The organism is Marvinbryantia sp. (assembly GCF_047017445.1).
Classification (GTDB): Bacteria; Bacillota; Clostridia; order Lachnospirales; family Lachnospiraceae; genus Marvinbryantia.
The window spans coordinates 1-57,421 of the sequence record NZ_JBKXTT010000005.1 but is presented as its reverse complement, the minus strand read 5'-3'; the positions used below and the strand labels follow the sequence as shown (position 1 = coordinate 57,421).

At 51.4% G+C, this 57,421-nt stretch carries 57 protein-coding genes and 1 pseudogene (1 of these 58 cut by a window edge); 4 read left to right on the top strand and 54 right to left on the bottom strand.

Translation table 11 applies throughout. From position 1 onward, the window contains the following. The 16 genes from ACLU9Q_RS07020 to argC form a co-directional block, all read right to left on the bottom strand. Positions 1 to 229, bottom strand: partial view of an ECF transporter S component gene (locus ACLU9Q_RS07020; protein ID WP_296840313.1) — the 5' end (the start) only. The gene continues 401 nt to the left of window position 1, outside the view; only the first 229 of its 630 coding nucleotides appear in the window; its start codon is at positions 227 to 229; its stop codon lies beyond the left edge, outside the window. A 93-nt stretch (positions 230 to 322) separates the two neighbouring features. Then, positions 323 to 1,528, bottom strand: coding sequence for a bifunctional phosphopantothenoylcysteine decarboxylase/phosphopantothenate--cysteine ligase CoaBC (gene coaBC, locus ACLU9Q_RS07015; protein ID WP_296840310.1), 1,206 nt, complete (start codon positions 1,526 to 1,528; stop codon positions 323 to 325). 34 nt (positions 1,529 to 1,562) lie between these two features. Then, positions 1,563 to 2,297 carry a tRNA (adenine(22)-N(1))-methyltransferase gene (locus tag ACLU9Q_RS07010; protein WP_296840307.1) on the bottom strand — a complete coding sequence of 245 codons (735 nt, stop codon included), beginning with the start codon at positions 2,295 to 2,297 and terminating at the stop codon, positions 1,563 to 1,565. Positions 2,298 to 2,328: 31 nt separating this feature from the next. Continuing rightward, the gene (dnaG, locus tag ACLU9Q_RS07005) at positions 2,329 to 4,104 is read right to left on the bottom strand and encodes a DNA primase (protein WP_296906117.1); all 1,776 of its coding nucleotides are present in this window, start codon (positions 4,102 to 4,104) and stop codon (positions 2,329 to 2,331) included. A gap of 16 nt (positions 4,105 to 4,120) precedes the next feature. Then, positions 4,121 to 5,128, bottom strand: a complete 1,008-nt coding sequence (locus tag ACLU9Q_RS07000; RefSeq protein ID WP_296835253.1) for a deoxyguanosinetriphosphate triphosphohydrolase — start codon at positions 5,126 to 5,128, stop codon at positions 4,121 to 4,123. Between the two features lie 75 nt (positions 5,129 to 5,203). Further along, complete coding sequence (locus ACLU9Q_RS06995; RefSeq protein WP_302592726.1) at positions 5,204 to 7,441, bottom strand: DNA internalization-related competence protein ComEC/Rec2; 2,238 nt, start codon at positions 7,439 to 7,441, stop codon at positions 5,204 to 5,206. A 67-nt stretch (positions 7,442 to 7,508) separates the two neighbouring features. Continuing rightward, positions 7,509 to 8,477 (bottom strand): GerMN domain-containing protein, encoded by a 969-nt coding sequence (locus ACLU9Q_RS06990; RefSeq protein ID WP_296835249.1) that lies wholly within the window; start codon positions 8,475 to 8,477, stop codon positions 7,509 to 7,511. 13 nt (positions 8,478 to 8,490) lie between these two features. After that, positions 8,491 to 9,942 (bottom strand): sensor histidine kinase, encoded by a 1,452-nt coding sequence (locus tag ACLU9Q_RS06985; RefSeq protein ID WP_296906115.1) that lies wholly within the window; start codon positions 9,940 to 9,942, stop codon positions 8,491 to 8,493. A gap of 9 nt (positions 9,943 to 9,951) precedes the next feature. After that, positions 9,952 to 10,641 carry a response regulator transcription factor gene (locus tag ACLU9Q_RS06980; protein WP_296835245.1) on the bottom strand — a complete coding sequence of 230 codons (690 nt, stop codon included), beginning with the start codon at positions 10,639 to 10,641 and terminating at the stop codon, positions 9,952 to 9,954. 11 nt (positions 10,642 to 10,652) lie between these two features. After that, positions 10,653 to 11,306 carry a helix-hairpin-helix domain-containing protein gene (locus tag ACLU9Q_RS06975; protein WP_302592727.1) on the bottom strand — a complete coding sequence of 218 codons (654 nt, stop codon included), beginning with the start codon at positions 11,304 to 11,306 and terminating at the stop codon, positions 10,653 to 10,655. Between the two features lie 108 nt (positions 11,307 to 11,414). After that, positions 11,415 to 11,843, bottom strand: coding sequence for a DMT family transporter (locus tag ACLU9Q_RS06970; protein WP_296835241.1), 429 nt, complete (start codon positions 11,841 to 11,843; stop codon positions 11,415 to 11,417). A 153-nt stretch (positions 11,844 to 11,996) separates the two neighbouring features. Continuing rightward, positions 11,997 to 13,184 carry an aspartate aminotransferase family protein gene (locus ACLU9Q_RS06965; protein WP_302592729.1) on the bottom strand — a complete coding sequence of 396 codons (1,188 nt, stop codon included), beginning with the start codon at positions 13,182 to 13,184 and terminating at the stop codon, positions 11,997 to 11,999. Further along, positions 13,177 to 14,070, bottom strand: coding sequence for an acetylglutamate kinase (argB, locus tag ACLU9Q_RS06960; RefSeq protein ID WP_296835236.1), 894 nt, complete (start codon positions 14,068 to 14,070; stop codon positions 13,177 to 13,179). Before argB ends, ACLU9Q_RS06965 begins: the two co-directional genes overlap by 8 nt. An 84-nt stretch (positions 14,071 to 14,154) precedes the next feature. After that, positions 14,155 to 15,378: a bifunctional glutamate N-acetyltransferase/amino-acid acetyltransferase ArgJ gene (gene argJ, locus ACLU9Q_RS06955; RefSeq protein ID WP_302592731.1), complete on the bottom strand. Its 1,224-nt coding sequence runs from the start codon at positions 15,376 to 15,378 to the stop codon at positions 14,155 to 14,157. Positions 15,379 to 15,405: 27 nt separating this feature from the next. Next, positions 15,406 to 15,864 (bottom strand): GNAT family N-acetyltransferase, encoded by a 459-nt coding sequence (locus ACLU9Q_RS06950; protein WP_302592733.1) that lies wholly within the window; start codon positions 15,862 to 15,864, stop codon positions 15,406 to 15,408. Positions 15,865 to 16,023: 159 nt separating this feature from the next. After that, positions 16,024 to 17,064 (bottom strand): N-acetyl-gamma-glutamyl-phosphate reductase, encoded by a 1,041-nt coding sequence (gene argC / locus ACLU9Q_RS06945; RefSeq protein ID WP_302592735.1) that lies wholly within the window; start codon positions 17,062 to 17,064, stop codon positions 16,024 to 16,026. A 460-nt stretch (positions 17,065 to 17,524) separates the two neighbouring features. On the opposite strand from argC, the gene ACLU9Q_RS06940 reads away from it, so the two are divergent. Further along, complete coding sequence (locus tag ACLU9Q_RS06940) at positions 17,525 to 18,748, top strand: argininosuccinate synthase (RefSeq protein ID WP_296835228.1); 1,224 nt, start codon at positions 17,525 to 17,527, stop codon at positions 18,746 to 18,748. Positions 18,749 to 18,828: 80 nt separating this feature from the next. Here the strand turns inward: ACLU9Q_RS06940 and ACLU9Q_RS06935 are convergent, their stop codons facing one another. From ACLU9Q_RS06935 to mtaB, 9 genes are read right to left on the bottom strand one after another with little or no spacing between them, the layout of a single operon-like run. Next, positions 18,829 to 20,049, bottom strand: coding sequence for a peptidase U32 family protein (locus ACLU9Q_RS06935; protein ID WP_296835226.1), 1,221 nt, complete (start codon positions 20,047 to 20,049; stop codon positions 18,829 to 18,831). A gap of 8 nt (positions 20,050 to 20,057) precedes the next feature. After that, a complete protein-coding gene (locus ACLU9Q_RS06930; protein ID WP_296835224.1) occupies positions 20,058 to 20,702 on the bottom strand; it encodes an O-methyltransferase in 645 nt (214 codons plus the stop codon). Further along, on the bottom strand, positions 20,699 to 21,094 hold the full coding sequence (locus ACLU9Q_RS06925) for an endolytic transglycosylase MltG (protein ID WP_296835222.1): 396 nt from the start codon (positions 21,092 to 21,094) through the stop codon (positions 20,699 to 20,701). The genes ACLU9Q_RS06930 and ACLU9Q_RS06925 overlap by 4 nt, the downstream gene beginning before the upstream one ends. Positions 21,095 to 21,108: 14 nt before the next feature. Next, positions 21,109 to 21,468, bottom strand: coding sequence for a YlbF family regulator (locus ACLU9Q_RS06920; RefSeq protein ID WP_296835220.1), 360 nt, complete (start codon positions 21,466 to 21,468; stop codon positions 21,109 to 21,111). A 12-nt stretch (positions 21,469 to 21,480) separates the two neighbouring features. Further along, on the bottom strand, positions 21,481 to 23,148 hold the full coding sequence (locus tag ACLU9Q_RS06915) for a ribonuclease J (protein WP_296835257.1): 1,668 nt from the start codon (positions 23,146 to 23,148) through the stop codon (positions 21,481 to 21,483). Positions 23,149 to 23,166: 18 nt separating this feature from the next. Beyond that, a complete protein-coding gene (locus tag ACLU9Q_RS06910; RefSeq protein ID WP_296835218.1) occupies positions 23,167 to 23,427 on the bottom strand; it encodes a DUF1292 domain-containing protein in 261 nt (86 codons plus the stop codon). Positions 23,428 to 23,455: 28 nt separating this feature from the next. Then, entirely contained in the window at positions 23,456 to 23,920 is a 465-nt protein-coding gene (ruvX, locus tag ACLU9Q_RS06905) for a Holliday junction resolvase RuvX (protein WP_296835216.1), read from the bottom strand. Continuing rightward, positions 23,917 to 24,174, bottom strand: coding sequence for an IreB family regulatory phosphoprotein (locus ACLU9Q_RS06900; protein WP_296835214.1), 258 nt, complete (start codon positions 24,172 to 24,174; stop codon positions 23,917 to 23,919). The genes ruvX and ACLU9Q_RS06900 overlap by 4 nt, the downstream gene beginning before the upstream one ends. Positions 24,175 to 24,224: 50 nt before the next feature. Beyond that, positions 24,225 to 25,499 (bottom strand): tRNA (N(6)-L-threonylcarbamoyladenosine(37)-C(2))-methylthiotransferase MtaB, encoded by a 1,275-nt coding sequence (mtaB, locus tag ACLU9Q_RS06895; RefSeq protein ID WP_296835212.1) that lies wholly within the window; start codon positions 25,497 to 25,499, stop codon positions 24,225 to 24,227. Positions 25,500 to 25,564: 65 nt separating this feature from the next. Here mtaB and ACLU9Q_RS06890 point away from each other — a divergent pair, with 65 nt between their 5' ends. Then, positions 25,565 to 25,798, top strand: coding sequence for an HPr family phosphocarrier protein (locus tag ACLU9Q_RS06890; RefSeq protein WP_296835210.1), 234 nt, complete (start codon positions 25,565 to 25,567; stop codon positions 25,796 to 25,798). 339 nt (positions 25,799 to 26,137) lie between these two features. On the opposite strand, the gene thiI is transcribed toward ACLU9Q_RS06890, so the two are convergent. The 8 genes from thiI to hrcA all read right to left on the bottom strand — a co-directional run bounded on the left by thiI (position 26,138) and on the right by hrcA (position 35,296). Further along, positions 26,138 to 27,319, bottom strand: a complete 1,182-nt coding sequence (gene thiI / locus ACLU9Q_RS06885) for a tRNA uracil 4-sulfurtransferase ThiI (protein ID WP_296835208.1) — start codon at positions 27,317 to 27,319, stop codon at positions 26,138 to 26,140. A gap of 23 nt (positions 27,320 to 27,342) precedes the next feature. After that, positions 27,343 to 28,533: a cysteine desulfurase family protein gene (locus ACLU9Q_RS06880; RefSeq protein ID WP_296835206.1), complete on the bottom strand. Its 1,191-nt coding sequence runs from the start codon at positions 28,531 to 28,533 to the stop codon at positions 27,343 to 27,345. A gap of 12 nt (positions 28,534 to 28,545) precedes the next feature. Next, on the bottom strand, positions 28,546 to 29,286 hold the full coding sequence (locus ACLU9Q_RS06875) for a 16S rRNA (uracil(1498)-N(3))-methyltransferase (RefSeq protein ID WP_296906108.1): 741 nt from the start codon (positions 29,284 to 29,286) through the stop codon (positions 28,546 to 28,548). 2 nt (positions 29,287 to 29,288) lie between these two features. Beyond that, on the bottom strand, positions 29,289 to 30,245 hold the full coding sequence (gene prmA / locus ACLU9Q_RS06870; protein ID WP_296835116.1) for a 50S ribosomal protein L11 methyltransferase: 957 nt from the start codon (positions 30,243 to 30,245) through the stop codon (positions 29,289 to 29,291). A gap of 3 nt (positions 30,246 to 30,248) precedes the next feature. Further along, on the bottom strand, positions 30,249 to 31,436 hold the full coding sequence (dnaJ, locus tag ACLU9Q_RS06865) for a molecular chaperone DnaJ (protein WP_296906104.1): 1,188 nt from the start codon (positions 31,434 to 31,436) through the stop codon (positions 30,249 to 30,251). 258 nt (positions 31,437 to 31,694) lie between these two features. After that, a complete protein-coding gene (dnaK, locus tag ACLU9Q_RS06860) occupies positions 31,695 to 33,581 on the bottom strand; it encodes a molecular chaperone DnaK (protein WP_296906102.1) in 1,887 nt (628 codons plus the stop codon). Positions 33,582 to 33,618: 37 nt separating this feature from the next. Further along, positions 33,619 to 34,200, bottom strand: a complete 582-nt coding sequence (grpE, locus tag ACLU9Q_RS06855) for a nucleotide exchange factor GrpE (protein WP_296835156.1) — start codon at positions 34,198 to 34,200, stop codon at positions 33,619 to 33,621. A gap of 52 nt (positions 34,201 to 34,252) precedes the next feature. Beyond that, entirely contained in the window at positions 34,253 to 35,296 is a 1,044-nt protein-coding gene (hrcA, locus tag ACLU9Q_RS06850; RefSeq protein WP_296906099.1) for a heat-inducible transcriptional repressor HrcA, read from the bottom strand. Positions 35,297 to 35,507: 211 nt separating this feature from the next. Here hrcA and ACLU9Q_RS06845 point away from each other — a divergent pair, with 211 nt between their 5' ends. Continuing rightward, complete coding sequence (locus tag ACLU9Q_RS06845) at positions 35,508 to 36,200, top strand: SGNH/GDSL hydrolase family protein (protein WP_296906096.1); 693 nt, start codon at positions 35,508 to 35,510, stop codon at positions 36,198 to 36,200. A 112-nt stretch (positions 36,201 to 36,312) separates the two neighbouring features. On the opposite strand, the gene ACLU9Q_RS06840 is transcribed toward ACLU9Q_RS06845, so the two are convergent. The 21 genes and pseudogenes from ACLU9Q_RS06840 to ACLU9Q_RS06740 form a co-directional block, all read right to left on the bottom strand. Next, the gene (locus ACLU9Q_RS06840; protein ID WP_296906093.1) at positions 36,313 to 37,716 is read right to left on the bottom strand and encodes a uracil-xanthine permease family protein; all 1,404 of its coding nucleotides are present in this window, start codon (positions 37,714 to 37,716) and stop codon (positions 36,313 to 36,315) included. Between the two features lie 66 nt (positions 37,717 to 37,782). Then, a complete protein-coding gene (locus ACLU9Q_RS06835; protein ID WP_296906090.1) occupies positions 37,783 to 37,980 on the bottom strand; it encodes a (2Fe-2S)-binding protein in 198 nt (65 codons plus the stop codon). 207 nt (positions 37,981 to 38,187) lie between these two features. Continuing rightward, positions 38,188 to 39,876 (bottom strand): CHAP domain-containing protein, encoded by a 1,689-nt coding sequence (locus ACLU9Q_RS06830; RefSeq protein ID WP_296835146.1) that lies wholly within the window; start codon positions 39,874 to 39,876, stop codon positions 38,188 to 38,190. Positions 39,877 to 40,062: 186 nt separating this feature from the next. Beyond that, entirely contained in the window at positions 40,063 to 40,434 is a 372-nt protein-coding gene (locus tag ACLU9Q_RS06825; RefSeq protein ID WP_296906087.1) for a NusG domain II-containing protein, read from the bottom strand. A 23-nt stretch (positions 40,435 to 40,457) separates the two neighbouring features. Continuing rightward, entirely contained in the window at positions 40,458 to 41,447 is a 990-nt protein-coding gene (locus ACLU9Q_RS06820; protein WP_296835151.1) for an FAD:protein FMN transferase, read from the bottom strand. Positions 41,448 to 41,512: 65 nt separating this feature from the next. Next, positions 41,513 to 42,316 (bottom strand): RnfABCDGE type electron transport complex subunit B, encoded by an 804-nt coding sequence (locus tag ACLU9Q_RS06815; RefSeq protein WP_296906083.1) that lies wholly within the window; start codon positions 42,314 to 42,316, stop codon positions 41,513 to 41,515. Positions 42,317 to 42,328: 12 nt separating this feature from the next. After that, positions 42,329 to 42,904 carry an electron transport complex subunit RsxA gene (gene rsxA, locus ACLU9Q_RS06810; protein WP_296838521.1) on the bottom strand — a complete coding sequence of 192 codons (576 nt, stop codon included), beginning with the start codon at positions 42,902 to 42,904 and terminating at the stop codon, positions 42,329 to 42,331. A 3-nt stretch (positions 42,905 to 42,907) separates the two neighbouring features. After that, the gene (rsxE, locus tag ACLU9Q_RS06805) at positions 42,908 to 43,606 is read right to left on the bottom strand and encodes an electron transport complex subunit RsxE (protein ID WP_296838513.1); all 699 of its coding nucleotides are present in this window, start codon (positions 43,604 to 43,606) and stop codon (positions 42,908 to 42,910) included. A 13-nt stretch (positions 43,607 to 43,619) separates the two neighbouring features. Further along, positions 43,620 to 44,204, bottom strand: coding sequence for an RnfABCDGE type electron transport complex subunit G (locus ACLU9Q_RS06800; protein ID WP_412624933.1), 585 nt, complete (start codon positions 44,202 to 44,204; stop codon positions 43,620 to 43,622). A 39-nt stretch (positions 44,205 to 44,243) separates the two neighbouring features. Continuing rightward, a pseudogene (locus tag ACLU9Q_RS06795) lies at positions 44,244 to 45,179 on the bottom strand (RnfABCDGE type electron transport complex subunit D); the annotation flags it as partial. An 11-nt stretch (positions 45,180 to 45,190) separates the two neighbouring features. Further along, positions 45,191 to 46,516: an electron transport complex subunit RsxC gene (rsxC, locus tag ACLU9Q_RS06790; RefSeq protein ID WP_296838501.1), complete on the bottom strand. Its 1,326-nt coding sequence runs from the start codon at positions 46,514 to 46,516 to the stop codon at positions 45,191 to 45,193. A 142-nt stretch (positions 46,517 to 46,658) separates the two neighbouring features. Beyond that, entirely contained in the window at positions 46,659 to 47,180 is a 522-nt protein-coding gene (locus ACLU9Q_RS06785) for a Gx transporter family protein (RefSeq protein WP_296838497.1), read from the bottom strand. A gap of 147 nt (positions 47,181 to 47,327) precedes the next feature. Continuing rightward, positions 47,328 to 47,570, bottom strand: a complete 243-nt coding sequence (locus ACLU9Q_RS06780; RefSeq protein ID WP_296838493.1) for a helix-turn-helix transcriptional regulator — start codon at positions 47,568 to 47,570, stop codon at positions 47,328 to 47,330. Between the two features lie 305 nt (positions 47,571 to 47,875). Then, positions 47,876 to 48,190: a TfoX/Sxy family protein gene (locus tag ACLU9Q_RS06775; RefSeq protein ID WP_296838490.1), complete on the bottom strand. Its 315-nt coding sequence runs from the start codon at positions 48,188 to 48,190 to the stop codon at positions 47,876 to 47,878. A gap of 1 nt (position 48,191) precedes the next feature. Further along, entirely contained in the window at positions 48,192 to 48,944 is a 753-nt protein-coding gene (locus ACLU9Q_RS06770) for an N-acetyltransferase (RefSeq protein ID WP_296838488.1), read from the bottom strand. 4 nt (positions 48,945 to 48,948) lie between these two features. Continuing rightward, entirely contained in the window at positions 48,949 to 49,635 is a 687-nt protein-coding gene (locus tag ACLU9Q_RS06765; protein ID WP_296838486.1) for a GyrI-like domain-containing protein, read from the bottom strand. Positions 49,636 to 49,640: 5 nt separating this feature from the next. Continuing rightward, positions 49,641 to 49,892, bottom strand: coding sequence for a VOC family protein (locus tag ACLU9Q_RS06760; RefSeq protein WP_330490568.1), 252 nt, complete (start codon positions 49,890 to 49,892; stop codon positions 49,641 to 49,643). A gap of 93 nt (positions 49,893 to 49,985) precedes the next feature. Further along, positions 49,986 to 50,897, bottom strand: coding sequence for a helix-turn-helix transcriptional regulator (locus ACLU9Q_RS06755; RefSeq protein WP_296838483.1), 912 nt, complete (start codon positions 50,895 to 50,897; stop codon positions 49,986 to 49,988). 728 nt (positions 50,898 to 51,625) lie between these two features. Then, the gene (locus ACLU9Q_RS06750) at positions 51,626 to 52,801 is read right to left on the bottom strand and encodes an NADP-dependent malic enzyme (protein ID WP_296838479.1); all 1,176 of its coding nucleotides are present in this window, start codon (positions 52,799 to 52,801) and stop codon (positions 51,626 to 51,628) included. Positions 52,802 to 52,857: 56 nt separating this feature from the next. Next, entirely contained in the window at positions 52,858 to 54,252 is a 1,395-nt protein-coding gene (locus tag ACLU9Q_RS06745; protein ID WP_296838475.1) for a YfcC family protein, read from the bottom strand. Between the two features lie 27 nt (positions 54,253 to 54,279). Continuing rightward, positions 54,280 to 56,016: a PHB depolymerase family esterase gene (locus tag ACLU9Q_RS06740; protein WP_296838472.1), complete on the bottom strand. Its 1,737-nt coding sequence runs from the start codon at positions 56,014 to 56,016 to the stop codon at positions 54,280 to 54,282. A gap of 119 nt (positions 56,017 to 56,135) precedes the next feature. Between ACLU9Q_RS06740 and ACLU9Q_RS06735 the strand changes: the two genes are divergently transcribed. Continuing rightward, entirely contained in the window at positions 56,136 to 57,071 is a 936-nt protein-coding gene (locus ACLU9Q_RS06735; protein WP_296906079.1) for a LysR family transcriptional regulator, read from the top strand. Positions 57,072 to 57,421 lie beyond the last annotated feature (350 nt).

Below are 57,421 nucleotides of genomic sequence, written 5' to 3'. Positions count from 1 at the left end.
CGCCAATGCCAATGCACTGCAGAAAACTGGTGAGTCCAAACACACCGCCTGCGATCGCGCCGCCCGCAGGCCCTAAAACGATTGCGCTGATGGCAACCGGAATCACGTTAAAGGTGATCGCCAGCGGTCCGATGTTCAGATAGCCCAACGGCGTATACGCCATCAGTAAAAGAAGTGCGGTCATAAGACCAAGAATGGTAAGCTGCGTTGTTGAAAATTTTCTGTTCATGATTTTCCTCCTTGTTATCGCTCCAATATGGATACAATACGGTGATGGAACTGCGGGTATTCTTCCTGTTATAATTTACCCGCATCCTTTGGTTTACGGGTTTCCTTTTTTCTGCAAAGCGATGATCCTATCCAGAATGTGCGCGGCTGTCTCCTCCTTGCTGAGCAGAGGGAGTGAGATCTCCTCATCCCGTGTAATCATCGTCACGACGTTGGTATCTGTCCCAAATCCTGCGCCCTCCGTCTTTATACTGTTGGCAACGATCATGTCCAGATTCTTTTTCGTGAGCTTTTCCTTTGCATTTTGCAGCACATTCTGCGTCTCCATGGCAAACCCGCAGAGAAATTGTCCGCTCTTTTTGTGTTCGCCAAGATATTTCAGAATATCCTGCGTGCGCTCCAGCGCAATAGAAAAATTGTCGTCTGATTTTTTCACCTTTTCCGTACTGACCTCTGCCGGACGATAATCCGCCACGGCAGCCGCCTTGATGATGATATCCTGACTGGATGCCAGAGAGGTCACTCTGTCGAACATCTCCTGGGCGGTCGTAACCGGAACTATTTTTACAGACAACGGAGCCTTCAGCGCTGTTTTGCCGGTGACGAGCGTCACCTCCGCTCCGCGGAGCATGGCATTTTCGGCGAGCGCATAGCCCATTTTGCCGGTGGAATGATTCGTGATATAACGCACCGGATCGATCGCCTCCTGCGTCGGTCCCGCCGTCACCAGAATCCGTTTGCCCCTCAGATCCTTCGGGCAGGCGATCTCCTTCTTAATATACGAAAGAAGCTCCTCCGGCTCCGGCATTTTCCCGGCGCCTGTGTCGCCGCACGCCAGATAACCGCTCGCCGGCTGGATAACCTCCCAGCCGTACCTTTCCAGAATCTTCAGATTATCCTGCACGACCGGATTCTCGAACATATTCGTGTTCATCGCCGGTGCAATGATCTTCGGGCATCTGCACGCCAGCGCCGTCGTCGTCAGCATATCGTCCGCTATGCCGTGCGCCAGCTTGCCGATCACATTCGCCGATGCCGGAGCTACCAGCAGAATGTCCGCCTTCTTTGCAAGCGAAACGTGCTCCACCTGAAACTGAAAATTCCGGTCGAAGGTGTCTGTCAGACACTTGTTTCCCACCAGACTTTCAAACGTGATCGGAGTAATGAAATTACATGCATTTTTTGTCATCAGAACGTGAACGTCCGCGTGAAGCTTCTTCAGGGCGCTTGCCAGATACGCGATCTTGTAGGCTGCAATGCTCCCTGTCACTCCAAGCAGTACCGTTTTTCCCTTCAGCATCTCTTTCTTCCTCCTTCTTGCCGCGTCAGATGTATTATAAGCTTTTTGCATGGGGATTGCAAGGGAAAAAGAAGGCCGCTGCTTTTTCTATCATCTGCAGTTTCTCTGTAAGTTCCTTCCGGCGCCCGGCGATTTTTTCCCCGTCCCGTCCCTGCAGACTCTCAAGAATTTCCAGGCAGGTCTTTTCTTCCTTCCGCAGAAATTCCTGCAGCGCCGGATTTTTCTGCCGGATGAGAAATCTTCCGAAGCAGTATTCATAATCTTCCCAGGGGGGTGTCTTTGGATTTTTCACGCGCTCCGCCCGCATCATCGGATAAAACTTTCCATCGTCCTTTACCATATCCTCGGCAGTAATGACCAGCCCCTCCGCATGCAGAAAGCGGCGCACGCTCTCAATCTCGGACTGCGGCTGCAGAACGAAAACATCTGTTTTGGCAAGCTGCGCCCTGCCCTCCGAGAGAATTTTTATGGTAAGCGGACCGCCCATTCCGGCGATCACCACGCAGTCCGCCTCTCCCGGCTGCAGTTTTTGCGCCCCGTCCGAGAGCCTGGTGGTGATCTTCGCTTCCAGATGCTGCCGGCGGATGTGTTCCTGCGCCCGCAAAAGCGGTCCGCGGTTGACGTCCATTGCCACCGCATACTCCAGACTCTCCTGCTGCGCGAGGAAAATCGGCAGATAGCCGTGATCCGTTCCGATATCCGCCAGCCGTTTCGCGCCCCTCGTCAACCCTGCAATGGCAGACAGGCGTATTGATAATTGTATGCTCAATATTTTCTCCTTTATTGTCTTTTTCCGGTTTTTAGCAGGCTTGAAAGGAGAAGCTCGCCGCCGCGATCTCCCGCACACGTTTCTGCTCCGCTATCAGCTTCTGCAGCCCTGCCATATCGGTGGGCGACAATTCTTTTTTCCGCCTCTCCAGACTGCTCAGGAAGATCTTCTGCAGGGTTTCCTTAAATGCTTTCTCGCGCTCCGCCTCCGACTCCACCGCCAGCGTGGAATGAAAGAGCGCCGCCGCCTGGCTCTGCTCCTCCGGATCGGTAAAATGATTGATAATCTTTGCCGGGGATTTTTCCCCCGCCTCATACTGCGCAAATAAAAGCTCCGCCACCGTCCGGTACGGCTCCCCGGTGAAATCATCCGGCGTGATAAACCTGCGCGCGCCCTCATAGAGCGACGGGTACTCGATCAGCCACGTGAGGAGCAGCTTCTGGGACTTTAAGAGCCCCGGCTCTTTTTCCTGCCGCCGTGCCTGACTGCGCGCAGTCTCCGTCCGCGAATAATTCATGCCTTTCAGCGCAATGCTGTTCACCAGCTTACGAAGGCTGTCCGCGCCCACTCCGTAGCGGCGCGCCACTGCCTCCAGATAATTTTCGCGCTCCAGCTCCTGCTCAAAACCCACTAACTTTTTGGCAACCGCCTCATAAAACGCCGTCTTTCCCTTGGGATCGTTCATATCAAAGGATTTTTGCAGAATATCCGTCTCAAACAGGAAGCTGTTCTGAGCGTCGTCGATCCGCTTCTGAAATTCCTCCGCTCCAAGCGCCTTGATAAATTCATCAGGATCTTTATAAGGGCGCATATTCAGCACGCGCGCCGTCACCCCCGCCTCCGCAAGCAGCGGGATCGCGCGCAAAGCCGCGCGCACGCCCGCCTCGTCGCTGTCGTAGGTCAGTATCACCTCGTCCGTATAACGGCGGATGAGACTGGCATGCTGCGAGGTCAGCGCCGTCCCCAGGGATGCTACCGCATTGATAAATCCAGCCTGGTGCAGCGAGATCACATCCATATAGCCCTCGCACACCAGAAGCTGCTTCTTGCGCGCGGTCTTTGCAAAATTCAGCCCGTAAAGATTACGGCTCTTATCAAACACCACCGTCTCCGGGGAATTTAAATATTTCGGTTTTCCGTCGCCCATCACGCGGCCGCCAAAGCCGATCACCCTGCCGTTCACGTCCATGATCGGGAAGATGACGCGGTTCCAGAATTTATCGTACATGCCATGCTTCTCGTCCACCTGCATCAGCCCGGACTGCGCCAGCAGCTCGTCTGAGATACCCTTTCCCTTCAGATAACGGTAGAGATCGTTGCTGTATTTATTTGCATAGCCGAGTCCGAAGCGGTGAATCGTCTCATCTGAAAGCTGGCGGTCCTTCAGATACTTCATGGCATGTGCGCCGTTCTCCTGGCGGAGCTGATAGTAAAAATACTTCGCCGCCATTTTATTTAATTCCAGAATACGGCTGCGCAGGCTCTGCTCCCGCCGCATCTCCTCACTCGCCTCCTGCTCCGGAAGCTGCACGCCCGCGCGGTCAGCCAGCACCTTCATCGCTTCCGGGAAGGTATAGTGCTCGTATTCCATCAGAAACGTAAAGACATTGCCGCCCGCTCCGCAGCCAAAGCAATAATACATCTGCTTTTCCCGCGATACGGAGAAAGACGCCGATTTTTCGCTGTGAAACGGACATAGTCCAAAGTAAGAGCTGCCCTTTCTCTGCAGCCGTACATAGCCTGAGATCACATCCACAATATCATTTCTGGAGCGCACCTCTTCCACAAGATCCTCCGAGTAAAACATCGTTTTCTTCCTTTCTTTAAAGCCTCCACGCCTTCGGAATAAAGTATTCCGCATATTTCGTCATCGCATACTGGTCGGTCATGCCGGAAATGTAATCACACACCACGCGCGGCACGCTCTGCCCGCCTCTTGTCACCATCTCCTGGTATTCCAGCGGCAGCACCTCCAGGTGCTTTTCATAATATTCGTACAGGGCAGCGATCATATTCTCCGCCTTGGTCTCCTCTCCCTTTGCAGCCGGGTTCGTATACACGCTCTTAAACATGAATTTGCGGATATTCTTCATTGCCTGCTCCACCTCCGGCGACTGGCAGATATCCGGTTTTCCCTGGCTGTTGCTCACGATATCGTGGATCATCGTGTTCAGCCGCTCCTTGATGGTGCTGCCGAGCACCTGACGGTATTCCAGCGGGATCTCCTCCTCGCGCAGGATGCCCGCGCGCTCCGCGTCATCAATATCGTGGTTGATATAAGCGATCTTATCCGAGAGACGCACAACCTTCCCCTCCAGCGTAGAAGGATTCCCGCTCGTACGGTGATTGCGGATGCCGTCCCGCACCTCCCAGGTGAGGTTTAGTCCCCTGCCCTTTTTCTCCAGCAGCTCCACCACGCGGATGCTCTGCTCGCTGTGGATAAATCCGTCCGGGCAGACACGGTTCAGCACGCGCTCCCCGGCGTGGCCGAACGGCGTGTGTCCGAGGTCGTGCCCCATCGCGATCGCTTCCGTCAGATTTTCGTTCAGGCGCAGCGCCTGCGCGATCGTGCGCGCGATCTGCGACACCTCCAGCGTGTGCGTCAGACGGTCGCGGTAGTGGTCGCCCTGCGGATTCAGAAAGACCTGCGTCTTATGCTTTAACCTTCGGAACGATTTGCAATGCAGAATGCGGTCGCGGTCACGCTGGTAGACCGGCCGTATATCACACTGTGCCTCTTCCCGGTCTCTTCCGCGCGTATTTCTGCTCAGACTCGCGTATTCACTTAAAAACTCCTCTTCCCTGTTTTCCGCCATCTCCCGGATGTTCATAGACTTCCCCTCCCTTGCTGAAATTCCATTTTTCAAAAATTCCGGTCCTCACAATGCTCTTTTCGCCCCCTGCCTTCACGGCTTCAGATGCCCGGTCACGGTGTATCCGTCGTCTGTTACCTTCACTGTGATCGCGCCCAAAAGATCGGTGCGCGCCGCCAGACTGCCGCTCTCGTCGAGCCGCTTTAGCAGCTGGGCGTGCGGATGCCCGTAGGAATTGTTTTCCCCGCAGGAGATTACCGCGATCTCCGGTTTTGTCATCTCCAGAAAAAGCTCCGGCGTGGAATTCTTTGAGCCGTGATGCGCCGCCTTCAGCACATCCACATCGCCAAGGCTTCCCTCCTGCAGAAGCGCCTTCTCGCCGGTTCCTTCCACATCTCCCGTAAACAGGGCTTTGAAGGAACCGACGCTCACCTCGGCGACCACCGAAGAGGCGTTGCCGTTTTCATAAGCGCTCCCCCGCTGCGGCGCAAGAATCCGCACCGTCATATCTCCGGCGTTTATGATATCGCCTTTTCCCACAAAGCGCACCGGGATTTCCTGTTTTTTTGCCAGAGACAAAAGCTGCTCTGCTATCTCGTTTTCTTCTCCCGCATCCGGCAGCAGCAGCGTCCCGACGGTGATCCCCGCCGCATTGCGTCCGTCAAGTCCGCGCTCGTACCCCTCCAGCATCTCCAGAAGCGCGCTCACATGATCTTTGTCATAGTGGGAGATCAGCCAGTAATCCACCCTGGCGATGCCGCTGCTTTTCAGAAACGGCTCCACACAGTTTTCGGCTAACTTACTTTCGCTGCTGCTTCCGCCGTCAATCATCCAGACAGAATGATCCCGGTTCCGGATACAGCAGCCGTCTCCCTGCCCCACATCCAGAAACGTCATCGAAAAGGCGTGCGGCTCTCCGGCAAAAAATACTCCTGTTAATAGTATAAATGCAATGCCACACTTTATCAAATCCATTTTTTCTGTTTTCATAAAAAATTCATGATTTTTCCGTCCGTTTTCAAATTTTTTGCAGAAAAACATCGCCGAAAACAGAACCGCATAGTAAGCGGCTATTTTCACCGGCTGCGGCTGCCCCGTCACAATCCCCGCGAACGGCAAAAGACGCAGCTTTCCACACGCAAATGCAATGCCCTTCAGCAGATAATGAGCGGGCGCCAGCACAAAGCTTCCAAGCTCCCGGTTAAGAGCAGCGCCGGCGATCCCCGCCATGCCAAAGCCCAGCACAAAGGGCATCAGCGGCAGCACACAGATATTCAGAAGCACATTATATAATGGAAACTGATAGTAAAAATATGCCGTCACCGGAAGCGTCATGATCTGAACTCCCATGCTCATGCCAAGCGTCGTCCCCTTTAAAAGACGGCTCCGGAAGGTTTGCGCAAACAAAATGCCGCCCACCGCGCCAAAGGACAAAAGAAATCCCGCCTGGTGCAGCGCCCTGGCTCTGCAGAGCAATATCGCCGCGGCGGAAACCGCCAGGCTGGTAGCGGGATCTGCCGTGCGCCCCGTCACCTGCGACAGAAGGAAAATGCCAAACATCAGCACCGCCCGCACTGCCGAGACCGGATATCCGGTCATGCAGGCATACGCCGCCGTTACCACGCCGCATATTGCTGCAGAGCCGGTAAAGGAAACGCGCAGTCTCCGCAGCGCCCCAAACAGCGCCATGCCGGTCATGGAAACATGCAGCCCTGAAATCGCAAGCAAATGTAAAATCCCGGTATCCGCATACAGGTCTTTTATTTTCTCGTCCAGGATTCCCTTGTCGCCGAGCAGCATCGCAGACAGCACGCCCGCGTCGGTATCCTCCCCGGCATCCTCCAAAAGTCCCCTTGCATATCGACGAAATTCAGAAATCGCGTTTCGCACCGGATAGATACCGGTATCCCGCTGCAAAATTTCTGCTCTCCGCAAAAGTATTTCGACGCCCATATCCGCATAGTATGCTTTTGCGTCAAAGCCGCCCGGATTTCTCTGCTCCTTCGGATAAGTGCAGACACCGGAAACACGCACACGATTTCCGATTTTAACTTCCTGCGCCCGCTTTAAATATACGATCATTCTGTTTTCATATTCACTGGTTTTCTGCGAAGAATCCGCAGCCTGTGATTCAATGGAAATGTCTTTCAGATAAATTCTCTGACTTTCTTGTTTAAATTCCTGTCTGTAAACTGTGCCGCTTACCGAAAGATCCGCGCCCTCCGGCGCCGGGGAGACAGACGTATTCTGCGTCTCTCCCCGGAAAACGCCGGAAAATGCAAACCACAAAAGAAGCAGACAGCAGATACAGCATAGATGCCTCTCCCGCATTCGTCTCTCCTTTTCTTTTGCCTTCCTGCAGCTTCCTTCAGCGCCGGAAACTGCCGCGTTTTTGTATTTACAGCCCGACCGAGGGCTTCCCGTCCTGTTCCAGCTCCGCCTCTGTGCTCTCCACAGTCTCGATCAGCTCGCTGTTCCGATGGAACGGTCCCGACAGATTCAGACTTTCCTTGTACAGCACGTTCGACTGTCCCTCCACCTGGAACTGTACGCGCTCCACGTCCAGCATATCGCAGAGACTGTCTACGATCGCGTAGATCGTTACCTCCGGAAGAAGCGCTTCATCCCCGCGCACGTTCAGGAACTCCTTGCTCAGGTTCAGCGTGCAGAGGTTGCCCTCCACCGAAACGCTGAGCACGCGCACATCCTCCGGCAGTATCGGCAGAAGCTGCGTATTCATCGGTCCCTTCAAAAGCTGCTCCATCACGACCCGCTCCAGCGTAGTATTGCTGGAATAATGGACATTGCGGACTTCTCTGACGATTTTATTGCCGTCCTTATTGGAAAAATACAGAGAAAGCGCCGCATACCGGTAAGAATTTGTTCCAACCAGCTGATTGATAAACATACTGCCCGTCATCGCTCCCACCGGCTCACCGGAAATATCCCGCAGCACATCATTTCCAATATGGAATACCACGGTACGGATTTCCTTCACCTGCGTCATCGTCATGACAACTCCCGCGCGCAGAAGGATCTCGCTTGCGTTATCAAGCTCCTCATAGGTGTCGTTGAAAGTAACGGTGAGCTGTCCGTCCGACAGGGAGCTGCCGGTAATCTCTACCCCCGACGTAAGCAGACTGGTATGCTCTGCCGACACTGAAGGCGACGCAAGCTTTTCCAGAAGCTCTGCCGCAATCTCTTCCGTATCCTCTGCCTGTGGATGATAGCTCTCCGAAGAAAGCTCCGTGCGCTCCAGGTTTGTATAATAAATCTGGTATCCGGAATTATCCGTTCCCGCTTTCGTGCAGCCCGACATGCCGATCAGCAGGATCACAATCAAAAAACTGAAAAAAATCTTTTTCATCGCTGCCTCCCGACTACTCCGAATAGAGCAGCGGAACGCGCACGGTAAACGTCGTTCCGTTCCCCTCTTCGCTGTATACTTTAATTACGCCGCGATGCATCAGGATCGCATTTCTCGCAATCGCAAGCCCAAGCCCGGTACCGCCGATCTCTCTGGAATGCGATTTGTCCACCCGGTAAAAACGCTCGAAAATATGCTCCTGATCCGCCTGCGGGATGCCGATTCCGTTATCCTCCACCTTCACATAAAAATATTTGTGATCCGTGTTGATCGACAGGTGAACCCAGCCGCCCTCCCGGTTGTACTTTACAGCATTTTCCACGAGGTTTGACAGCGCAAGCGTCAGCTTTGTCTCATCCACCTCCGCGATCACCGGTTTATAGCTGTCAAACACCAGCTCAATATTCCGCTTTGCCGCGATCGGACGCAGACGCTTCAGGATCAGCTCGATCAGCTCGTTGATATTTGTGGACTGGATATTGACGTCGGATGCTCTGCGGTCCATCTTTACAAGCGAAAGCAGATCGTTGATGATCTTGTTTTCACGCTCGATCTCCTCTGCGATATCCTGCAGAAATTCCTTGTAAAGCTCCGCCGGCACATCCTCCTGCATCAGCAGGGAATCCGCCAGTACCTTCATTGAGGTGATCGGCGTTTTCAGCTCATGAGAGACATTCGACACAAATTCCTGGCGCGAATCGTCCAGCGTCTTCATTCTGCCGAGCATACGGTTATACGCTTCCGAGAGCACCTGCGTTTCCGTGTAATCCACCAGCGTGAGATCGTCCTCCAGAAATCCGCCGCTGATTCCCTCCAGCGCCTGCGTCACCTTGCCAAACGGCTTTACCAGAATGCTAGACGCATACAGCGCCGCCACCAGGACCGCAGCAATTAAACCCACCTGCAGGATCGATACCTGTCTGCTGAGTTCTTCCTTACTTTCCATGATATCTGCCGTCTCGGAGCTGACGATCAGCGCCCCGACGACCTGCTTCGTGACCGCCTCCTGGATCGGGATCGCCAGCTCGACAAAACGGCTCGACGAATCGCGCGTAAGACTGACCTCCCCGCGGAAGCATTTGATCACCTCCTCGGATACGAGATATTTCCCGACATCCAGGCTATAGGTATCCTCAATAATCTCAAACTCCCGGTTCGCCACCACCAGGCGTCCGTTGTACAGCTTCGCGAGCTGCTCCATCTCCGTCGCAAAACCGCCGATATCCAGATTCAGATTGGTAACGGCGGTGCCCATACGGTCGGCGAGATTCTGACTCTGATTCTGCAGCATCCTGCCCCGCTGGATCAATGACTGCTCCTCATACCGCTCCAGAATGTTCATCTTCATCAGCAGGATCGGAATGATACCGACCAGACAGACAATCAGAAAGATGCGCAGTCTGAGGCTTTTCAGCAGACGGACGACTCCGGTTTTTTGAAAAATTGACTTCAGTTTGTTTTTCATAGCTTTCCTTTAGTGCTGAAAATAGTAACCTACGCCCCATTTTGTATGTACGTACTTCGGTTCGCTGGGATTTGTCTCAATTTTCTCGCGAAGCCTCCGAATATGGACGTCAACCGTACGCACGTCACCCGGATATTCATACCCCCACACGGTATCCAGCAGGTTCTCGCGGCTGTACACCTTGTTCGGATTAAATACCAGAAGCTCCAGGACGTCAAATTCCTTTGCCGTCAGATTGATCTCTTTTCCTGCGATGGTCACTCTTCTGCTCTCGCAGTCCAGAACCAGATCGCCCACCTGCACGACCCTGCTCTTACTCTCGGCAGCGGCAGGTTTTCCGGTGCGGCGCATGATCGCCTTGAGACGCGCCTTTACCTCCAGAATGTTGAACGGCTTTGTGATATAGTCATCCGCCCCGTACTCAAGTCCCATAATTTTATCCATATCGTCGCCCTTTGCGGTCAGCATGACGATGGGAACGCTGGAGAACTCCCGGATCTGCTGGCACACGGAAAGACCGTCCACCTTCGGCAGCATAAGATCAAGAAGTATGATATCGTATTCCTTATTTTTTGCCATCTGAAGTGCTTCTTCCCCGTCGTATGCGCAGTCCACCTCCATGCCGTCCTGCTCCAGACTGAAACGGATTCCCTTCACAATTAATTTCTCATCATCTACTACCAAAACCTGCTTTGCCATTTGCCTCTCCTTTACCTCACTGCTATCTCATCTTTTATCTTCTGAAAAGTGGCTTCCTTGATGCCGCTTACATTCATAATTTCTTCCGTCGACTGAAAGGCGCCGTTTGCCTCGCGGTACGCAATGATATCCCTTGCGCGCGACTCTCCGATACCGCTCAGGGTACAGAGCTGCGCGATATCTGCGGTGTTAATATTTACCTTCACCGCCACTGCGCTGCTCTCCTGCCCGGAAGAGACGCCGGTCACGCTCTGCTCCAAAGCAGAAATACCCTGCTGCGCGGCTTCCTCCTGTGTATACACATAGATCTTTGCCGCGTCCGCAAGAAGCGCCGCCTGGTTCAGTGACGCCAGATCTGCGTTTTCCAGCAGACCGCCTGCAGCCTCCACCGCATCACAGACGCGCATTCCCTCTTCCAGCTCGTAAACGCCCGGTCGCTGCACCGCTCCGCAGATATCAACAAAAATTTTCTGCGGCTGTGTTTCCATGACGTCCTGCGCCTGTAAAGTCTCCGTGCCGTCTGCCACCAGTCCAGCCTCCTCTGCGGCGCTTTCATCCTGCTCCGTATAGGATTCCCAGACTACCTGCGGCTGCTTTCTTTCGCAGCCCGCGCAGCACAAAAGCACGAGCGCACTGATCAGTCCCGTATAAATTCCTTTTTTCAACTGCATACTCTCCTTTGCCCAAAGACAGCGGAATTCCCCTTATGCATTACCTATTTTAACGGAAATCTGCGGGAATTACAATAGCATTTTTAGAGTTTTGTAATGTTTTTATAACTCAAATGTAATAATTCCTGCGATCGCGATCAGCATCCCGATCAGCTTGCGCACAGAAAATGCCGTCTTTTCCATACCGAAAATTCCAAAAAGCTCGATCAGCCACGCCACCGCGAGCTGGGCGATCACGATCAGCATCGCCGATTTTGCCGGACCGAGCATACTCATGCTTTTCACCACCGTGACCGTGATAAACGCGCCGATAACACCGCCCAGCAGCGTGTATTTGTGCGGCACCTGCGCAAGCGCGCCGAAGCTGCTGCGGTCCGTGATCAGCCAAGCCGCAAGACAGACAATGAGCGCCGAAAACTGCACAAACGAGGTCGACACCCACAGGCTTGTGTTTTTTGTGACATCCGTGTTAAAGACTCCCTGCACGCTCATCAATGCACCCGATAAGAGTGCGATCAGAATTCCAAACATAATAAAACTCCTTTTCTCAGATAAATATCATAGCTTTCCGATACCGGAATCTGCGGTATCTTCCAGGATAGTATCTGCAAAAAAGGAGTTTGTATGTATTATGCTCCAAATTCCGGCTGATCACAGGAAAAAGTGACGTCCACGTTTTTCCTGTTAATTCAGCGCTGCCGCAAGCTTCTCTGCCATCTCATCGACATGCTTTTTTTCGATGATAAGCGGCGGCACAAGTCGGAGTACGTCGCTGCCCGCGGAAATTACGATCAGCCCCTGAGCGAGCGCCGCGTTGACCACCTCGCCGACTTTCTTTCCGTTTCCGATTACCACGCCCTGCATCAGACCCATGCCGCGGCGCGCCAGCAGGCAGTCATATTTTTCTACCAGCTCATCGAGTTTTTGTTCCAGATACGGCGCGACCTCGCGCACATGCCCGACGATATCCTGCTCTTCGAAAATTTCCAGCACCTTCGCCGCTGCCGCGCACGCAAAGGGGTTGCCGCCATAGGTCGTCCCGTGGTCGCCCGGAACCAGCGAATTTGCCGCCGCCTTTTCGCCGAGAAGGAACGCGCCCACCGGCACGCCGCATCCGAGCGCTTTTGCGCTTGTCATGATATCCGGCTTGACGCCGTACGCCTGCCATGCGAACATTTCACCGCAGCGCCCCATACCGCACTGGATCTCATCGAGGATCATCAAAAGATCATGCTCATCGCACAGCGCGCGCACACCCTCCAAAAATTCCTTTTTGACCGGATAGATGCCGCCCTCTCCCTGCACTGTCTCAAGAAGGATCGCACAGGTTTTTTCGTTGATCTGCGCCTTTACGCTCTCCAGATCATTGAAATCGGCAAAGCGCACGCCGTCCATCAACGGCTTAAACGCCTCCTGGTAGTGCGGGTTGCCTGTCACGGAGAGCGCGCCGACGCTCCTTCCGTGGAAGGAATGGTTCATCGCGATGATCTCATAGCCCGGCTTGCCGCCCTTTAAGAAGGCATATTTGCGCGCCGCCTTGATCGCGCCCTCGATCGCCTCCGTGCCGCTGTTCGTAAAGAATACCTTACTCATACCGCTCACCCTGATCAGCTTCTCTGCGGCATCGCCGAGCGGCACATTGTAAAACAAATTCGACGTATGGATCAGTTTATTGATCTGACCCTTCAGCGCCTCGTCGAAACCCGGATAGTGATAGCCAAGCCCCATCACGGCAATGCCCGCCGCAAAATCGAGATATTCCTTTCCGTCCGTATCCTTTAAATAAACGCCCTGTCCTGACTCAAACACCACCGGAAAACGGTTGTAGGTGTGCAGCACGAAATTTTCTGTCTGTTCCATGTAGCTATTCATGATAATACCTCTTTTCTGTGTCGCTAATGATTGCCGTGCCGACGCCGCGGTCTGTAAAGAATTCCAGCAGCAGGCAATGCTCAATGCGTCCGTCCAGAATGTGGACGCGGGAAACGCCCGCCTTCATCGCCTCGATACAGTTCTGCAGCTTCGGCAGCATTCCGCCGCCTGCCATGCCGCTTGCCAGAAATTCCTCCGCCTCCGGGATCGTCATTTCGGAGATCAGTGAGGATTTATCAAGCGGATTGCGGTAAACGCCCTCGATATCCGTGAGGAACGCCAGCTTTGAGGCGCCCATCGCCGAGGCGATCGCACACGCCGCATCATCCGCATTGATATTGTAGGAATGGTAGGCGTCGTCGGAGCCGATCGGACAGATCACCGGCACAAAGTCATCGTTTAAAAGCTTTTCCAGAAGCTCGGTGTTGACCTCCTTAATCTCACCGACATATCCGATGTCCTGCCCCTTTGAGAGCTTTTTATCTACCTTTAGCAAAGTGCCGTCCTTGCCGCTGATGCCGACCGCATGGACGCCGAGCTTTTCCATCATGGAGACAAGTCCTTTATTGATCTTGTTCAGCACCATCTCGGCAATCTCCATCGTCTCTTTATCCGTGACGCGCAGTCCGTTCACAAACCGTGTCTCAAGCCCTGCCTTATTCACCCATTTTGTGATCTCCTTGCCGCCGCCATGCACGATGATCGGGCGGAAGCCTACCAGCTTTAAGAGCGCCACATCACGGATCACGCTTTTTTTCAGTTCATGATCCACCATTGCGCTGCCGCCGTATTTGACAACCATTATTTTTCCGTGAAAACGCTGTATGTAAGGCAATGCCTCATTTAATACCTGGGCTTTCTGCAGCCAGTTCTCCATTGATTCCATTTTCTGTCTGATATCCTTTCTTTTTGCTTTGACCGTTGCCGCGATATTTACGCCGCGTCAGCATAAGTGACATGTGCAAAATCCTTATGAGCGATAGTCCGCGTTAATCTTCACATAATCATATGTGAGGTCGCAGCCCCACGCTGTCGCCTCGGCATCCCCCATCTTCACATCGGCGATCACAATAACCTCCTCCTCGGAGAGAATCTTCGTCGCCTGCTCCTCGCTGTAGTCGAGCGCCACGCCGTTCTCGATGATCTTCATGCTTCCCGCCGCGCTCTCAAATGTAAGGTCGACTTTTTCCGGGTCAAACTGCGCCCCGGAATAGCCCATCGCGCAGAGGATCCTTCCCCAGTTGGCGTCGTGTCCGTAGATCGCCGCCTTGGTGAGGCTGGAGGTAATCACCGATTTGCTTAACGTCACCGCCTGCTCTTTCGACTCCGCATGGATGACCTTCACGGTAAACAGCGCCGTAGCGCCCTCGCCGTCGCCGGCCATCTTACGTGCAAGACAGGTATTTACAAAATTTAATGCACGCAAAAAGGTGTGATAATCCTCATTTTCTTCTGTGATCTCTGCGTTTCCCGCCAGACCGTTCGCGAGCAGCAGCACGGTGTCGTTCGTGGAGGTATCGCCGTCCACTGAAATCATATTGTAGGTATCCTTAATGTCCGTGCTGAGCGCCTTCTGCAGCATTTCTTTGGAGATCGCCGCGTCCGTCGTCACAAAGCTGAGCATGGTACACATATTCGGATGGATCATGCCGGAGCCCTTGCACATGCCGCCGAGCGTCACTTCTTTGCCGCCGAGCGTAAACCGCACGGCAATTTCCTTTTTCACCGTATCCGTCGTCATGATCGCTTTTGCAGCCTCCGTTCCTTTTTCCAGAGAGCCATCCTTCGTCTCCGCCAGCACCTTCACGCCCGCCCTGATGCGGTCCATCGGGAGCTGCATTCCGATGACGCCGGTGGAGCCGACCAGTACCGCTTCTTTCGCTATGCCAAGCGCTTCTGCGGCAGCCTCCGCCGTCTCCAGGCAGTACTGATATCCTTCCGCTCCTGTGCAGGCGTTGGCGATGCCGCTGTTCACGACTACCGCCTGCGCATATTCTGCATGCTTCACCACTTCCATATCCCACTTCACCGGAGCCGCCTTTACGATGTTTGTCGTAAACGTGCCCGCCGCATGACACGGCACTGTGCTGTAGATCAGCGCCATATCCGTCCTGTCCTTATATTTGATCGCCGCCGCTGTCGCCGCCGCCTCAAAGCCCTTCGCTGCCGTTACACCGCCCTCAATCTGCCTCATTTTTCCATCTCCTCCTAAATTTTTCCGTCACCGGTTAAATGCTGTAATATTCTCCTCGTTCAACACAAAATCATAGTAATTTAAATCTTCCCGCTTCGTCCAGCCGATCTCCTTCCAGAACGCATTTCCGATATCATTCTGGGTGAACGCAATCAGCGAGACTTTATTAATCTTTTCCTTTTTCAGCGCTTCCATCGCAAATACAACCATCGCTTTGCCGATTCCCTGCTTGCGGAAATCGGGATGAACGCACACATGATAGAGACAGCCGCGTCTGCCGTCGTGACCGCAGAGGATGCTTCCGATAATCTGACCGTCCCGCTCCGCCACCACGCTGCAGCCCGGATTCCGGTTCAGGAACCGCTCAATCCCCTCGCGGGAATCGTCCACGCTGCGGATGCCAAATCCGCTGATCTGCATCCAGAGCGCGTGTACCTGCGCAAAATCATCGATCGTCATGCTGCGTATCTTATCCTGCTGTTTCATATTTTTCTCACCTTTTCTGCTTTCTCTACTGTTCACTCCGTTCACAGCCACTTTCGCAAACCCATTTAAAACGCGTTCCCATGTTCCATTTGGGGGACAGAGCATCCTGTTTCCACCGACGCTCTCCGGAATAATCGGCAGCTTTCGCTTTCAGGCGTCCTACGGGAACATCGGCGCAAGCTCCAGCCCCATACTCTCCGGCAGCCCGAACATCAGATTCATGTTCTGCACTGCCTGCCCTGCAGCGCCCTTAACCAGATTGTCCATCGCGCCCATCATGATCAGGCGGTTCGTTCTGGCGTCGACAACAACGTTCACATCCACATAGTTGCTGCCCTCCACCCACTTTGTCTGCGGGCAGACGCCCTCGTCGAGGACACGGACAAATTTTTCCTTCTCATAATATTTCTGATACAGAGACTTCGCCTCTGCATAAGTGACATCCTTTTTCAGCGAAGCATACGCCGTGATCAGAATGCCGCGGTTCATCGGCACCAGATGCGGGGTGAAGTTTAAAGTCACCGGCTGCCCTGCCGCATAACCAAGCTGCTCCTCGATCTCCGGTGTGTGACGGTGATTCGCCACGCCATATGCCTTGATATTTTCGTTTACCTCACAGTAGAGGTTATCCACCTTCGCCCCTCTTCCAGCCCCGGAGGTGCCGGATTTCGCGTCGATGATCAGCGTCGCCGGATCGATCAGCCCCTCCTTCACAGCCGGATAAACAGACAGTGTGCTGCAGGTCGGGTAGCATCCCGGATTCGCCAGAAGGCGCGCTCCCTTAATCTGCTCCCGGTTAATCTCGCACAGCCCGTAGACCGCTTCCTTTATAAACTGCGGCGACTTGTGCTCGATGCCGTACCATTTTTCATAGACGGCAACATCCTTGATGCGGTAATCCGCGCTCAGGTCGATCACCCTGGCCTGCGATAAGATTTTCTCCGACAGCAGCGATGCCAAAAAGCCCTGCGGCGTCGCTGTGAAAATGACATCCACTTCTTCCGCAAGCTTTTCCAGATTGTCATCCCTGCAGACGTCCTCCACGATCTCAAACATGTTGCGGTACACGTCCGCGTACTTTTTATCTATGTAGCTTCTGGAGCCGTACCACTTTATCTCAGCCTCTTTATGTCCCATCAAAAGGCGCACCAGCTCGCCTCCCGCGTATCCCGTCGCTCCGATGATTCCTGCTTTTATCATATTATTCTCTCCTGCATTTCTTTATATTAATGTTGGTGATACCATACGGATGTTCCGAGCTTCACATTCCCGTAAACTTCAGATTTTCCGTGCTTTATCATACGCGCTTTTCGCAGATATTGCAAGTGCATTCTGTGCGGAACTGCTCTGCCTGGCAGCGCTGTGCGCCCGTCCTTCTGCACTTCTTCCCGTGCGCCTTGCATAACTATACAATATTTTTGCATATTATGCAAGCATTTTTTATATTGCTCTTTGCAGTTTCCTCCCCACATACGCACTTTCCGCGTCTTTAAGGCTCCGGTTTCACTCCTTACAGAGCCAGGATTGCCTGTGCATGTTCCCCGTTGCATAATTATAAATTTTTTTGAATTTATGCTTGCATATTTTCCGGATATGATGTATAGTAGGTTCTGTTAAAAACACTGCTTTGATTTTTGAAAATTTTGAGGAGGATACTATTATGAAGGAAAAAGTAATTCTGGCGTATTCAGGCGGACTTGATACTACTGCGCTGATCCCGTGGCTGAAGGAAACCTTTGATTACGAAGTAATCTGCTGCTGCATCAACTGCGGACAGGGCAACGAGCTGGACGGTCTGGAGGAGCGTGCAAAATTATCCGGCGCTTCCAAATTATATATTGAAGACATTATTGACGAATTCTGCGACGATTTTATCATGCCGTGTGTGAAGGCAGGCGCTGTCTATGAGCACAAATATCTGCTCGGCACCTCGATGGCGCGTCCGGTGATCGCAAAGCGTCTGGTAGAGATCGCCCGCAAGGAGGGCGCTACCACGATCTGCCATGGCGCAACCGGAAAAGGAAATGACCAGATCCGTTTTGAGCTTAGCATCAAGGCTCTTGCACCGGATCTGAAGATCGTTGCTCCGTGGCGCATGACGGACGTCTGGACCATGCAGTCCCGTGAGGATGAGATCGAATACTGCCGCCAGCACGGCATCGACCTTCCGTTCGACGCAAGCCACAGCTACAGCCGTGACCGCAACCTCTGGCACATCAGCCATGAGGGACTGGAGCTGGAGGATCCGGCAAACGAGCCGAACTACGACCATATGCTGGTACTCGGCGTTACCCCGGAGAAGGCGCCGGATGAGGGCGAATACGTGACCATGACCTTTGAGGCTGGTGTTCCGAAGACGTTGAATGGCAAGGCGATGAAGGTATCCGAGATCATCACAGAGCTGAACGCGCTCGGCGGAAAGCACGGCATCGGTATCGTGGATATCGTGGAGAACCGTGTAGTCGGCATGAAATCACGCGGAGTTTATGAGACACCGGGCGGCACCATTCTGATGGAGGCGCACGATCAGCTTGAGGAGCTGATTCTCGACCGTGAGACTTTAGAGACAAAGAAAAAGCTGGGCAGCCAGTTTGCTCAGATCGTATATGAAGGAAAATGGTTCACACCGCTGCGCGAGGCAATCCAGGCATTCGTGGACGTCACACAGCAGTATGTGACCGGCGAAGTGAAATTCAAACTGTACAAGGGCAACATCATCAAGGCAGGCACCACCTCTCCGTACAGCCTGTACAATGAATCGCTCGCTTCCTTCACGACCGGCGATCTCTACGATCACCACGACGCAAGCGGCTTTATCACCCTGTTTGGCCTGCCGCTGAAGGTGCGCGCAATGAAAATGGCTGAAGTAGAAAAAAATAAATAAACGCCTATAGGTGTGAAAAGGGCTGCAGTGAAATGCGATAAGTGCATTTCGCCGCAGCCTTCTTTTTGTTTTATCGTATCCTATTCTTTTCTTCTCAAAAGATCGTACCGTTCCGCCATCCCGGACAGGCGCACGTCTAACTTCTGCTGCGGATGCGGAGCGCTCTCCATAGATACGCCCTCCTCATCGGCAATGGAAAGAACCGTCGCCAGTACATTTCTTCCGTCCGGCTTCATGATCTCGATCTCCTCGCCGACGGAGAACTTGTTGCGCTGCTCGATGCGGCAGGCTCCGTCCTGCACCTCCTCCACAATGCCGAGATAGGTGTATTCCTTCACATAGGTATTGTTGTCGTAAATCTGCGTGCTCTCATCCGGCTTCCCGTAGAAAAAGCCGGTGGTGAACTGCCGATAGGTACAGCTCGCGATCTGCTGCCGGTACCACGGCATATTTTCCTCATATTTCGCCGGAGACTCCAGATAATCGTCGATCGCCTTCCGGTAGGTCCGCGCCACAGTCGCCACATAGAGCGCCGTTTTCATCCGCCCTTCTATCTTAAAGCTGTCGATCCCGGCTTCCATCAGATCGGGAATATGCCCGATCATGCAGAGATCTTTGGAATTAAAGATGTAGGTTCCACGCTCATTCTCGTAAACCGGCAGGTACTGTCCGGGGCGTGTCTCCTCCACGACTGCATATTTCCAGCGGCACGGATGCGTGCAGGCTCCCTGGTTGGCGTCCCGCCCGGTAAAGTAATTGCTTAAAAGGCATCTTCCGGAATAGGAGATGCACATCGCGCCATGCACAAAGGTCTCGATCTCCAGCTCCTCCGGAATATTTGCACGCAGCTCCCTGATCTCCTTTAAAGAAAGCTCCCGCGCGGACACCACGCGCTTAGCCCCCAGCTCATGCCAGAAGCGATATGTCTCATAGTTCGTGTTGTTTGCCTGCGTGCTGATATGGATCTCAATCTCCGGACAGACGCGCTTCGCGATCCGGAAAACACCCGGATCGGCGATGATGAGCGCATCCGGGCGGATCTCCTTCAGTTCTTTAAAATATTCCTCCACCCCGGCAAGATCGTAATTATGTGCCAGAATATTCGCCGTCACATATACTTTTACGCCGTGTTCATGTGCGAACGCAATGCCTGCGCGCATCTCTTCCATCGAAAAATTTTTCGCCTTAGCGCGAAGCCCGAAAGCTTCCCCGCCGATATACACGGCGTCCGCTCCGAAAATGACGGCGGTTTTCAGCACCTCAAGGCTGCTCGCCGGAATTAAAAGCTCTGGTTTTCTCATACTGCTCCTCATCTTATCTTCACACTCACTGCCGCCCCGTCCCCGACCGGGACGATGGACGTCAATAGCCGCTCATTGTGCTTCAATTCATACAGATATTCCCGCATCCGCTTGTAGATCGTCCGGTTGCGGCGCTCCACCACAAAATGCGACTCGATCAGATCGCCCTCCTGCAGCACATTGTCCGACACCAGAATCCCCTCCGGCTCCAGCAGACGCAGCACCTCCGGCAGAAAATAAATGTACTGCCCCTTCGCGGCGTCCATAAAAATAAAATCAAAAGAGCCTTCCAGCTCTTTTAATATCTCCATCGCGTCTCCCTCCAGCAGGGTAACGCGCCCATTAAGACCTGCGCGCGCAAAATTTTCCTTCGCCTGCGGGATCCGCTTCTCATATTTTTCAATCGTTGTGACCGTCGTCTCCGGCGGCGTATTCTCGCACATCAGAATCGCGGAAAATCCGATCGCCGTGCCCACCTCCAGGATGCGCGCCGGGCGCTTCATCCGCAGCAGCACCTTCAGAAAGCTCTGCATCTGGCGCCGGACGATCGGCACGCCGTCGCTTTTCGCCTGCTGCTCCAGCGTCTCCAGAAACTCGCTGTTTCCGGTATCCAGAGAATCCAGATAAGCGGTCATTCGTTCTTCTACAATCATCCGTTATCCTCATTTTCTGACAAATCATCTTCATTTCCGGTGATGACCGCAAGCATCTCTTCGGCATTCTGCGATGTGTTCAGCACATAATTGCCCGCTTTGAGCTGCCCGTGATATTTGGAAAGACGCTCCTGTACACGGAATACCTTTTCATCCCGGATCAGTCCCTTTGCCTCCAAAAGCTTTGCCACCTGGCCGATGCTGCTGCCCTCCGGGATCACCACCGCAACGTCCCTGCCCGGCGGATCGGACACCGTCGCGTTATCATAAATGCTGTGTCCGAAATAGTAGGCGTACTCCCCGAGGTGATAAATTCCCACGGCGATCACCACCGCCAGAAGCACCTTCACCAAAAACAGTAAAATACCGGTCAGTATCCGTCTGGTCTGCATAAGTCTCCTCCTCTCTACGAGCGGATTCCCTGTGCAACTTCGTCCAGATCAAGATCCAGCGCCTCCGTCAGACCTGCCGCCACCTTCTGGAGCATCCTGCAGACTGCAAGCTCACTGTTTAAATACTCATTCACCAGCGGATCCTTGCGGAACTGCGCATGCTCCATATTAAATTCCTGCACCCGGTCATACAGCGTCTCGACATCGCCCTCATACTGCAGGCGGTAAACCTGTGTCCGGTATGCGTCAATCTGCTTTTTCAGCTCCGGCATACCGGACAGCTTCGTTTTCGCCCTGCAAAACGCGCGGTACTCCGGGCTGTCCTGAATGACGCGTATCAGCGCCTTTGTATAAATCTCTACATTATCCTGCATAGCCGCTCCCTGTCAGACTTCCATAATAATCGGAAGGATCATCGGACTTCTCTTTGTTTTTTTCCATATAAAGTTATTCAGCTCATCGCGGATGGTATTCTTGATCTTGCTCCAGTCAGAAATATGCTTAGCCGCACAGTAATCAAGCGCCTCCTCGATCACCTGACGGGCCTCGCCCATCAGATCCTCCGATTCACGCACATAAACAAATCCGCGCGAGACGATATCCGGTCCGGCAAGCACCTGGTTGGTATATCGCTCCAGTGTGAGAACCACGATCACAATGCCGTCCTCTGCGAGATGCTGACGGTCGCGCAGCACGATGTTTCCAACGTCGCCGACGCCAAGACCATCCACCAGGATCGCGCCTGTCTGTACCTCTCCGGTAATCTTTGCCGGCTCTTCCTCATCCAGCTCCAGAACCTGTCCGCTCTTCATGATAAAAATGCGGTCCTTCGGAATGCCAAGGCTCTGCGCGAGCTGCGCATGGGCCTTTAAGTGGCGGTATTCTCCGTGCACCGGGATCGCATATTTCGGATGTACCAGCGAATAAATCAACTTGATCTCCTCCTGGCAGGCGTGTCCGGAAACGTGCGTATCCTGGAAAATGACGTCGGCTCCCTTTGCCGAAAGCTCGTTGATGACCTTCGAGACGGCTTTCTCATTGCCGGGGATCGGGTGCGAGCTGAAAATAACGGTATCGCCCGGCTTGATAGACACCTTGCGGTGCATATCGGACGCCATACGCGAAAGCGCCGCCATCGACTCGCCCTGGCTTCCCGTGGTGATCAGAACCATCTGCTCATCCGGATAATTTTTCATCTGCTCGATGTCGATCAGCGTGTAATCCGGGATATTCAGATAGCCAAGCTCGGCAGCCGTGGAGATGATGCTAACCATGCTTCTGCCCTCAACCACTACCTTACGGCCATACTTATATGCAGAATTGATGATCTGCTGCACGCGGTCCACATTGGACGCAAACGTGGCGATAATGATGCGCGTGTTGCGGTGCTCCGCAAAAATGTTGTCAAAGGTTCTGCCAACCGTGCGCTCGGACATCGTAAAGCCTGTGCGCTCCGCATTGGTGCTGTCGCACATCAGGGCAAGCACGCCCTTCTTTCCGATCTCCGCAAAGCGCTGCAGATCGATCGCATCGCCGAATACCGGCGTGTAGTCCACCTTAAAGTCTCCCGTGTGGACAACGATTCCCGCCGGAGAATAGATTGCAAGCGCCGCCGCATCCACGATGCTGTGATTTGTCTTGATAAACTCAATGCGGAACAGCCCCAGATTGATGGACTGCCCGTGCTTCACGACCTTGCGCTTGGTTGTTTTCATCAAATTGTGCTCGGTAAATTTATTCTCAATGATGCCCATCGTCAGCTTGGTGGCATAGATCGGCACGTTGATGTCCCTGATGATATACGGGAGCGCGCCGATATGATCCTCATGACCGTGGGTGATAACAAAGCCCTTCACTTTGTCGATATTGTCTTTCAGATAGGTGACGTCCGGAATCACCAGGTCGATTCCGAGCATGTCGTCCTCCGGAAAGGACAGACCGCAGTCCACCACAATAATACTGTCTTCGAACTCAAAGGCAGTTATGTTCATTCCGATCTGCTCCAGACCGCCGAGCGGAATGATCCTCAATTTGGAATTGTTAATATTTTTCAGAAAAATTCTCCTTTCTTTTTACAGCGTAATATCAACGTCCTCCAGCATTTCACTGAAAACCCTGGATATTGCCGCTAATTCATTATCATCTTCTACGATCTCATAAATTGCTTCCTGCTCGCCGTCTTCCGACAAATCCTTCAGAATCAATGCTTCTGCGTCGTCTTCCTCGGAATCGGTGACCAGTATATAGTTTGTTCCATTTATTCTCGTCTGTTCCAACACAAAAAATTCCACAGATTCCTCCGAATCTGCAAGCTGAAATAAAAGTTTTTCCATAGGTTCGTTCTCCGTGTGTCTTTTTTGCTTATTCCGCGCTGCCGTCCGCCGCTTTCATGGAAGCACAATCCAAATAGCCCTGCAGGATATACACGGCTGCCAGCTTATCCACATATTTTTTCCGCTCCTCGCGGCGCACTTTTCCCTCCATCAGCGTACGGTTCGCCTCCACCGTCGTCAGACGTTCGTCCCACATGACGACCGGAAGCCCTGTCCTGCGCTCCAGCATCTCTTTAAATGCCAGAGATTTTTCTGCGCGTTCCCCAATCGTGTTGTTCATATTTTTCGGAAAGCCAAGCACGATCCTTCCGACATGGTATTCTTCGATCAACGCCTCGATCCTCGCACATGTCTGCCGGAGTTTATTTTCAGACGTTCTTCGGATGATCTCGATCCCCTGGGCAGTGATCAGCAGCTCGTCGCTGATCGCCACGCCCACCGTTTTAGAGCCGAAATCAAGCCCCATGATCCTGGTTCTGTTTTCTGCCGTCATGAGCGGTTCCTGATATATTCGCGCAAAAGCTCTTCCACCAGCTCATCGCGCTCCACCTTCATGATCATGGCGCGTGCATTGTTGTGACTTGTAATATAAGTGGGATCGCCCGACATAATGTAGCCGACGATCTGGTTCACCGGATTGTAGCCCTTCTCCACCATGGCATTGTATACGGCGTCCAGCGTATCCTTTACGCTCACTTCTGTATCAAGATTCATTCGAAAATACTGTGTGTTACTGATTCTTCCCATTTTTCCACGTCCTTAATAAACATCCTTTTGCTCTATTCTACATCAGAGTCTCACAAAATACAATCACAAATTTTATTTCTGAGATCCTGCCCCTCATTCGGAACCGTTACCGAAATGTATTCCCGCGTATGCCCGCAGTAGTATTCCCTGCCGTCTCTTTGCGTTTTTTCCTCAAACAAAACCTGCACCTGTCTGCCCTTAAAGCGCGCCTCATACGCTGCCATATTCCTGCGGTTCAGCTCCTGCAGCACCTGGCTTCGCTCACTTTTCGTTTCCTCCGGAATCTGGTTTTCCATCGCGGCAGCTCTGGTTCCCCTGCGTCTGGAATACTTAAAAATATGCGTCTCATAAAATTTCACCTTTTCCAGGAAGGCGACCGTCTGAGAAAATTCCTCCTCCGTCTCCCCCGGAAAGCCAACGATCACATCGGTCGTCAGCGCCGGATCATCAAACACACTGCGCAGAAGCACGCATTTTTCGTAATATTCCTCCGCCGTATAGTGACGGTTCATGCGCTTTAGTGTCGCATCGCACCCGCTCTGCAGGGACAGGTGAAAATGCGGACAGATTTTCGGCAGCCTGCTGATCTTTTGCGCAAATTCCTCCGTAATGATGCGCGGTTCCAGTGAGCCAAGCCGGATGCGCCGGATGCCGTCCACCTCATGCACCGCCTCAATGAGCTGCAATAGGCCAACGCCGTCGTTTTTTTCCTTCCCATAGGAACTTAAATGGATCCCGGTCAGCACGACCTCCTGATAGCCGTTTTCTGCAAGCGTCCGCACTTCGTCAAGCACATCGCCCAGATCGCGGCTACGGATACGCCCTCTGGCATACGGAATAATGCAGTAGCTGCAGAACTGGTTGCAGCCGTCCTGCACCTTGATATAGGCACGCGTGTGTTCCGCCGTTTTGGCAATGGAAAGCGTCTCATATTCCGGCGCATGTGCAACATCCAGCAGATGACACGCCTCACGCGACTGCTCGTATTCCTCCAGGATATCTGCAAGCTCCTTCTTGCGGTTATTTCCAATTACAATGTCCACCGCTTCATCCGCTGCAAGCTCCTCCCCCGCCGCCTGCGCGTAGCAGCCAGCCGCCACCACGATCGCCTGCGGGTTTAATTTCTTCGCCCGGTGCAGCATCTGCCGCGACTTACGGTCTGCAATATTTGTGACGGTGCAGGTATTGATAATATAAACATCCGCCGGTGAGTCGAACGGCACGATCTCATAGCCGCGTTTTTCAAGCATCTGCTGCATCGCCTCTGTCTCGTATGCGTTTACTTTGCAGCCCAGATTATGAAATGCTACTTTTTTCTTTTTCATCTTGACTTTTTCCTTTCCAAAAGGTAAGATAAAATTGATTAAACAATAAAGGGAGGTCTTTCGCAATGAAGACAGTACAGATTTCTTTAAATTCGATCGACAAGGTAAAATCCTTCGTAAACGACATCACAAAATTCGATTATGATTTCGACCTTGTATCCGGCAGGTACGTTATCGATGCGAAGTCCATCATGGGCATCTTTAGTCTTGACTTATCAAAACCGATCGAATTAAACATCCATGCAGAAGACGATATTGAAACCGTTCTGGCTGCCCTGAAGCCCTACATCATCAGTTAATCTCCGGTTCCACCGGACAGATGCCTCCCTCGCGGGAGGTTTTTTTGTGATGAAAGACGCCAACCCGCATGCATGAAGCAATTCGCGGGCTTTCACTGCAAGACTTTTAAAGAAGACGGTGTCGTATGTCTATCGCAGACAATAGGAAGATTTTGCAGATTTTGCGAGCATAGCGACAGCTTTCGAAGCTTGTCTGAGCCTGCGCGGCAGGCGAGTTTGCGAAGAAAGCTGTCAGATAGGCGGCGCAGCAAAATCAAAAAATCAACATGTCTGCGATAGACATATGGCAACCGGCTTTCCCCATAAAACCTGTCTGACAGACATTGCGCCGCCCGCTTCTTATTCCACCCAGATCTTCTCTGTCGTCTCAATCGCCGTCTTTACAAGCTCGTCTATTTTTTCTGAAAGCTTTCCTTCTGACCGCCGGATGATGTTGAGGTTTGGCTTGGTGACGGGGTGCTTTGCCACGAAGATCGTGCAGCAGTCCTCAAAGGGCTGGATGGACGTCTCGTATGCGCCGATTTTTAAGGATACATCGACAATCTCCTGCTTGTCGAAGCCGATAAGCGGACGATAGACCGGCAGCGTACACACCTCATTTGTCGCCGCGAGGCTCTGCATGGTCTGGCTTGCCACCTGACCAATGCTCTCTCCTGTGATCAGACCGAGAGAGCCGGTCTCTTTCGCAAAATGCTCGGCAATGCGCATCATATAACGGCGCATGATGATCGTCAGCTCCTCATGCGGACACTGCTCGTAAATGTAAAGCTGGATATCAGTAAAGTTTACGACATGCAGCATGATCGGGCCGCTGTAATGCGATACGATCCTTGCAAGGTCGATCACCTTCTGTTTTGCACGCTCGCTCGTGTAGGGCGGCGCATGGAAATAAACCGCGTCGATCTTCACGCCGCGCTTGGAGATCATATAACCGGCAACCGGACTGTCGATGCCGCCGGACAACAGCAGCATAGCCTTGCCGTTCGTTCCCACCGGCATCCCACCTGCTCCCGGGATAATGCGGGAATAGATATAGATTTTTTCACGGATTTCCACAGACAGCATGATCTGCGGAGCATGGACGTCCACATGCATGTCCGGGAAAGCCTGCAGGATCCGCTCGCCGAGATCAGCGTTGATTTCCATGGAATTGCGCGGATAATTTTTTCTTGCACGCCTTGCGTCCACCTTGAAGGTCTGATTTTTCTGCGGATACATCTCTCCCATATAAGAAACAACCGTCTCCGCCAGCGCATCGAAGCCCTCATCCTCCGTCACGATAACCGGGCAGATGCCGACCACGCCAAATACATGCTGCAGCGCCTCCACCGTCTCCTCGAAATCGTATGCACCCAGGCAGTCCACATAGATGCGCCCCTGTTCTCTGCGCACCTCAAACTCGCCCTCCGCTTTTTTCAGTGCATGACGGATCTGCTTCACCAACGCCTCCTCAAAGAGATAGCGATTCTTGCCCTTGATACCGATCTCTCCGTATTTGATCAAAAATGTTTTAAATGTCATAGTCTCCTCCCGCATATCGTGCGTTAACGTCTGGTAAATCTGCGCAGCAAGGGCAGCAGTTCCCGAAGCTGCTCCAGACAGTAATCAATTTCCTCTTCCGTTGTAAAGACGCTGAAGCTGAAGCGCACCGTTGATTCCAGCAGGCTGTTTTCCAGCTTCATCTCTTTCAGCACTGTACTTACCGGCAGCTTTTTGTTCGACGAGCACGCAGAACCGGACGACACGCAGATGCCGCGCTCCTCCAGCGCATGCAGCAGCACCTCGCTGCGCACTCCGCGAAAGCTCACGCTGACAATATGCGGCGCGCCCACGTTCTCTGCAGCCGCACACTGACCGTTTTGCATATTTGCCGCCTGCCCCTGCACGATGGCATCCGGCAGCTCTGCGATTCCGCGCAGGAACCGCTCCTTTAATGCCGCAAGATGGCTGACCTTTTCCTCAAAACCGCTGTACGCCTCTTTTGCGGCAAGCCCCAGGCCCGCCGCTCCCGGCACATTATCCGTCCCGGAGCGCATTCCTTTCTGCTGTCCGCCGCCAAGGATCAGCGGTTTAATCTTTACCTTTTCTCCGATATATAAAAAGCCGGTTCCCTTCGGTCCGTGGATCTTGTGACCGCTCACTGAGAGCAGATCAATACCGATCCGCTTCGGATAGATGCGGTATTTGCCGTATGCCTGAATGGCATCCACGTGGAAGAGCGTCTGCGGATTGTGTTCCTTCACTATTTTTGCAGCCTCTTCTACCGGCTCCTTTGTTCCCACTTCATTATTAATATACATGATCGAGACAAGGATCGTCTCCTTTTTCAGCGCCGCGCGCAAGTCATCAAGACGAATGCAGCCCTGCCCGTCCACCGGCAGATATGTGATCTCAAAGCCAAGCTCCTGCAGGTACGCCATCGGCTGCAGCACCGCGGCGTGTTCCACGGCGGTCGTAATAATATGATTGCCGGCGCGCTTATTTGCAAGCGCCGCGCCAATGAGCGCCCAGTTATCCGACTCTGTCCCGCCGGATGTAAAATAAATCTCTTTTTCCGATACCTTTAAGGTGCGCGCGATCTCCTCCCGCGCTTCACGCAGATATCGCTCCGCCTGCACGCCCTTCGTATGCTTCGAGGAGGGATTTCCAAAATCCTCCGTCATTGTTTTCACGACGATATCCTTCACGCTGTCCAGGCACTTTGTCGTCGCCGAATTATCCAGATATGCTTCCATAGTTTCTCCCGTCTATCGCTCCAGCACATAGCCAAGCATTGCCAGCGCTGCAAGTCCCGCCGTCTCCGTGCGCAGAATACGTTTTCCAAGCGTCACGCGCGCAAAGCCCGCCTGCTCTGCCTGCAGGACCTCCGCTTCCTCAAAGCCGCCCTCCGGACCGATAAAGACCGCCGCCGACTGTCCCGGCTGCAGCCCCGCAAAAAGCGCCCGCGTCTTATCCATTCCGCCCGCAAGCTCGTAGGGGATCAGCTTCAGATCCATCTCCCCCGCATATTCCAGCGCCTGCGCAAAGCTCACCGGCTCCTTCACCTGCGGCACGATCATGCGCCCCGACTGCTTCGCCGCGCCTTCCGAAATCGCCCTCCAGCGCGCGCAGCGCGTCTTTTCTTTCTTTGCATCCAGCTTTACCACCGTGCGCTTCGTCACCACCGGAACGATCTCACACGCGCCAAGCTCGACCGCCTTCTGCACGATCCAGTCCATTTTATCACTTTTAGGCAGTCCCTGAAAGAGACAGATTCTGACCGGAAGCTCAACCTCCGCATCGCTGACACTCTCAATGGCTGCCCATATTTGATCCTTCTCCACAGACATGATGCGGCAGCTATACAGACGGCTGCTCTGTCCGTCACTCACCGTAAGCCGCTCCCCCACGTCCATGCGAAGTACATTTCTGATATGATTTACGTCACTGCCCGTCAGACAGACCATATCTTCCGTAATCTGCGCGGGCTCTGCAAAAAAATGATGCATTGCTAACCGTTCTTTCTGGCTGTCACCGACACCCACTCTCCCTGGCGCGTCACCTCCACCAGAGACAGTCCTGCCTTCTGCACAGCCTCCACCACTACCTCTTCCTTCACATCAAGGATACCGGAGGTGATGTATACCGCGCCCGGCTTCATCTGTGCTGTGATCACCGGCGTTAATGCCACCAGCACATCCGCCAGAATATTCGCAACCACGATATCATACTTCTCATAACCTGCCGCATCCTGCACAGTCTTATCGTCAATGATATTGCCGAGTACCATCTCCATCGCTTCCGTCGGGATCGCGTTTGCCTCCAGATTCTCCGCAACCGTGGAAGCCGCACACGGATCAAGATCCGTTCCCAGCGCATGCTTTGCGCCCAGCTTCAGCGCAGCGATCGACAAAATACCGCTGCCGGTGCCGACGTCCAGAAGCTCCGTATCCGGCGTCACATATTTTTTGAGCTGGCGCAGACAGAGTTGCGTCGTCTCGTGCATACCGGTGCCGAACGCCGTACCCGGATCGATGTGGATGATCATTTTATTCTTATCCTCTTCCTTTACTTCCTCCCATGAGGGGATGATGAGGATGTCGTCCACGTAAAACTGATGGAAATACTGCTTCCAGTTATTGATCCAGTCCTTATCCTCCGTCTCACTCTCGGTGATCGTGCCCTCGCCGATATCCATAAACATGCGCAGATCGTCAAGCTCTTCTTTTACCCTTGCAAGAAGCGCTTCGCGGTCCGCACCCTCCTCGATATAAAAGCTTAAATAAGCAACGCCGTCGTCCGGCGCGCCCTCCGGCAGGATATCCACAAACATCTGCTGCTTGTCGGATTCCGTCAGCGGCACCTTATCTTCAATCTCAACGCCCTCAACGCCTGCGTCCGCCAGAGAGGAAATTACAATTTCCTCCGCCTCAGACAGCGTCTTCAGGGTAAACTTGTGATATTTCATCGTTTAGTCCTCAAATGTCTCTTTTAATTTGTCCATGAAGCCTTTTTTCTTCGGCTTCTCCTTCTCCGGCTCCGTTTTGCTCTCCGGCTGTCCAAGCGAGCGGTCTGTCGCCGCGTCAAACGCCTTCAGCGCCTCCTTCGCCTCATTATTCAGCTTCGTCGGCACCTGTACCACCAGAGTAACATACTGGTCGCCGCGCACAGCCTTATTGCGCAGGGACGGCACGCCCTTGCCCTTTAAGCGGATCTTGGTGTCGGTCTGTGTGCCCGGCTTTACATTGTAGAGCACATCGCCATCGATCGTGCTGATCTTCACATCTCCGCCAAGCGCTGCCTGTGCAAAGGTGATCGGCGCTGTGGAGAAAATATTCATATCCTGTCTCTGGAAGATCGGGTGACGCTGCACCACAACTTCTACCAGAAGATCGCCGCGCGGACCGCCGTTTTTACCCGGTTCCCCCTTGCCTGCAATGCGCACGCTCTGTCCGTCGTCGATGCCCGCCGGGATCGTGACCTTGATGGTCTTTCTGCTGGAAGTATACCCGGTGCCGGAGCACGCCGCGCATTTCTCGCGGATGATCTTTCCACTGCCGCCGCAGTCCGGACAGGTCGTCACATTCTGCACCATACCGAACAGGGACTGCTGTGTCATCACTACCTGACCTCTGCCGCCGCACTTCGGGCAGGTCTCCGGACTGGTTCCCGGCTTCGCACCGGTTCCGTGACAGATCGTACATTCATCCTTCAGGCTCAGCTCAAGCTGCTTCTCACAGCCGAATACCGCCTCCTGGAAGGTGATGCGCACAGAAGCGCGCAGATTTGCGCCGCGCATCGGTCCGTTGCTTGTGCGCCGTCTGCTTCCGCTGCCAAACAGATCGCCAAAAATATCACCGAAGATATCGCCCATATCGGCGCTGTTGAAATCAAATCCACCGAATCCGCTGCCACCGGCTCCGCCCTGTTCAAATGCCGCATGGCCAAACTGATCATACTGACGGCGCTTCTCCGGATCAGACAGCACGGCATATGCCTCCGACGCCTCTTTAAATTTCTTTTCCGCCTCCTTATCGCCCGGATTCATATCCGGATGATATTTCTTTGCAAGCTGTCTGTATGCTTTTTTTAATGCTGCCTCGTCTGCATTCTTATCCACACCGAGGACTTCATAATAATCTCTCTTCGTCTCTGCCATTTTTTCTCACCTGCTTCTATCATTCATTCTGCACTCTGAATTCCCGCCTGTGCCCGGAATATACCTTGTGATGCAGAAAAACAAAAGGTTTTTCTGTACCGCAAGATACCCGGGCCCGCATTGCCGCCCGGCGAAGGCTTTCGTCTTCTGCCGCTGATCGGCGCCGCGGGTACCGGGCGTTGTTTCTTTCATTAAAAATCTATTTCCTGCTCACGATGCCCGCGGATCTTTTCCGCGCCGCACCCGGCATCCTTCATTTTACACTTCTTTGTAGTCCGCGTCAATAACATCATCATCCGGCTGCGTGTAATTTTCCTGCTGTGCGCCGCCCATATCCGGACCTGCGCCCGCAGCGCCTGCGCCTGCTGCTCCTGCCGCGCCCTGTGCCTGCTCGTAAACCTTTGCAAACAGCTTCTGTGCGCTCTCCATCAGCTTTTCCTTTGCCGCTTTGATCTCTGCAACCTGCGCGTCCGTCATTTCCTCCGGATTGGAGTTCTCGATCAGACTCTTCAGCGCTGTAAGATCCGCCTGTACAGCCGTCTTATCTGCGCCGTCCAGCTTGTCGCCGACCTCTTCCATTGCCTTCTCGGTCTGGAATACCATTGCGTCAGCGTCGTTTCTGGTGTCGATCGCTTCCTTGCGCTTCTTATCCTGCGCTTCGAACTCAGCAGCCTCTTTTACCGCCTTCTCGATATCCGCATCCGACATGTTGGAACCGGACGTGATCGTGATGTGCTGCTCCTTGCCGGTGCCAAGATCCTTTGCAGATACGTTTACGATACCGTTTGCATCGATATCGAAGGTAACCTCGATCTGCGGAACGCCGCGTCTTGCAGGCGGGATCCCATCCAGACGGAACTGTCCGAGAGACTTGTTATCTTTTGCGAACTGTCTCTCACCCTGTACGACATGAATATCAACTGCCGTCTGGTTATCCGCCGCTGTGGAGAATACCTGGCTCTTCTTTGTCGGGATCGTTGTGTTGCGCTCGATCAGTCTGGTTGCCACGCCGCCCATGGTCTCAATGGAGAGGGAAAGCGGAGTAACATCCAGCAGCAGGATATCGCCTGCACCGGCGTCGCCTGCCAGCTTACCGCCCTGGATAGCCGCGCCGATCGCCACACACTCATCCGGGTTCAGCGTCTTGCTCGCCTCATGTCCCGTAAGCGCTTTTACCTTATCCTGTACAGCCGGAATACGTGTGGAACCACCTACCAGCAGCACCTTGCCAAGCTCGGAAGCCGTGATACCGGCATCCTTCAGTGCGTTCTGCACCGGAATGGTCGTTCTTTCCACAAGGTCATGTGTCAGCTCGTCAAATTTTGCACGGGACAGCGTCATATCAAAATGCTTCGGTCCCTCTGCGGTTGCCGTGATGAACGGCAGGTTAATATTTGTGGTGGTTGCGGAGGACAGCTCCTTCTTTGCCTTCTCTGCAGCCTCTTTCAGTCTCTGGAGTGCCATCTTGTCAACGGACAGGTCAACGCCCTCCGCCTTCTTAAATTCAGCGATCATGTAGTCAGTGATCTTCTGGTCAAAATCGTCGCCGCCCAGACGGTTGTCGCCGTTTGTTGCAAGTACCTCGATAACGCCGTCGCCGATCTCGATGATAGATACATCGAAGGTACCGCCGCCAAGGTCGTATACCATGATCTTCTGCTCTTTCTCGTTGTCAAGACCGTATGCAAGCGCTGCCGCCGTCGGCTCGTTGATGATACGCTTTACATCCAGACCGGCAATCTTGCCCGCATCCTTTGTTGCCTGACGCTGTGCGTCGTTGAAATATGCCGGAACCGTGATAACCGCCTCTGTTACCTTCTCGCCAAGGTAATTCTCTGCATCCGCCTTCAGTTTCTGAAGGATCATTGCGGAAATCTCCTGCGGCGTGTAATTCTTGCCGTCGATGCTTACCTTGTAATCAGTTCCCATATGTCTCTTAATAGAAGAGATCGTCTTGTCTGCGTTGGTAACCGCCTGACGTTTTGCCGGCTCGCCTACCAGACGCTCGCCTGTCTTGGAGAATGCCACAACGGACGGTGTGGTTCTTGCTCCCTCTGTATTTGTGATAACGGTTGGCTTACCGCCTTCCATAACTGCTACGCAGCTGTTTGTTGTACCTAAGTCAATACCAATAATCTTGCTCATAATAATTTCCTCCTGCTCCTGTAATATTTAATTTTGTTTAGTTTGCTACTTTTACCATGCTGTGTCTTACAACCTGGTCTTTGTAGGTATAGCCTTTTAAAAACTCCTCAGTGATCGTGTTCTCCGCAGTTTCTTCCTCCTCCACATGCATCACTGCATTGTGGAAATCCGGGTTAAACTCACATCCGACTGCCTCGATCGGCTTGACGCCGAGCTTATCAAGCATTTCCGTCATCTGCCGGTAAACCTTGTTCATCCCGTCCACAAAAGCGTCCGTCTTTGCTTCCTCCGGGACTGCCGCCAGTCCGCGCTCGAAATTGTCTACGATCGGCAGGAGCTGTTCGATCACGCTCTTCGCACCCATCTCAAACATTTTCGATTTTTCCTTCTCGGAACGTTTGCGGAAATTTTCAAATTCCGCCATCTGACGTTTCACCCGATCCTGCAGCTCCTCGATCTGCGTATCCTTTTTGTCTTTCTTACTTTCTTTCTGTGACGTTTCTCTGTCTGCCTCCTCTGCAGGTTCCGAAGCTTCCTGCTGCGCGCAAGTCTCTTCCGTTTCCGGTTTTTCCTCCTTCTGCGCTTCGTTTTCTATCGCTTCGTCCATGTCTTTCTCCATGTTTTCTTCTGCCACTGTAACCGCCTGCCTTTCTGTATATTCTGATCTATCGTCAATCCCGCTCGAATATCGTATCCAGCTGGGATTTTAAGGTTTTTAAGGAATCGACCACCTTTTCATAATCCATCCGCTTCGGTCCGATAATCCCGATCGTTCCCTGAACACCCTCGCCCAGTTCATACGTTGCCGTGACTACACTGCAGTCGCGCATCTTCCGTATGGGCGCTTCGTTTCCGATATACACCTGAATGCCGGTACTGTTTTCTTCCTCCAGCGACTCGTTGATCAGATTTGCCAGCTCCTTCTTATCTTCAAAGGCACTGATCAGCTCGCTCGCCCGCTCGCTGTCGCTCAGCTCCGGATACTTGAAAATGTTAGTGGCGCCGCTTGTATAGATCTCCATATCGTCTTCCATCTGGATCGCTTCCGCGACTGCATCAAGCACCTGGCTGACGACCTCGCTGTGGATGCCGGCCTGCTCCTTCATCCGGGTGATCATCGCAAGATTGATCTCCTCCAGCGCAAGCCCATTGAGACTTGTGTTCAGCAGGATGTTCAGCTTCAGCACCATCTCATTGTCCAGTCCGTGCCGGAAGTGAAGCATCTTGTTTTTTACAATGTTTCCTTCCGTGACGACCACTGCCAGGAGCTGTTCCTCACTGATGGCTGAAAGCTGAATAAACTTCAGCTTCGTCGTGTGGTAGCGCGGCGCGGTGATCATGGTCGCGTAGTTGGTGTTGTTCGCCAGCACCCGAACCACCTGCTTCAGTATCAGCTCCATCTTATCCTGCTTCTGGATCAGCAGCTCCTGCTGTTCTTTTACTTCCTGTTCCTTCTGCTCCATAAGATGATCCACATATAAGCGGTAGCCCTTGTCTGAGGGAATTCTGCCCGCCGAGGTGTGCGGCTGAATGATCAGCCCCATCTCCTCCAGGTCTGCCATTTCATTTCGAATTGTAGCGGAACTGAGGTTCAGGTCTGCGTACTTGGAGATCGTCCTGGAGCCTACCGGCTCGCCTGTCTCCAGATATGTCTGAATGATAGCGTAAAAGATTTTCCATTTTCTGTCGTCCAGCTTCATATCATCTGACTGCATCCTGCATCCTCCTTCCTGTTTTGTTAGCACTCTTTTGAATCGAGTGCTAACATCTACGGTTTTAAGATACCACTGCTGCCTGTGATTGTCAATAGCTATTTTGAAAAAATTTTGATTAACTTTTCTGTCGAATCATCCCGACTGGATATATTTGACATTTTTTGCGTTTTAAGATACACTTATGAAAAATGAATAATGAAAGGAATCCGCAATGAAGATACGAAATTTTCTTACGATTCTGTTTGCCGTTCTCGCTATTGTTGCCCTGATCGCGCTCGCCGGTCTTGCAACGATATACGTGGCAGACGATTCCAACCCTCTGCGCCAGCGGCTTGTGCAGATATTCGACCCTGACGGGGAGACTGTGGCGGTCAGCACGCCTGAGGCAGGAACAGACGCTCCGGCTGCGGAAACTGTGAAGGCACATTCCTTCATCTTTGTGGGTGACTCCCGCACCATTGGGATGCGCGATGCAGTAAACGACAACTGCACTTATATAGGAAAAGAAGGAGAAGGTTACGAATGGTTTTCCGCTGAAGGTGTCCAGGAGCTCGACGCCGTTCTTGCCGGTACCTCGGGGCAGACCGTGATTTTTAATTTCGGCGTGAACGATCCCGCAAATATCAGTCTCTACATTGATCTTTACCAATCGCTTAAAGAGACATATCCCGGCACCGCTTTTTACTATCTGTCCGTAAATCCGCTGGTAGACAACGAAGGCTTCAATACTACAAACGAAATGATTTCCTTATTTAATGCCACCATACAGAGCGCTTTTCCTGACACCTATCTGGATTGCAACAGCTACCTGAACAGCGTTGGCTTTGAGACTGTGGACGGGCTGCACTACACAGATGATTCCTACAAGATGATCCACAATTTCGTCGTGGATAAGATTGCGTAAAAAAGGTCCCGCCGCAATGTCCGGGCAAAAGTGTCCATCGCATACATCAACTGACCATCAGCCAGACACCCCGCGGACGCGAAGTGTCTGGCTGATATTTAGAATTTTTCTCTTATTTTCTGCTTTTTTCCGGCTTTATGCTGACTCCGCGGTTCATATCGCCCTGCGGATTCACCCCGAACTCATAGTCGTTGCCCGGAAGGATCATATTGAGCACAATACCTGCAATCGCTGCAATGGCAAGTGCGGTCAGCGTAATTGATGCAGCACCGATCTGGAAAGTAAGACCATTTCCAAATCCAAGCCCGCATACAAAAATAACGCCGACAATAATCAGGTTGCGCGATTTTGTTAAATCCACCTTATTTTCCACCACATTGCGGACACCGATCGCAGAAATCATACCGTAAAGCATGAAGCTGACACCGCCGATGATCGAAGCCGGCATGGTACTGATGATCGCAGATACCTTCGGAATGAAGCTGATAATAATCGCAAACACGGCTGCGATGCGAATTACCAGCGGATCGTAGACATGACTGAGCTCCAGCACTCCGGTGTTTTCACCGTAGGTGGTATTCGCAGGACCTCCGATCAATCCTGCTAATGCTGTCGCAAGTCCGTCCCCCATCAGCGTGCGGTGCAGCCCCGGCTCCGCAAGGAAGTTCTCGCCGACGGTTGCCGAAATAGCAGACATATCACCAATGTGCTCCATCATGGTCGCAATCGCAATCGGCGCCATGACGAGGATTGCCGTCAGATCGAATTTACAGAGCTGAAACGGCGGAAGCCCCACAAAGCTTGCGGACGCAATCGCTGAAAAATCAATAATCGCAGAACCGTCCGGATTCGTAATACCGCAGGCATTCATAATCACCGCTACCACGTAGGAAATCACCACTCCCATCAGGATCGGAATAATCTTAAACATTCCCTTTCCCCAGATGTTAAAGATAATAATGACCGCAAGCGCTACTAATGCCAGAAACCAGTTGGTCGATGCATTGCCGATCGCAGAAGACGCCAGACTTAAGCCAATGCAGATAATTACCGGTCCGGTTACGACCGGCGGCAGGAAACGCATCACACGTTTCACGCCTGCCAGACGGATAATCAGTGCAAGTACCAGATACAGAAGACCCGCCACTACAACGCCGCCGCAGGCATACGCAGCCTTTTCATTTGCTGCCATTCCCGCGTAAATCCCGCTGCTTAAATTTGCCACCGTAGAAAAGCCTCCGAGAAAAGCAAAGGATGACCCAAGAAATGCTGGGACCTTCATCTTCGAGCATATATGGAAAAACAGCGTCCCGAATCCGGCGCAGAATAAGGTCACAGATACGGTCAGTCCCCTGGTCAAAGGCTCCCCACAGGCACTTTGGAAATAGCTGTTCACAAGAATCGGCACCAGGATCGTCGCGCCAAACATCGCAAACATATGCTGCAATCCCAGAATTAACATTTTCGGCACACCCAATTGTTTCGCATCGCGAATTGCTTCCGTTGAATTTTTCATAATCTCCTCCTCATTTTACAGCATGTACTTCTGTCATTTCATTTTATCTCTTATGCACGGTCTAAATCACGCCATAATAATTTCAGAAATCGCATCTAAAATTTTATCATGGCATCCTCCGCAGCCCGTAGAGCAGTGTGTCACCTTCTGAACCTCATCAAACGCTTTAAGAGCATCCTCGAACCGGTTCATCTGATGCAATGCGTTCTCCACGTCAGCATAAGAAACCTGTTTACATTTACAAATCATCTCATTTGTTTTCATATCTAATCCTCCTTTCAATACACTCTGTTGACTTCTGCGTTTCTATATTATCATATATAAGCGCACAGTTTAAGTCCTTATTTTTATAATTTTCTATCCTGTTCAAAAGCCTCCCTGCTGTTCACTATAATAAAAACTCTATGTGGAAGATTGCTCAGCCACATAGAGTTTTTTCTGTTGCTTATATCTCGCTTTTTATGTCATCCCTCAGACTAAGTAAATATATCCTCGCAGACTTCTTCCGCCCGCCCAATTGTAAATACTCTGATACTTGAAGACGACATTTGATTTTGCCGTGTTCGGCATTGTGGTAGACTCTGTATAACCAGACTCTGATACATACGGAACACCGTTGATGATATTTTCTACCACCGCAATATGGGCATCTCCGGTTGACCCGTAATTGAAGATTGCCAGCGCGCCAATTTTCGGAGTAGTGCCATACTCAAATACGCCCTTTGCAACATTCTGATTGTAAATACCTACCGGATCTAGTCCGAAAATAGCCTGTACCTTCGCAATATTTCCGCCGGCCTTCGCCACAATCTCCATTGCGCGCCCGCATGCATACCAGGTACAGTTACCGAGTACATAAGTTTTTCCGTAATACGGCTTGCCCGTCGGTGCAAGACTGTTATACTTATAATAAATATTGTAGGTTGCATTATAATAGTACTTATTGGTTGCTGCCGGTCTGCCGGTCCGCGGCGTAAAGTTTGCCGGTATCGTCACCGCTCCGGTCGTATTTAAGTAATCTCCGGTATTGGTGTTAGTATTGCCGTTGCCCCCCGTCGAACCCGGAGTTGTATTGATCGCCGACTTCACGGTAACCGTACGATAGATCAGTGTGGCACTCTTTCCTGTAGCATCCGTCGCTGTCAGCTTGTACCTATAAGTACCTGCCGCCAGCCTGTTGAACAGCATCGCGTCATCCAGCTTGCTGTTCGCCACATTATAGGATGTGGTATTTGGAATTACCGTCTGTGTGTATACGATCTTATTGCTGCTGTTTATGATTGCAGCTGTAACACTGGTAAGCTTGTACGTTGAAGTAATTCTGCCGCCGATCGCATAAGATTTTCCCTGTGTAAGCGTAATATTAGCTGCCGGAACCGGATTTGTCACTTTGATCGTGCCCGTATTTGTATTTGTGTTCGTATTCGTATTTGCAGCCTTCACCGTAACGGTACGATAGATCAGCGTGGCACTTGTCCCCTGATTGTCCACTGCCGTAAGCTTGTACTTATAGGTGCCCGCCGCCAGCTTATTAAACAGCATCGCACTATCCAGCACGCTGTTTGCCACATTATAAGATGTCTTATTCGGTTTTACCGACTTGGTATAAACAGTTTTGCTGCTGCTGTTTATAATAGACGCAGTGACCTTCGAAAGCTTATATGTAGACTGCACCGTTCCGCCAATGGAATATCCGGCGCCCTTATTTATCGTAACATTTCCCGCAGGCTTCGGGTTTACCACCTTAATCTTTCCGGTTCCTGTGACTGTAAATTTCTTATTCACTACAATCGTTTTTCCGCTGGAAACCTCACAGCGTACTTTCAGATAATAAGAACCGACACTCAGCTTATTAAACTGGATATGCGGATCTGCCACCGCCAAATTAAAGGTTTTGCTCTTCGGTTTTCCAACATAGCGCTGATAACATTTTTTTCCGGCGAGATCATAGACCGTCACGCGGACTTCTTTGATTGTCTTATTACATTTAATCGTTCCCTTTAAGCTGAAATACCCGCCCTTTTTGATCGTAGTCGGCGTTTTAACACCGCTAAGCGTATACATTGTTTTTGTAGTAGCCGCCTTTGCCGATACCGGAAGCGCAAGCATTAATATCAGCATTCCAAATAAGATCCACAGCCATTTTCTTTTTTTCTGCATAACTCCTCCCCTTTTCCTATATGTAGTGATGCCACAGCCACGTCTGTCTATATTTTGTTAAATCTTTTTTACGTTTTGCAGTTTCCAGTATACTATATTTTTCCTGTGTTTGCAATAACTTTTCCCACTTTTTTAACATTTTTGTAACGACTAAAACGAAAGGTTGTATTTCCCGTGAGCATCCTCCTACCAGGCATACGCGTCCGTATCCTCTCCGGCCCCCTGCACCGTGATAATCAGCTCGTGCGGCAGGCAGGCGATAACCTCCCCGGTGCGGCTGATTTTTCCTTCATGGACGCAGATTTTGTCGGCACAGTCCGCCTCTGTCACAGAGACAGCGCCGTCCTCCACCACAATGCGGTTGTATCCCTGCTCGCTGTCGCCGAGCAAAAGCTCAGTATTTTTAGAGAGGGGCAGCCGCGCCTCCTCCATCCCGTGGGATTGGATGACCGCATAGCTGCCCTCTTTTTTCAGTAAGGTCTCCTGCACCAGAAGTCCCGCGAACGCCACAAAAATGACCAGCGCCGCAAAAATGATCGTATTTCTTTTTTTATGCATCGATTTCCTCTCATACCCACAAATTATTCCCGCAGCGCCTCATCCGTATACCGAACCTCGCCGTCTTTTAAGATAAAGATCGCCTCTGCGCCGTCCGTCCGGCGGATCAGCTCCTCCGCCTGCTCCGATCCGAGCGCCAGACAGGTCGTGCTGAGCGCATCCCCCGTCAGCGAGGAGTCGCAGATGATAGAGACGCCCTCGATGTCGCTCTCCGCCGGATAGCCGGTATCGGGATCAAGAATATGATGGTAGATCTTTCCATCCTGCTCAAAGTAACGCTCGTAAATTCCGGAGGATACCACGGTCTGATCCTCCACCTTCACGATCGACGCTGTCTCGCTGTAGCTCCCAAACGGCTTCTGAATGCCAATATTCCACTTGCTGCCATCCGGCTTGCTGCCGATCGCCAGCACATTTCCGCCAAGATTGATAAGCCCGCTGGCGACGCCCTCACCCGTCAGATATTCCTTGATCGCATCCGCCGCATAGCCCTTCACCAGCGCTCCCAGGTCGATCATGATGTCCGGACTGTCAAAAATCAGCGTGTTTCCGTCCACATGCACCCCTCCGGCATTCACCTGCGCCGCTGCCTGCGCGATCTGCTCTGCCTCTGGCACTGCCGCATCCTCGCTTTTAAAATCCCAGAGATCCGAGAGCGGAGCGATCGTGATATCAAATTTTCCGCCGGATTTTTCGTAATAATCCAGTCCGACAGAAACCAGCTCTGCGATGCCCTCCGACACCTCTACGACATCCTCTGTTCGGTGGTTCACCGCATACAGCTCGCTCTCGCTGTCTGTCCGGCTGAAAACGCGCTCAAACTGCGCGCACATATCCATGCAGTGCTGCATCAGCTCCTCACCATTTTCACCGGCATAAAAGCTGATCGTGATCACTGTGTCGAAATAAAGCATTGTCTGCTCAAATTCTTTCGGTTCCGGCTGCGCGCCGCACCCCGCAAGGAGGCACAGCGCGCCTGCCAGAACCGCTGTAAATCGTTTCTTATATCTCATATTTTAAATTCTCATACTAAGCTGCATCTGTGAAATCTTCCGATTCAGTTTCCGTTTCTTTGTTGTTACTCTCCTCTCTTACGGATAATCTTAGAGGGACACTTCTCGGCACATTTTCCGCATGCCTGACATTTTTCCTGATCGATGACCGCAACGTTGCCATTCATAGTGATCGCGCCGAACTCACACTGCTTCGTGCAGAGGCTGCATCCGATACATCCTGCCGAGCACGCCTCTTTAACCGCCTTGCCCTTATCCTGAGAATTGCACCGCACAACGTACTTCGCATCCGCCGGGATCATCACGATCAGACCGTTCGGGCAGGTCGCCGCGCATTTTCCACAGCCTACGCACTTTGAACTGTCCACCACGGCAATGCCGTTTACCACATGGATCGCGTCAAACTTACAGACCGTCACGCAGGAGCCAAAGCCCTTACAGCCCTTCACGCAGTGCTTTGCTCCCCGTCCCGGAACCACAGCTGCCGCACGGCAGTCCTTAATTCCAACGTAATTACATTTATCCAGCGCCGTGTCGCAGTCGCCGGAGCAGCGCACAAACGCTACCCTGCGCTTCACATCGGAAGCCTCCTCGCCGAGCAGTGCGCTGATCTTTGCAGCAACCGGAGCGCCGCCCACCGGACAGCCGTTCGCCGGCGCCTCACCCTTTGCAATTGCTGCCGCCAGACCGTCGCAGCCCGGAAATCCGCAGCCGCCGCAGTTGTTTCCCGGCAGCTCCGCCCGGATAGCGACCTCTTTTTCATCCACTTCCACTTTAAACTTTTCTCCGGCAGTTACCAGAAGGAAACCTACAAGGATACCCACCGCTCCGACAACCAGTGCCGCCAGAAGAATCGCTGTTATACTCATACCTTTTCCTCCTTAGATCAGCCCGGAAAACCCGTTGAAGGCGATCGCCATCAGCGCTGCGGTGAACAGCACGATCGGCATTCCCTTTAACGGTCCGATAATGTTATTATTTTCCATTCTCTCACGAATACCCGCCATAATAACGATTGCGATCGTGAAACCGACAGACGTGCCGATCCCGTTTACCACGCTGTGCGCAAAATCATATTCCTTCTGCACGTTCGTCAGCGCCACGCCGAGTACCGCACAGTTTGTCGTGATCAGCGGAAGGTACACGCCGAGCGCCTGGTAAAGCGCCGGGCTTGATTTTTTCAGGAACATCTCTACAAACTGCACCAGTCCCGCGATGACCAGAATGAACACGATTGTCTGCAGAAACTGCAGATCCAGCGGCGTCAGCACAAAATCATAGATCAGACTCGCCACTGCAGACGCGATGGTGATGACAAAGATAACCGCCACACCCATACTCGCCGCCGTCTTTACCTGCTTCGACACGCCAAGGAACGGGCACAGACCGTAAAACTGGCTGAGCACCACGTTATTTACCAGAGCCGCGCCGACCAATAATAAAACCATTTCTGACATACTCTACACCCCCTGGCTTTCCGCTTTCTGCTCTTCTTTTCTGTCTGAGCAGGCAGCCTTTCCGCAGCTGCAGCAGTCGCCCGCGCAGCCCTCCACCTTCTTGTTGCCGTTGTTCTGGATATTTAAGCCGTTCAGCACCGCGATCAGCGCGCCAAGCACGATAAACGCACCAGGAGCGGAGACGAAGATCGCTACCGGCTGATAACCCGAAGGCATGATATGCATTCCAAAGAATGTACCTGCGCCGATCAATTCACGGAAGATGCCGATCAGCGTCAGCGCGATCGTAAAGCCAAGTCCCATGCCGAGACCGTCGCACGCTGCCAGAAGCGGCGTCGATTTGGAAGCATACGCCTCCGCGCGCCCCAGGATGATGCAGTTTACCACGATCAGCGGAATGTAAAGCCCAAGCGCGCTGTACAGCGACGGAATATACGCCTTCAGCACCAGCTCCACCACCGTTACCAGCGACGCGATCACGACAATGTACCCCGGAATACGCACCTGATCCGGAATGACGTTTCTCAGAAGAGAAATGATCATATTCGACAGGATCAGAACCGCCATCGTAGAAAGACCCATACCGATGCCGTTGATCGCCGACGTCGTAACCGCCAGCGTCGGACACATACCGAGCACCAGGATAAAGGTCGGGTTTTCTTTAATAATACCATTTAATATACGCTCTTTGTATTGATTCATTCCCCACACCCCCTTACTGCGCCGCACTGTTTACAAGATACAGTGCAGCATTTACGGCATTTGTCACGGCCTTCGAGGTGATCGTCGCGCCGCTGAGCGCCTGGATCTGCGTATCGGACGTTGCCGCGTCCTTCGTCAGCTCAAACTGTTCTGCCGCATCGCCGACAAACTGATTGCGGAAGTCCTCCTCCGTCGCGCGCATACCAAGGCCTGCCGTCTCATTGATCGTTAAGAATTCCATACCGGTGACGGTTCCTTCGTTATCCAGGCCAAGGCTGATGGTGATATCTCCGCCAAAGCCCTCCTTGCTGGTAACGTTGACCACGCAGCCGATCTTATTTCCGCTTCCGTCCAGCGCAGCATAAACGCTGTCATAAGAAACGCTGCCGAACTGTCCGTCCGCCACGGTGCCGTCCTCCGCCGTCAAAGCAGCGACAGCCGCCTCCAGCGTCTCATCCATATCAAAGCTCTCCGCATCCGAACATACCGCCGCATAAGCCTCCGCCTGCGCCGCAAGCTCCGCCTTCTCGATCGGTCCCTTCGTGAGCTGATAGATGCCGCCAAGCGCCAGACCTGCTACCAGCGTGATGCCGCACAGCGTAAGCGCGGATTTATATGTAGCGAGCGAGAAGCCCTTCTTGCCCTCCAGAGCGCCGTTTGCGTAACCAAATGCCGTCGGCATCGTCACTTTCTCGATCAGCGGAACCAGAAGGTTGCAGATAATGATCGCATAGGAAACGCCCTCCGGCAGCGCGCCAAAGGTACGCAGAATTCCGGTCAGCACACCGAGCAGGATACCAAATACGATCTTTCCCTTTTTGGTGATCGGGCTTGTCACATAGTCGGTCGCCATGAAGAATGCACCGAGCATCAGACCGCCGCTGCAGAGCTGCGCGAGCACAAAGCCGATGCCGCTGCCAGAGCCGAAGATCAGCTCAAAAACCGCAAAGGATACCAGATAGCATACCGGGATCTCCCAGGTAATGATCTTTTTCACCAGCAGATAAATACCGCCGATCAGAATTGCCAGCGTGGAAACCTCACCGATGCAGCCGCCGGTAAAGCCCAGGAAAAGCTGCGCCAGATCCACCTGCTCCCCTGCTGCGAGCGAAGCCAGCGGGGTCGCCCCGGAAACACCATCCACCGCGTAATCGCTCATGATCCCCGTAAAGGAAATGAGCAGGAAGCAGCGCGCACCGAGCGCCGGGTTCATAAAGTTCTGTCCGATGCCGCCGAAAAACTGCTTAACAAAAATGACGGCAAAAATACTTCCAAGCGCCGGGATCCACAGGGGAACCGTCGGCGGAAGATTCATTCCGAGCAAAAGACCGGTCACAAGCGCGCTCCCGTCCAGGACAGTCACTTTCTGATGCGCGAGCTTCTGAAACACATATTCTGAAAGCAGCGCAAATACGATAGACACTGCCATTACCGCCAGGGAGTAAAGTCCGAAGCGGTAAACACCGAATGCCGCAGCAGGAAGCAGGGCAAGTGCGACATCATACATAATACTTTTGGTGGAATCATCTCCCCTTACATGGGGCGACGATGACACATTTAAAAAGCCGTTCACAACAATCCCTCCTATCCTTTCTTTCTTCTCTCCGCCATCACTGCCTGGCGCATCTGACGGAATGCCTGTGTCAGCGGTCTTCTTGCCGGACAGGCAAACGTACAGCTTCCGCATTCGCAGCACTCCATGCCGTTTAGCGCAGTGAACGCCGCCGTATCATATTTCTGCGCCGCCTCGATCAGCTTCTGCGGAACAATGTTCGACGGACACACCTGCACGCAGCGTCCGCAGCGGATACATGCCGTCTCCTCGAAGCGCTCCACATCATCCTGCATCAGACAGGTGAGCGCAGAGGAGGTCTTGACGATCGGCACATCCAGCGACGGGATCGACATTCCCATCATCGGACCGCCGGCAATCACCTTTTTCACGCCCTCCTTCAGCCCGCCGGAAGCCTCCGCAAGCTCCGCAAAGCAGGTGCCGATCTTGACATTATAGTTTTTCGGCTCATTGATGCCGGTTCCTGTTACAGTAACAATTCTGCGCATCAGCGGCGTTTTTTCGCACACTGCCATATGAATCGCGATCACCGTATCCACATTATCCACGATACAGCCGGCATCCGCCGGAAGCTTTGTAGAATTAATTTTTCTTCCGGTCACCGCATAGATCAGATTTCGCTCTGCGCCCTGCGGATACTTCGTTTTCAGCGGAACCACCTCGATCCGCGGCTCATTTTTCACAAGCTCCTGCAGATTGTGGATGCCCGTCGGCTTATTTGCCTCGACAGCGATCACGCCCTTCGCATTATCAAAAAGCTGCAGCATCACCTTGAGCCCGCTGACGATCTGCTCCGGATTTTCAATCATCATGCGGTAATCGCTCGTCAGATACGGCTCGCACTCCGCGCCGTTCACAATGATGTGGTCGATCGCGTCCGGATTCTTCGGCATCAGCTTTACGTGCGTCGGAAATCCGGCACCGCCAAGCCCGACGATGCCCGCCTCTTTCACAGCGTCCAGGATCTCCTGCTTTGACATCTTCGTATAATCGCGGTACTGCCCAAGTCCCTCAATCGGCGTATAATTGCCGTCGTTCTCGATTACGATCGCATCCACTTTCGCACCGGAAACCGTGATGCGCGGCTCGATCGCCTTCACCGTACCGGAAACGGAGCTGACAATGTTTGCGGACACAAATCCGCCGGCTTCTGCGATGAGCTGCCCCATCAAAACCGTGTCTTTTTTCCTGACTACCGGCTTTGCAGGCGCCCCGATATGCTGCGAAAGCGGAAATACCAGCTCGCCCTTGGGCAGATACGTCTGAACCGGTTTGTCTTTTGTAAACCGTTTTCCGTCATCCGGATGGACTCCTCCCTTAAAAGTAGCTAATTTCATACTCTCTTCTCCTTTTTCTAAAGTACATGTCATTATGTATATATAGTAATCTTTTTAAAGGCATTTTTCAACAAGAAACTTTTATGTTTCTTTCAAAAAACACAAAAATCCCCCTGTATCCGGAGGATTTTTTGTTAATTTTTTACCAAACTTTCCGGGGAAGCCGCTTCAGGACCTGCACGCCCAGCAGACCGATAAAGGCCCCCATGACCGTTCCTGCCAGAAGCAGCACAGGCAGATATGCGAATACCGCCGCATTTTCCAGCACAAGCGCCGCAACGATCAGCTGTCCGATGTTGTGAAAAATCCCGCCAGCAATACTGACGCCTGTTCTGCCAAACCACTCCTTCTTTTTGCAGAGCCACATTACCAGAAAGCTCAGGGTTCCGCCCGCGAAGCTATAAAGCATCGCAAACTCATTTCCAAATGTCATGCCGACCAGCAGGATACGCACCATAGAAATTACAAAGGCATCTGCCGGGCGCATCATGTACAGCGCCGCAAAAACTACCAGATTCGCAAGTCCCGGCTTCACACCCGGGACCCCCATCGGGATGGGGATCAATGTCTCAATATAACTGAAAATCATGGCAAGCGCCACCAGCACGCCGTACATCGCCGCGCGCTCCGCTGTCGTCTGTTTTCGCTGTCCGTCCTTCTTCATTGCATCCCTTCCGTTTACTGTCATTTTGTCTTTTTTTGTCGCAAAAAGCCGAATCCCTGCGGAAACGGCTTTCCGATACCCTATAAATTTACCACAAAAGACTGTCACGGTAAAGCAAAACAATCTGGAATCAGTATATTCCCGTGCTTACACGGAATCATGCTCAATTCCCCGAAAATCATCCGTGTCAAAAAACTCGATCAGCGTTATCCCAAATCCGTCACAAATCTTCATGAGCGTATAGACGCCCGGATTTTTCGTGCTTCCATCAATAATATGCATCAAAGTTGTGATCGGCACCGCTGATTTATACGCCAGCCAATAATACGACATATCCAGATTCCAGCACAGCTCCTTGATTCTCTTCCCAATTAATCCCTCTTTTATCATCCCACATTTTTCCTCTAACCTTGTACTACAGTTTATTTTATCTCTTTTGATTTGCAAACTACTTCCAAATATGGGCATAATTTCAATGATTTTCCAAATTAAGAAAAATGTGACTGCAATTATACGTTTCTGATTATATATACGAAGAAGAATGTCGGTTTGTGACGAAAAAACCACAACATTATGAAAAACCTTATTTTTCGTCTGCTTTGCTCTCTGTCTCCTCTATTTCCTTCCCTATCCTCTCTAAGTTTTGTTCTGACTCCATACATTTCTGGTATGAGTTGACGGCATTTTCCTGTTTTTTATTTCTTCTTTTTCTTATCCGGCAGTTCTTTCCACATGCTCTCAACCAGTTTGCATAAAAACTCCCGATCATCCACATCATCAACCAGAATCATCTCTTTCGCTCCCTCATACGGAAGCTCCATTTCAGCGTCCGGCATCAGTTTCATCGCCGCCGGGACGGACTTTACCAGAAGTCTGTCATCGTATACTCCTCCAAAAACCCGACCGTGATAATAAAGTATATACTCACCCATCATTGCCCGACTGCTGATTTCATCCAACCCTGATAATTGCTCTACGACAAAATCCAGATACTCTTTTGTTGATGCCATATCATTTCCTCCCATCGATAAGCTTTCGGAACTTCTTATCATTCATCTGCTCATTCGTGATATACTCCCCGTCACAGAACAGCGAATATGTCGTGATCGGAGTCGGTGCATTCTGAGCATCCTCTCTGCTCCTGATCTTTACAGCCTTGAAGGATATCCCGTCTTTCTCAGCCACCTCTTCCAAAACCGGCACATACTTCGCATTAAACGGACACTGATTCGTATAGTAAAGAACATAACCATCTTCCTCTATATGAGGATGCTTTGCACATTCTTTGAACGAAGGAGTCCCTGCTCCCTTTTCAAACGGCAGATACCATAATTGGATTCCGTTATCGGCCTCATCACAGACCTCAAAGCCTTTGTACTTTAAGAACTTCGGATCTGCCAGAAACGGCTTCTTCTTTGCAGCCGCAAGTACACAAAGCCCCTTCTTGCCCTTCTCCTTACTGTCCTTAATACATTCTGAAAGCAGATCACCTGCATATCCATGCCCCTTGAAAGAACCCGATACCCACAGACAGTCAATATACATATACCCCGGAGCATGGATGGGATTCCACGCATTCTCCGCAGGAATATATTCGATAAAGCACTTCCCGCGTTCAACGCTCTTAAGAAATACAAGTCCTTCATCAAACCTGTCTGCAAGCCAGGCCTTCTTTGATACTACCTGCACATCCTTATTGTTTGAAATGGCACAGCAGATATGCTCCTTTTCCAGATTTTCTTTCGTAACTCTGATATATTCCATACATTCAGATCCTCCTTATCGGATGTCTTACCACAGTCTTCCGTTTCTCCGGTGCAACCTTACGCGCATCACTCAGATAAATCTCATGATGAAACCGTTGGTCGGTGATATCAAGAACATACCCCTGTTCTTCCATAAAATGATGCATCGTCTCTACTGTGGCAGGCTCATCATCATACGGCCCGATATGCATGCATTGTACGCACAGTCCTTCATCGTAGGTAAAAAACTCAACCTTTGAAAAATCCTGTTTCTTCTTTGCCGTCGCTTCTCTAACTGCCCAATCGAAATCTTCCTTTGTGACAAAGTCCGGCAATCGAATGACGGAAATCCACTGAAAAGCATCCTTATGCGCATAATCAATGCCGACTGCTCCATCCTGCCTGCCAGCCCGGTCGGTTCGCACCATGGCATCCACCGGATGCCGCTCATCCTGCCACCAGAATCCCTCTAAGGGCGGCACCACATAATCAAAATATCCGTTAATCTGGTGGTCACCCTTTTTGCTCATCTTTATTGTAAAAGCAATCGCATACAACAAACCTATAGCCTGCTTGTATGCGCCATCTTCATCATTAGGATTTCCTCTGCCCCTTACCGCAATGTAATTCATTTTCGGGATAGTCACAATGGAAGGCGTGCCCTTCGGCATGTAAAACTCTTTGTATTCTTTCTTATAATCAAACGCCATGATCATTATTCCTCCGTCAGATCCTTCTCTTCATAAGGCTTATTCCACGAACCGATCTCGATCAGATTTCCTTCCGGATCCGCGATATAGCAGGTTCTCTGTCCCCACGGTTCAAGCACCGGCGGAAGAATCGATGCGGCACCGTTTTCCATAGCTTTTTTATACGCCTCATCAACCTCACCAAATGTATCGACATACAATGCTATTTCAAAATGACCGTTCAGACCATTGATATATTTATATCTTTGGCCTGTCATCTTCTCAAAATCTTTCCTGCCATATAATAGAAACAGCGTTCCATCTTTGCAATATCGTCAACAAATAATCCAAAACCGTCTAATCTCATTATGCTAATCCTCCATATATATTTTTAGTGTCTGCTCCGCATTCCTGCGGATGATATCCCGCGCCTCGATCGGCTCCAGCACTTCAGCCTTCGCTCCGAAGGTCATAAGCCATGTCACAAGGTTATCCATATCCGTATAATCCGCCGTAAAGAGCAGCTTCCCATCATCCGCTTCCGTAAAGCAATGCGGTCCAAACTCTTCAACCAGCCGCCATTTCATATCCGGTGAAAAAAGCGCCTTTACCTTTATACCGCCCGGAAATATCTTCTCATTCGACAGATTCGGCATAGGTGCATTCCGACAGACAAAATCTTTCTCCGTTTCAGCAACTCTGTCCATGCGGTTCAGCTTAAATAGCCTGTAATCTTCCCGTGCTTCACACCAGCCCCACACATACCAGCTCGCCCATTTGAAAACCAAATAATAGGGCTCAATCGTTCTGCTGCTTTCTCCGGATGGTGCATAATACCTAAATTCCAAAAGACGCCTGTTCTCTATCGCACTCTGAATCACCTCGATCTTTGGAGCAAGCGACCCCTTATACCAGGAAGACAGATCAATCAGCATGGAATCCCTGCCGCTTATGAATTCCGACGATCCTGTCTGAAGCTTCTCCATCAGCTGTCCGTAGTATCGGCTTCCGCTCACGCTATCCAGACTCCGGAGCCCGGCAAGGATCATCTGCATGTCCTTTGATGTCAGAATTGTCCTGTCCATGCAGTATCCATCCATAATGCTGATTCCTCCGCCGGCACCCTGAACAGTCTTTATAGGAATCCCGGCCTTACACAGATCTTCAATATCACGGTTTATCGTTCTCCGCGATACTTCAAACCTTTCTGCCAGCTCAGGAGCTGTTGTCTTCTCTTCCTGCAGTAAGATCGACAATATTCCTATCAGCCTGTCTATCTTCATAATCTCTCACGCTCCGTTCATATCATAGCAAACTCAACACGACAACAGTATGTCATGTTTATTATATCATTTCAAAAAAATATCCGAAACAAAAAATAACGTTCAGCAGAGAAATCCATCTTCACTGACCGCTATCCTTAAATTCTCTTCATAAAACTCAAACTCGCCCATCCGGTCCTGCTCTTCAGACTTCCACATCCGTCCTTAGAAACCTGTCCGGATTTCACTTCCATAATCATATAAATCCCAACCGGGCAAAACTGCTGCACTCTGTCATAGCTCGTCCGTAACCGATGAATAACGCATCGTCTACACCAAATAAGAGGTAATTTTTTAGCCGAACACCCCCTGATTTTTACGCTATTCCAAGTTTCATCTATACCCATTTTAGAATACAGCTTTTTAGTATGGGATATCACACAATCCAAACCACAAGGCGGATTTTCACCTGCAGTATCGTATTTATGATTTCCTCCCCGTTTTTTCCGATATAATTCCAGCATTTCCGCTGTCCGGGGCCAAAAAGCGCAGCATTTTTATCAAGTTTAATGTTTTTCCCTGCAAAATACACCTACAGGATCTGCCGCCGGCAGCTCCCTTCGGATGCATGGCAACGAAAAATGCCGCCGGGCGCCAAACACACCCGGCGGCAAGGCTTATCCTGAATATTTATTTTTCTATCACCGCTGCACAGAAGATGAGAGATCCCGTCTTCTTCTCTTTTTCAATTATACCAGTCTCGCAACGTTGCTTTTTCGCGCCGCTTCCGCCACTGCCGCGGCAACGGCATCCCTTACTCTCGGATCAAATGCCTTTGGCAAAATATAATCCGCACACAGTTCTTCCTCGCTGACCAATCCGGCGATCGCATAAGCCGCAGCAATTTTCATTTCCTCATTTATGTCGGAAGCCCGTACATCCAGCGCACCGCGGAAAATCCCCGGAAAACACAGCACGTTATTTACCTGATTGGGATAGTCGGATCTTCCCGTGGATACTACGGCTGCTCCGGCCGCTTTTGCAGCTTCGGGGAAAATTTCCGGCGTGGGATTGGCACATGCAAATATGATCGGGTCTTTTGCCATGGAACGTACCATCTCCTCCGTCAACGTGCCGGGAGCTGAAACTCCGATAAATACATCCGCTCCCTTTATTACTTCTTTCAGACTGCCCTTCTCCTGATTTACATTTGTGATTTCCGCCATTTCCTGTTTGATCGCATTCAGATTGTCTCTTCCTTTATAGATAGCGCCTGTGCGGTCCGTCATAATCACATTCTTTAATCCCATTGAAATTAACAGCTTTATAATAGCGATCCCCGCTGCCCCTGCACCCGAAGTTACAATCTTCACCTCATCCAGTTTCTTCCCCACAAGCTTTAATGCATTAATCATCCCGGCAAGCGTAATGACAGCCGTCCCGTGCTGGTCATCATGGAAAATCGGAATATCGCAGCACTCCTTTAACCGGCGTTCAATTTCAAAGCAGCGGGGTGCAGAGATATCCTCCAGGTTTACGCCGCCAAAGCTTCCCGCCAAAAGCCGCACAGTTTCCACAATCTGATCCACGTTTTTACTGCGCACACAGAGGGGAATCGCATCCACATCTCCAAATGCCTTAAATAAAACACATTTCCCTTCCATCACCGGCATTCCAGCCTCCGGTCCGATATCGCCCAGGCCCAGGACAGCCGTACCGTCGGTCACCACCGCAACCGTATTCCACCTTCTGGTCAGCTCAAAGCTCTTGCTGATGTCCTTCTGAATCTGCAGGCAGGGCTCCGCCACACCCGGAGTATAAGCCAGACTGAGTGCCTCTTTCGTATCTACTGCCACTCTGGCGGTAATCTCAATTTTCCCTCTCAAATCATAATGCATTTTCAAGGATTCTTTTGCATAATCCATATTTTTTTCTTCCTCTCTCTGAATATTTTCTGCTGATTTTCCGCGTCGGTCCGTCCTTAAAAAGGTCCGTATCCGATCGCCACGCCAATTATGACAAAAATGCCTCCTGCCAGCACGCTCATCAAAATCCATTTCCACACAAATTTAATCCAGCGATCCAGAGAAATCCCGGCAAACCCGATGCTTGCCATCAAAGTTCCCGACAGCGGTGTAATAACATTTGTGATAGCATCTCCAAAATTGAACGTCTGTACGATAGACTGCTGGGAAACCTGAAGGACATCCCCCATACCGGAAAAAATCGGGATTACCGTTGTCGCCTGTCCCGAAGAGGAACAGATAACAAAATTAATCAGCAGGTTACAGATATACATTCCAATCGCAGATACAAAGCTGGAGCTATTGACAAACAGGCTGCTCAGTGCATGTACAATCGTATGCAGGATATTCCCATCAGTCAAAATAATATTAATACCTGTTGCAAATCCTATGATAACGCAAACACCGATTACGGATTTTGCTCCATTTATAAAGTGCTTTGCCATATCATTCGGAGACATGCCGGAGATCAATCCACAGGCGGTCGCCGTCAGCATAAACACGACCGGTATCTGATCGGACGTGCTCCATCCATGCGTGGCACCATAAACTACTATGACAAACCCGATCAAAAACGCTGCCAGAGTACAGACCTTGCGGATTGTCAGCTCTGCCGTTTCCTTTTCTTCAACCTGCTGCTTAATTCCGGATACTCCATAAAGAATGCTTGCTTTCGGATCCGCCTGCACCTTTCTGGTATACCGGATCAGGAAAACAGATGTAAATGCCCAAAATACGACTGTAGCTGCCACTCGAAGCTGCCATCCGGAAAATTGCGGCAGACCAACCAGCCCCTGCGCCACTGCAGTGGATGAGGAACAAAAAGCGCCTCCCGCCAGACCGCAGGTCATTCCCAGCAGCGCAAGCGACACACCGATCATGGCGTCACCGCCCAGATTATATCCCAGAAGCAGCGCAAGCGGAACAAACGCGATGATCGGCGTATTGATCCCCATGGCACCGAGGATAGAAAAACATCCCAGCAAAATCGGTATGATCAGATACAGGTTATTTTTATATTTTGCAGCCAGCTTTCCAATTGTTGCATCAAATACCTGCGTCGCATTAATCACTTCCATTGACGCAGCGATCATAAGAACCATTACAATAATGCTAACCTGCTTTGAAAAGCCCTGCGGCAGAGCCAGAAGAGCATTCCAGGGCGATACCGGCGTCTGCTCGATATACGAAAATGAATTGGCATCGATCGCCGTTCTTCCATTCACTTCTATGCTCTCATACTGTCCCGCCGGGATCAGATAAGTTGCGATCATAGCCAGAAAGGCAATTATCAGAATAATAATCAACTGGTGCGGTACTGCAAATTTTTTGTTCTTTTTCTCTTTACTCATGTTTTTTCCCCCATTTAAGCGAATGCGCTATATTAAAACTTTCTCACCGCGGTAACATAAATTTCCATCCTCATCCTTTGCAAACTGTGAAAAAAATTGATCGTATGTAATCCAACTCTCTTCCGGATAGTTCGCATGTGCCATATCACTGACAATACCTACCGTTAAAAGCGGTATTCCCTGGCTGTTCGGGTAGCTGTACCATGTGATAGGCCACGTCGTCCAGGTCTGGACATGGTTTTTATCCAAATGATACCGTTCTATTTTTTCAACGATGTCTTTCCGCAATTCCGGTATTAATGAAAACGGAAATTCTTCGTCCTCTGTTTCTGCCGTGCAAAAACGATCCTTATTCCCACAGATAAACAGGGTGGGAACCACGTCCTCTGTTTTTTCATATGTGCCGTGGACCTTTCTGGGATGATACATTCCGGACCAGCTTCCGCATGCCGCAAATAAATCGCCCGCGCTGCCGCAAAGTACATCCGTCATAATTCCGCCGCTGCTCTGACCGCAGGCATAGATCCGTTTCCGGTCAACCGGCAGTCTTTTTGCCACCTCTTCTACCAGAGACCGGATAAATGCCACATCGTTCACCGGCCTGCCTTCATAACTTCCATTCCAGTAAAGTACGTTTTTTAATCCGTCCGGCTTTTGCTGATGAATCCCTGCCTGCGGAAATACCACAAGAAAGCGCCTTGCCTCCGCCACTACAGACATCGCACTAATATCAAAAAAGCTTTCCGCCGTTCCGCCTCTTCCATGCATCACAACAACAAGCGGCCATTTCTGATCTGCAGTACAGCTCTCAGGCACATACTCATACCAGAGACGGTTCATTCCCTCAAATACCCGCTCCTGTAATACGGCTCCGCAGGCAAGCGGCTCCCTGTAATATCTGAGGTTCTTTCTTGTAAAACTCCGGTGCCTTCTCGCCATCCCTATGTAATTCCACACTTTTTCCAGACGCCCGAGGGTTACTTCTCCCGCATCCAGCGTAACTCTGACCTGGGCGATCTGCTCCTCATTCACCTCACTGAACCTCTTTACCGGCGACGGCATCCAGATCAGATCCGCCCCCTGCCCTTTCAGCGGATCATCCGTCACATGATTCTGCTCCTTCCAGTAATCAACCGCTTGCAGATTAAAACCATCCTCCAGATCGGCAAACGTCATCCAGACAGGCACCTGGCATTTTGCGGCCTCAATGCGAAGTTCCGTACCATTCTGTTCTGCATTTTCCGCCGTACACTCACTGGATTCCCTTAAATTCACTCCGATTGTTCCAAAGCTGAACAGACCGCTCCACTCGCTCGCCATTTTCTGCACCGCCTGATGTGCGATCGCAGCCCCGTCCCCGATTCCGCAGGCATAAATATTATCCTGCATCGTCACATAATAATTTCTGGACTGCACCTCCGTATACACAGCGTTCATGTAATCCGCATCACTTCCGTCATCCTTCCAGCCGGAAGGATCCGCCTTCAGTAAAAAGAGAAACAGCCTTTTATCATCCGCCAGCTTTTTCAGTCCGGATTCTTCCATATATTCTGCCAGATCCACACCTGCTGGCGGAGCTACGATCAGACATGGCTGGCAATATTCCAGCTTTTCCGGAATATACGTCAGAAAGCTCCTGCTCTCACCATTTACTGCTGCGGTTTCCTCAAAACAGCCCTGCATCAGAGTTTGGTTCGGATGCGCAAAATCAATTGGAATGTCAGCCATTTTTTGTGGAAATTTCCGCATTACTGGTTTTTCCATACACAACCTCCTGTTTATTAATTATAGTTTTATCTTGTATTTCCATAATAAACTGTTGAAAGTATAAATACAATTATATATAATTTATTTAACATTAATTGAATTTATAGGAGTGCGTTATGGAAGCGGAAATGAAATACATCTATACTATTTATAAAAAAGGAAGTTTTGCAAAAGCGGCCGAAGCCCTTTACATTACCCAGCCCGCTCTGAGCATATCTGTCCAGAAAGCGGAAGCACGCATCGGAATGCCGATTTTTGACCGCAATCAAAAGCCGCTGCGGCTTACTGCCGCCGGCGAAATATATATTGAAAAAATTAAGGAAATCCTACAGATTGAAAAAGAATTGCAGACGAGAATTCAGGATTTATCCGACCTCACTACCGGCAGTATCAAGATAGGTGCTTCAAGCTATATTTTTTCATATATTCTGCCTCCGGTTTTATTGGAGTATCAAAAACGATACCCCGGTGTCCAGCTGGATGTTCTCGAATCCGGCGCTTATGAGCTCAAAGAGATGCTGCTCAAAAAAGAAATAGACCTTACCTTTGCCAGTCGTCCGGCAAAAGAACCCAATTTCAAAAATAAATTTGTTTTTCAGGATGAACTTGTTTTAGCTGTGCCCATCTCCTTTCCGGTAAATCAAGGCCTGGCTTCCTACGCAATGACCAGCAAAGAGCTTCTTGATTCCGCCAACCTTTCTTCTCCGGCCATAGATATGCGGTCATTTGCTGACACTCCGTTTGTACTGCTGAAATCCAGCTATGATCTGCGCCACAGAGCCGACCAATTTTTTGAAGCGGCAGGTATTTCACCGGACATTCGGATGGAAGCATCCCAGATGGCTACTTTATATGCACTGGCAGAAGCCGGGATCGGTGCAACCTTTATCAGCAACCGCATTATTAACAAGCCCTCTTCACAGGTGTTATTTTATCGGATAGACCACCCCGAAGCAATCCGTGAAATGAGCATCGTGACAAACAGGCATTGTTATATTTCTCAGACAGTCGAAAAATTTATAAAGCTGTTTATCGAATACTATCAGAAATAACCTGCTTCTCCCGCTGCCTCTTCTCACAGATGCGGAAGATTTCTGCGGTATCTGCGCAGTTTTTCTTTCCCCCACAGTGTTTATGACTTGCACCTGTTGGAAACGTGCGCCGCTAGGCGCACCGCAAAAAAGCCGCTTACTCTTAACAATCAATTAAGAATAAGCGGCTTCGTAATCTGCCCTGTTGTATGAGCTGATTTTTCAGCTCCACAAGGCTATGTAATAACAGGTTTCTTGGCTATCCACATATAGATGGTTGATCTTTTCTCTCATAAACGCCACCGTCCTTTTTTCTTTCATTGTACCAAGCCGCTAGCGCGGCGGCTAGCCCTAAGTACGTAAAACCACCA

Coding starts and splice junctions, on each gene's coding strand:
- coaBC (WP_296840310.1), bottom strand. CDS start 1,528: ATGCTGAAGGGAAAAACGGTACTGCTTGGAGTGACAGGGAGCATTGCA.
- dnaG (WP_296906117.1), bottom strand. CDS start 4,104: ATGTTTTACTCGGAGGATCTTGTGGAAGAGGTGCGCTCCAGAAATGAT.
- ACLU9Q_RS07000 (WP_296835253.1), bottom strand. CDS start 5,128: ATGAACATCCGGGAGATGGCGGAAAACAGGGAAGAGGAGTTTTTAAGT.
- ACLU9Q_RS06995 (WP_302592726.1), bottom strand. CDS start 7,441: ATGCGGGAGAGGCATCTATGCTGTATCTGCTGTCTGCTTCTTTTGTGG.
- ACLU9Q_RS06990 (WP_296835249.1), bottom strand. CDS start 8,477: ATGAAAAAGATTTTTTTCAGTTTTTTGATTGTGATCCTGCTGATCGGC.
- ACLU9Q_RS06985 (WP_296906115.1), bottom strand. CDS start 9,942: ATGAAAAACAAACTGAAGTCAATTTTTCAAAAAACCGGAGTCGTCCGT.
- ACLU9Q_RS06980 (WP_296835245.1), bottom strand. CDS start 10,641: ATGGCAAAGCAGGTTTTGGTAGTAGATGATGAGAAATTAATTGTGAAG.
- ACLU9Q_RS06970 (WP_296835241.1), bottom strand. CDS start 11,843: ATGTTTGGAATTCTGATCGCACTCTTATCGGGTGCATTGATGAGCGTG.
- ACLU9Q_RS06965 (WP_302592729.1), bottom strand. CDS start 13,184: ATGAATAGCTACATGGAACAGACAGAAAATTTCGTGCTGCACACCTAC.
- argB (WP_296835236.1), bottom strand. CDS start 14,070: ATGGAATCAATGGAGAACTGGCTGCAGAAAGCCCAGGTATTAAATGAG.
- argJ (WP_302592731.1), bottom strand. CDS start 15,378: ATGAGGCAGATTGAGGGCGGTGTAACGGCAGCGAAGGGCTTTGAGGCG.
- ACLU9Q_RS06950 (WP_302592733.1), bottom strand. CDS start 15,864: ATGAAACAGCAGGATAAGATACGCAGCATGACGATCGATGATTTTGCG.
- argC (WP_302592735.1), bottom strand. CDS start 17,064: ATGATAAAAGCAGGAATCATCGGAGCGACGGGATACGCGGGAGGCGAG.
- ACLU9Q_RS06940 (WP_296835228.1), top strand. CDS start 17,525: ATGAAGGAAAAAGTAATTCTGGCGTATTCAGGCGGACTTGATACTACT.
- ACLU9Q_RS06935 (WP_296835226.1), bottom strand. CDS start 20,049: ATGAGAAAACCAGAGCTTTTAATTCCGGCGAGCAGCCTTGAGGTGCTG.
- ACLU9Q_RS06930 (WP_296835224.1), bottom strand. CDS start 20,702: ATGATTGTAGAAGAACGAATGACCGCTTATCTGGATTCTCTGGATACC.
- ACLU9Q_RS06925 (WP_296835222.1), bottom strand. CDS start 21,094: ATGCAGACCAGACGGATACTGACCGGTATTTTACTGTTTTTGGTGAAG.
- ACLU9Q_RS06920 (WP_296835220.1), bottom strand. CDS start 21,468: ATGCAGGATAATGTAGAGATTTATACAAAGGCGCTGATACGCGTCATT.
- ACLU9Q_RS06910 (WP_296835218.1), bottom strand. CDS start 23,427: ATGGAAAAACTTTTATTTCAGCTTGCAGATTCGGAGGAATCTGTGGAA.
- ruvX (WP_296835216.1), bottom strand. CDS start 23,920: ATGACGGCAGAAAACAGAACCAGGATCATGGGGCTTGATTTCGGCTCT.
- ACLU9Q_RS06900 (WP_296835214.1), bottom strand. CDS start 24,174: ATGGGAAGAATCAGTAACACACAGTATTTTCGAATGAATCTTGATACA.
- mtaB (WP_296835212.1), bottom strand. CDS start 25,499: ATGAAAAAGAAAAAAGTAGCATTTCATAATCTGGGCTGCAAAGTAAAC.
- ACLU9Q_RS06890 (WP_296835210.1), top strand. CDS start 25,565: ATGAAGACAGTACAGATTTCTTTAAATTCGATCGACAAGGTAAAATCC.
- thiI (WP_296835208.1), bottom strand. CDS start 27,319: ATGACATTTAAAACATTTTTGATCAAATACGGAGAGATCGGTATCAAG.
- ACLU9Q_RS06880 (WP_296835206.1), bottom strand. CDS start 28,533: ATGGAAGCATATCTGGATAATTCGGCGACGACAAAGTGCCTGGACAGC.
- ACLU9Q_RS06875 (WP_296906108.1), bottom strand. CDS start 29,286: ATGCATCATTTTTTTGCAGAGCCCGCGCAGATTACGGAAGATATGGTC.
- prmA (WP_296835116.1), bottom strand. CDS start 30,245: ATGAAATATCACAAGTTTACCCTGAAGACGCTGTCTGAGGCGGAGGAA.
- dnaJ (WP_296906104.1), bottom strand. CDS start 31,436: ATGGCAGAGACGAAGAGAGATTATTATGAAGTCCTCGGTGTGGATAAG.
- dnaK (WP_296906102.1), bottom strand. CDS start 33,581: ATGAGCAAGATTATTGGTATTGACTTAGGTACAACAAACAGCTGCGTA.
- grpE (WP_296835156.1), bottom strand. CDS start 34,200: ATGGAGAAAGACATGGACGAAGCGATAGAAAACGAAGCGCAGAAGGAG.
- hrcA (WP_296906099.1), bottom strand. CDS start 35,296: ATGCAGTCAGATGATATGAAGCTGGACGACAGAAAATGGAAAATCTTT.
- ACLU9Q_RS06845 (WP_296906096.1), top strand. CDS start 35,508: ATGAAGATACGAAATTTTCTTACGATTCTGTTTGCCGTTCTCGCTATT.
- ACLU9Q_RS06840 (WP_296906093.1), bottom strand. CDS start 37,716: ATGAAAAATTCAACGGAAGCAATTCGCGATGCGAAACAATTGGGTGTG.
- ACLU9Q_RS06835 (WP_296906090.1), bottom strand. CDS start 37,980: ATGAAAACAAATGAGATGATTTGTAAATGTAAACAGGTTTCTTATGCT.
- ACLU9Q_RS06830 (WP_296835146.1), bottom strand. CDS start 39,876: ATGCAGAAAAAAAGAAAATGGCTGTGGATCTTATTTGGAATGCTGATA.
- ACLU9Q_RS06825 (WP_296906087.1), bottom strand. CDS start 40,434: ATGCATAAAAAAAGAAATACGATCATTTTTGCGGCGCTGGTCATTTTT.
- ACLU9Q_RS06820 (WP_296835151.1), bottom strand. CDS start 41,447: ATGAGATATAAGAAACGATTTACAGCGGTTCTGGCAGGCGCGCTGTGC.
- ACLU9Q_RS06815 (WP_296906083.1), bottom strand. CDS start 42,316: ATGAGTATAACAGCGATTCTTCTGGCGGCACTGGTTGTCGGAGCGGTG.
- rsxA (WP_296838521.1), bottom strand. CDS start 42,904: ATGTCAGAAATGGTTTTATTATTGGTCGGCGCGGCTCTGGTAAATAAC.
- rsxE (WP_296838513.1), bottom strand. CDS start 43,606: ATGAATCAATACAAAGAGCGTATATTAAATGGTATTATTAAAGAAAAC.
- rsxC (WP_296838501.1), bottom strand. CDS start 46,516: ATGAAATTAGCTACTTTTAAGGGAGGAGTCCATCCGGATGACGGAAAA.
- ACLU9Q_RS06785 (WP_296838497.1), bottom strand. CDS start 47,180: ATGAAGAAGGACGGACAGCGAAAACAGACGACAGCGGAGCGCGCGGCG.
- ACLU9Q_RS06780 (WP_296838493.1), bottom strand. CDS start 47,570: ATGATAAAAGAGGGATTAATTGGGAAGAGAATCAAGGAGCTGTGCTGG.
- ACLU9Q_RS06775 (WP_296838490.1), bottom strand. CDS start 48,190: ATGGCATCAACAAAAGAGTATCTGGATTTTGTCGTAGAGCAATTATCA.
- ACLU9Q_RS06770 (WP_296838488.1), bottom strand. CDS start 48,944: ATGGAATATATCAGAGTTACGAAAGAAAATCTGGAAAAGGAGCATATC.
- ACLU9Q_RS06765 (WP_296838486.1), bottom strand. CDS start 49,635: ATGGCGTTTGATTATAAGAAAGAATACAAAGAGTTTTACATGCCGAAG.
- ACLU9Q_RS06760 (WP_330490568.1), bottom strand. CDS start 49,892: ATGACAGGCCAAAGATATAAATATATCAATGGTCTGAACGGTCATTTT.
- ACLU9Q_RS06755 (WP_296838483.1), bottom strand. CDS start 50,897: ATGAAGATAGACAGGCTGATAGGAATATTGTCGATCTTACTGCAGGAA.
- ACLU9Q_RS06750 (WP_296838479.1), bottom strand. CDS start 52,801: ATGGATTATGCAAAAGAATCCTTGAAAATGCATTATGATTTGAGAGGG.
- ACLU9Q_RS06745 (WP_296838475.1), bottom strand. CDS start 54,252: ATGAGTAAAGAGAAAAAGAACAAAAAATTTGCAGTACCGCACCAGTTG.
- ACLU9Q_RS06740 (WP_296838472.1), bottom strand. CDS start 56,016: ATGGAAAAACCAGTAATGCGGAAATTTCCACAAAAAATGGCTGACATT.
- ACLU9Q_RS06735 (WP_296906079.1), top strand. CDS start 56,136: ATGGAAGCGGAAATGAAATACATCTATACTATTTATAAAAAAGGAAGT.